Source organism: Anabaena catenula FACHB-362, from assembly GCF_014698735.1.
GTDB lineage: Bacteria > Cyanobacteriota > Cyanobacteriia > Cyanobacteriales > Nostocaceae > Anabaena > Anabaena variabilis_A.
On record NZ_JACJTQ010000001.1, the window covers coordinates 172771 to 230441 of the forward strand.

Sequence of the window (57671 nt, forward strand, 5' to 3'; positions counted from 1 at the left end):
TAAGCGACACAGGGGAACATTTGAAAAATGTATAGATTATTTAGAAATACACGCAAATATTTCTGAGGAAGAAAAGAAAGAAATTAAAAAATTTCAAGAAAATGTCAAAGTCATTTTTATGACTGCTTCTGGTAGTCGAGGTTTATCCTTTCCTAAAGCTAAACATATTTTGGTAGAAATTCCCAAATTTGAGATTGAAAAAAACTTGATGGAAATAATTCAGGTTATTTACAGAGGTCGAGGAAATGAGAATATAGACAATCAGGATAAAGAACTAATTTTCTATTTAGCAGAACGAGCAGTTTATTATCAAGATGACCCGGAAATATCTTTACAAGAAAGTGCGCTAAGTCTGTTAAATATTTTATTGATTTTAAAAGCTGCTATCATGACCAGAATTTTTGGTTATGGTCGCATAGGTCGGGATAATTTTATTCTTATTCCTATCGGTGGAAAATCTGTTTTTGCTGCTGGAGAGACATTTTCCGCTCAAATGGTCAACCTTATCCGTCAATTAAAAACAGAATATCAACGCACTAAAAGCGATGTGTTGTTAAAACAAGTTTATACAAATTTAGAAAACCTGCTAGGACGAGCAGATTTTGTGATTCAAAATGCAACAGAGTCTAATTATTTAGCACTACAAAAGTCTTTTAACAGCAAATTTTCAGAAATTTCTCATACTCTCGATAAGTTACTAGATTTTGGTAAACTTGAACCTGGTTATATTAGTGGAGGTTTATTAGTAGTTCCTATTGCTAATAATAAATTGGAAGAAACTTATCAAATGCGACTAGCTGATATAACAACCTATGCTAATGAAGAATTATGGAAAAATATGCACGAAATTATCCGTCGTAAATCTTCGTATCCAGAAAATTTACGATTTGCTATTCAAGATGCTATAGAATTAGTGAAAAAGTTAAAAGATGGTGTGGAGAAAACCCAAAGACTAGAACAGAGTAGTCAACACACAGATCAATATTATGCTTTACCATTATTTGCGTTTATTAGTGGTGAAGTGATGAAAGAATATTTTGAAAGTGAACCAAAAGAACCGGAAGATCAACTTTTTCGGGATATTTTATCTACCTACATTCGTTTATTATACCCTGTCGGTAACGTTTTACCCATAGGACATAATTACAAAGAATTTCCCTTTGTGGTGTTTAGAAGTTATAGCTTAGAACAAATTAGGAACAAAATCTTTACAGAAAAGTATCTTTTAAATTCTCATGAATTAAATGTACTGAATTTGATTCTTTCTCAATAACCTCAGTTAGCAAAGAACATATTTTCGCATTTTATGAGTTAAAGCTATTGACTGGCATCCAAAAATCTGATACTATTAATCTTGATGAGGAAGAACCATCCTCTTCGCTTAAGCGAAATTATAAATTATTAAGCAAAGCATTAATTCAAACCCAACAAATCCATATTTGTGCTGTCAATTACTTCATGAATTATTTTTTCAGATATAAAATATATTTCTAAGCAGTTCGTAACAACAGACAAATAATTTTTAACTGGTTATGTAGCTAAAGCTGCAAAACTAACTTCTTTAAATTCAAGAGACTAATTAAAATTCTTAGCAAGGGACATCTACCTGACTATTTTTACCCTTCTAGGTATTTATATGACTTACAGTTCAGAAGAAATGCAACAGATTCTCCAAAAAGCTTTTGTTCGTAAGCAGGAGGGAGAATTTACACAGGAGCAGATTATCGAAATTGCATTAGAACTAGGAGTTTCATCCGAATCACTGCAAGCTGCTGAAAAAGAATGGTTAATACAGCAAGTAGAAATGAAAAAACAACAGATATCTAACAGTAAAAAACGTAAAGAGTTCAAATCACACCTAATTTCTTTTATTGTGATCAATGGGTTTTTGATTCTATTGAACCTGTTCACAAGTCCTTCATATTTCTGGGCAATTTTCCCCATATTAGGCTGGGGATTAGGTTTATTGCTTCATGGTATAAAGACTTATATGATCGAATCTTAATCATAAATAAAATGATCTATAGGAATCATAAATGATATCTGATAGCTTGCGTGGCGTAGCCATAAAATTTTAAGTCTCGTAGGGTGGGCATTGCCCACCGTAAGCAATGGTGTATATAGCCGTGGACAGGGTGGTTAGGACATCAATTGATAATGAAACTCTCACTACAAGAGGGTTTTACTCCTGACTCCTGACTCCTGACTCCTGCTATATTTCAAAAATCAAATATTATTCCTATAACAAATTTGCTTATAGCGTTTTCTAGTAATGTATCGCTATAATTGAACCTAAAAAAATTATAGGGGTAGTTCTACAACCACCCCTAATTCCCCTCATATTTAAGATTTACTAGCAGAACCCTTTTTAGGCTTTATAATTACTCAGATATATTAACTACTTCAGAACTAGCTAATGTTGGTGCTGTAAAGATTTGTGAGTACAAGTTAGTAGGTTGTTGACGAGCAAAAACTGGCAACACTTGACGAGCATGAGCCGCAACTTCCACTGTTTTCACATCATAAGCTTGTGTCACCATCTTAGGATAGAAACCAATACCGATGATGGGAAGCAATAAACAAGCAGTGATGAACAATTCGCGGGGTTTAACATCAGAGACGACAGCATCTAAATGTAACTCTTCACTTTGCTCACCGTAGAACACTTGACGCAACATTGAAAGTAGATAAATGGGAGTTAGAATTACGCCAACTGCTGACAGGAAGATGACTACAACTTTGAAGCTAGAACTGTAAACATCACTGGTGCCAATACCTAGGAACACCATCAACTCACCGACGAAACCACTCATACCGGGTAAAGCCAGAGAAGCCATTGAACCGATAGTAAATAGTGCGAAGGTTTTGGGCATTACCTTAGCCATGCCGCCCATTTTATCCATCATCAAGGTGTGGGTACGTTCGTAAGTCACACCAGACAAGAAGAACAAACTAGCTGCAATCAAACCGTGAGAAACCATCTGTAACACAGCACCGCTGATACCGATTTCTGTGTAAGAAGCAATCCCGATTAACACAAACCCCATGTGGGCAATGGAAGAGTAAGCCAAACGGCGTTTGAGGTTGGTTTGAGCAAAGGCGCAACAAGCACCGTAAACTATGTTAACTACACCTAAGACTGCTAAAACTGGAGCAAAGACAACGTGGGCATCTGCTAACATTTCAACGTTGAAGCGGATAAGTGCATAACCACCCATCTTCAACAACACACCAGCTAAAATCATGGAACCAGGAGCAGATGCTTCACCGTGGGCATCAGGCAACCATGTATGAAAAGGGAAAATTGGTAGTTTTACACCGTAGGCAATTAAAAAACCTGCATATAGTGCCAGTTCTAAGGCTTGGGGATATTCTTTCATTCCCAATGCTGTCATGTTGAAGGTGACGTTATCACCATAGAATGCCATTGCAAAACCAGCTACGAGAATAAATATAGATGCTGCGGCTGTATAAATAATGAACTTGGTAGCTGCGTAGCGGCGATTTTTTCCTCCCCAGATGGAAATTAGTAAGTAAACGGGTACTAACTCGATTTCCCACATTAAGAAGAACATGAGCAAGTCTTGGGCGAGGAACACACCTAATTGGGCGCTGTACATCACCAACATCAAGGCATAAAATAAACGCGGCTTGTTGTCTACTTTCCAAGCCGCGAATACTGCCAGAGTATTGATTAATCCTGTTAAAAGTATTAGGGGCATTGACAAACCATCAACCCCGACAGCCCAGTTAAAACCAATCTGGGGTATCCAAGCATAGCTTTCTGTCAGTTGCAGGGCTGAACTTTGAAAGTCGTAGCTCTGCCAGATGGCAAAAATCATTAATGCAAAGTCTGCAAATGCTACTCCTAGCCCGTACCAGCGGACGGTTTTGCCGTCTTTATCGGGAATGAAGGGGATGGCTAGAGTGGCCACTAAGGGCAGAAAAATTATGGCTGACAACCAAGGAAGTTCTATCGCATTCATCACTTCTGACAATATATTTTTGGTTTCGCTTTTGTTTACATTATATTAAGGAATCGTTACTTTTGTAAATGTATTTGCTCCTTAGATTTCCTCTTTTGGGCATAATTAGTAATAAATACTTACTAAAATAGGCTCGTGTCTATTCTAAAAGCAAAGTTTTGTAACGTCAACAAAAAAACGGCAACTGATATTGCCGTCTTACGTTATAATTCCGATTTTTTATATGGAATTTATATTTCTACAAAATTGATATCGAGTCTTTACACAATACGGTTGACAATTGTCCACACTTCCCCATCAGAACGGACGTAGGGAACGGAGATGGTTTTAAATCCGGTGATGAAGGGTTTGTAGTAAACTTGCCAATACATGGGACTAAGTTCATCAGCACAGGCTTTGAGGAATTTGATTTCTGTGGCTAGTTCCTGTGCGAGTTGATTAACGCGCAGGGCGTGAACTTGAGCAACTTTTTTGGCTTCTTCTAGCTGCTGCTGCTGTTGAGAAATGCGGATGGATAGGGATGAACGCTTGCTTAGATAGCCTTGTTTCTGTTGTAGCTGCCTCTCTAGAAATGCGATACCTTCGGTTAGCGCAGCGATCGCATCATCAATGCCTTTAAGTTCAGCCGATAATTGCACATTTTCTCTAGCTTGGCGACGGTAAGCCTCAACTATTGCCTGAGGTGAATCATTCTCGCCAGACTCTACTTTATTATTAGTCAGGGCATCGCGTTCTTGCTGGAGTGCCTGAATTTGCTCGTTAAGTTCTTTTATCTGTACCTGCATTTGTTCCATATGTATATTATTTTGGTAATTGGTAATTGGTAATTGGTAATTGGTAATTGGTAATTGGTAATTGGTAATTGGTAATTGGTAATTGGTAATTGGTAATTGGTAATTGGTAATTGGTCAACAAATTTCTCCCCTGCCGCCCCTGCCGCCCCTGCTCCCTGCTCCCTGCCCCCTGCTCCCTGCCCCCTGCCCCCTGCTACAAGATGGTTGCCCCTTGAGTATCGAGGGCGAGCGATCGCACAGTAGATTTAATTCCGGCTTGTTTCCAAGCATTTGACATTGCTGTCACTACCCCATATGTATGTGTTGCATCTGTTAAAGCTAAAAGTGTTGGGCCTGCGCCACTAATTACCATGCCATAAGCACCAGCAGCCACAGCCGCAGCAGCCACATCATCGTAACCAGGAATTAAAGCTTGACGATAAGGCTGATGTAACTTATCTTGTAAAGCTGCTTTTAACCATTCTTCCTGATTAGTTGCCAAACCCCGCAACAATAAACCAAAATGGGCTGTATTGAAAATCGCATCTGCACGACTGACTTCTGTTGGTAAAACTCGCCGTGCTTCTGAAGTTGACAACTCAAAATCTGGAATTGCCACTACTGGGACTATATGCCGATGCCAGGTAATATCACAAATTTCCCAACCGGTTGGGCTAGTTGCAGCCAGACGACATCCCCCTAATAAAGCTGGTACTACATTATCAGGATGTCCTTCCATAGCGATCGCTAATTCCATCACCTGCAATTCAGATAAAGGTGAACCGGCTAATTGATTTGCAGCCACCAAACCACCCACAATTGCAGTCGCAGAACTACCCAAACCCCGCGCTAAACGTACACCTAACTTAATTTCAATTTTCACCGGCGGCGGCGTTTGATCTATATATTGATATAACTTTACAAAAGCCTGATACAGAAGATTACTCTCATCAGTTTGCACCTTTTCGGCTTCTGCACCAGAGACTTGAATAATTAAACCACCAGTAGCCAGACAAGTAAACTTAAATTCGTTGTATAGCTTTAATGCTGCACCGATGCAGTCAAAACCAGGCCCCAAATTTGCCGTTGTCGCGGGGACTTTAACCGTAACAGTAGAAACCAATGACATCTGTCAATACTCACTAATCGATCCACTAGCATCTCATGGAAAGGTAGCGATCGCTTCCATCATTTTCTCGAATATTTTATCTTCAGGTATTGAAAAGTTTAGTTAAATACGTAGACCAACATGGACAGATAATATTTCTTTTAGATTTAACTACTTTAAGTGCTGACAAAAATATGATATTTTCTGTGTATATATTGATTTTTTATAATAACTAACTAAATGAATGATACAGAACTTTGGGTGCAATATGATCCTCAGTATCCAACTTTTACAGACCCACATCATCTGTTATGGCTTTTTACGTATTGATTTTAAAAGACAAGGAGGATGAAACTGGCGTTACTTACCGCTTCGGTCCTAATGAAGAGCATTTAGGATCTTTGTGGCTAGATAAATCTAGTGGCGAAGTTAAGGAACTTCAAGAAACACCAGCGCAAAACTCACAGGCATTATTTCAACGAGCAGCAGTAAAGGTTCGGCAACATTGGAAAAAAGGATCTTTTCCTGAAAAAACCTGCTGGGCATCCTGAGAATGGTTTGGCATTGATAGTCTATTCATCAGGATAGATTATCAATGCTCTATTCTTTCTCTCAAAGATAGCTAAAAGTTCTCAAACTTAGCGATGGCTACGTCTGCCGCAGGCATCGCACTTTTCAACAGAAATTGATTTAATTCAAAGTTCCTAAAACTGGCTTTAATTCAGCCTCTGATAATTTTGGAAACAACAAACCATTGGCATAAATTCGGGGATTTGATTGGGAAATGATCGTATAAGACTGGCGAACATGAGCATTAATGGCTACAGTCTTGGCATCGTACATTTGCATAGCCACCTTGGGATAGAAACCAATCCCAATAATCAGCACTAGAAAAGAGGCGGCAATAAACACTTCACGAGGTCTGGCATCAGTATATACAGTTTCCGTAGGTAGGAGGCAATCTGTACCAAAACAAGCCGTTCCTTCATCTTCCTGATTCTCAAAACCTGCATTATTAATATCGCAGATGAGTGCTGCACCAGAACCATAAAATACCTGACGCAGCATGGAAAGTAGATAGATAGGTGTGAGGATAACTCCCACCGCAGCTAGGAAAACTGTGACGGTACAGAAGGTGGAAGTGTAAACATCGCTAGTTGTTATCCCCACAAAAACCGAAAGTTCACCGACAAAGCCACTCATTCCCGGTAAAGCCAAAGATGCCATTGCACCCATTGTAAACAGGGCAAATACTTTCGGCATCGCTTGACCAATACCACCCATATCTGCCATTACCATTGTCCGAGAGCGATCGTAAGTTACACCCGCCAGGAAGAATAGCACTGATGCAATCAAACCGTGGGATATCATTTGCAACATTGCGCCGTTAATACCCAAATCTGTAAAAGACGCAATTCCTAGAAGTACAAAACCCATGTGGGAAATTGACGAATTAGCCAAACGCCGTTTCATATTCGTTTGGGCAAAAGAGTTTAATGCACCATAGATAATATTGACAACACCGAGAATGGCTAGAACTGGTGCAAAGTAAATATGTGCATCAGCAAGAAGTTCAAGATTGAGGCGAATCAGTCCATATCCGCCCATTTTCAATAGCACACCCGCCAAAATCATCGATACGGGAGAAGATGCTTCACCGTGGGCATCCGGTAGCCAAGTATGGAAGGGAAAAATAGCAAGTTTGACACCAAAGGCAATTAATAGCCCAGCATACAGTAGCAGTTGGAGAGTCAGGGGATATTCTTTATGTGCAAGTTCTGCAATATCAAAGGTTACATTTCCCCCACCATATAGCCCCATTGCTAAGGCTGCGACTAAAATAAATATAGAAGCGGCGGCAGTATAAATCAAAAATTTTGTAGCTGCATAGCGTCGCCGTTGCCCACCCCAAATGCAGACTAATAAATATACGGGAATTAGTTCGACTTCCCACATGATGAAAAATAACAGCAAGTCTTGGGCGACAAACACCCCAACCTGTGCAGAATACAACACAAGCATGAGAAAATAGAAAAGCTTTGGTCTGCGGTCAACTTGCCAAGCCGAAAAAATTGAAAGTGTGGTAACAAATCCAGCCAAAAGTACCAGCGGAACGGAAAGACCATCAACAGAAACTGCCCAGTTCAAACCTAACTGAGGCATCCAGACATAACTTTCTACAAGCTGAAAACTGGCACTAGTGGCATCGTAATGCTTCCAAAAGGCGTAACACATTAACGCAAAGTCGGCGATACCTACGCCCAGTGCATACCATCGGACAAGTTTGCCGTCTTTATCAGGCAATACAGGGATGAGAAAGGATGCCAGAAGTGGAAATAGGACAATCGCGGTAAGCCAAGGAAATTGATCCGCTATCATGTCAATAGGAAAAAATACTTATCAGTGAATAATGTCATTGTACTAAACTTTTTAACAATTTCTTTATAAGTTTTTACCCCAGGTTAGCATAGGGAGAATATATACCTAAATAAATCTTATGCTTAGGATTGAGTAGATTAAAAAACGCCTTTATCTCCCTGATGATCTAAAATGGAGTATCAGACGCACTATTAAATCCATGACATAAATTCAATTGGCCAAAGAAGGTCTTTATAATCAAGATCAGTACCTATGGCTAGAAGATACAATCCTCCGTCTCAAGGCGCGAGATTTTCATGGCTTGGATGTGGAACATCTAATTGAGGAGATGGAAATCTTGGCGAGTAGGATAGGGCTGAGGTTGAAAGCCGCCTAATTTTGCTATATGTGCATTTATTAAAACGGATTTATGTTAATAGTGAGTATGATCATCGTGGCTGGGAAGTGACGATTCGAGAACAACGTCGTCAGTTAAGAATTCTTCTCAAACAATCCCCTAGTCTCCAGCAATATTTTACAGCAGTGTTAGATCAAGCTTGGGAAGATGCACTGATGGAAGTTAGGGAAGATTATCCTCAAATTGAGTTTCCTGATGTGTGGCAATACTTGTCGGTTAAGCTAAAAACATTAAATCAGGTAGGTTGGGTTAAGCGACAGCGCAACCCAACAAAAGTCCGTAAATGTTGGGTTTCCTAACGTCAACCCAACCTACAAAAACTCTTAACCGAACAGTATTGTGATGTGTGGAAGTTTAGCCTGAATGTTGATGTGCTTTTGAGTGAAAAATTTTGTTTGGAATTTTGCTGAATAGAAATTCGTATCAATCTCTCCAATTGTCTAATTGTAAAGGATAACCTAATGATTGAATTTTTTGATAATGTTTAGAATTTCCTGTAACTAAAATTAAATTATTTTCTATGGCAATTGAGGCAATTAATACATCTGCTAATCCTATCGGTTGTCCAGTTTTTTCTAAATCAGCATGAATCAGTCCAGATAATTCAGCACTTTTTTGTTCTAAAGGTAAGATTTCCATTTGCGGTAAATCTATTAAAAACTCCTGAATCCGGTCATTCCGGTTTAATTTTCTCCATCCTTTTATGATTTCAGTAACTGTAATTACAGAGATAGTATAATGTTTAAAGATAGTTTTATATAGCTGTAGCCAGGATAATTAGGACATTATTAATCCTTGAAACTTAGATATAATAAGGCTTTCCCTCCTGCCTCCTGCCCTCTGCCTCCTGCCTCCTGCTATAGGCAATAGCTTTAGCTATGACTTGAGGATTTTTACCTTTACGAATTTCCGAAAAAATATCTGTATAAATTAAAGTTTTATTTTTCACTGTCGAAGTAGCATTTCTTAGGTTCTATGTTGTAACATATCTTCAATTAGTTGATCAACTAACTCTGCATCATTCGACCATTTGCCAATAAATGAATCGTTGAGAATTTCTGGTTGAGTCAGTTGCTCAATCATTGCTTTAATTAGGTCTGAGAGTTGACAATGATGAGTTTGGGTTAGTTGTTGTATTTTGTCATAAGTTTCTTGATCTAGTTCCAGTTCTATTTTTTTCATAATTAATTACTATTTGAGTCTATAGATATTGTTATTATAGCGTATTTATGGGGTGTTTTTTCAATTGAACAATCATCTGGAAGTTAATGTAAAAGAGATTGGACTTGATCTTTTGTGGTACTCATAATTTGATTTTGAGCGAGTTTATTTTGGGGCTGGGAATTACCCAGCCTACTTTTTTAGAAGTTGCTAAAGTTAGTAATTGCTTCCTGCATTTTATCCACAACCTCATCTACCGTTATCGCACCCAATTCTCCAGAAGCGCGGGTACGGATACTCAAGCTGTTGGTTTCTACTTCCTTCGCACCAACCACCGCCATTACAGGTATTTTATCCTTTTCGGCGTTGCGAATCAATTTACCCAAGCGATCGCCACTCGTGTCCACTTCCGCACGAATTCCCAACGCAACCATCTTCGCTGCCACCTCTTTGGTAAAATCTAACTGAAGATCACCTACAGGTAATAACCTGATTTGCACAGGCGCTAACCACAGCGGAAAATCACCCGCGTACTCTTCAATTAAAATCCCAATTAACCGTTCCAAAGAACCAAACGGTGCGCGGTGAATCATAACTGGACGTTTACGCGAACCGTCTTCAGCCACGTATTCTAAATCAAACCGTTCGGGTAAATTATAATCTACCTGCACCGTTCCTAATTGCCATTCCCGTTCTAAGGCATCACTGAAGATAAAATCAAGCTTGGGTCCATAAAACGCCGCTTCCCCAATTCCTTCAAAATAATCCATTCCCAATTGTTCAACAGCGCGACGAATCGCACCTTCGGCTTTATCCCAAGCTTCATCAGAACCGATATACTTATCACTAGCAGGATCTCGGAAACTGAGTCTGGCTTTAAAATTCTTCAGTTGCAGACTTCCAAACACCGACAAAATCAAATCTACAACATTCAGAAATTCGCTGTCTAACTGTTCAGGAGTCACAAACAAATGAGAATCATCAACGGTAAAACCGCGCACTCTTGTTAAACCACCCAGTTCCCCAGATTGTTCATAACGGTAAACTGTGCCAAATTCCGCCAATCGCATCGGTAATTCCCGATAAGAGCGTAACTCACTCTTGTATATTTGGATATGGAAAGGGCAATTCATCGGTTTGAGGACAAAACCCTGTTCTAGCGCTTTTGCTTCCTCATCTTCAGCCATTAAAGGAAACATATCTTCTTTGTATTTTTGCCAGTGTCCCGATGTTTTAAATAAATCAACCCTGGCAATGTGGGGAGTAACTACAGGTAAATAACCCCGTTTTAATTGTTCTTTTTTGAGGAAGTCTTCTAAAATCGTTCTCAGTAAAGTTCCTTTCGGAGTCCATAAGGGTAAACCAGGACCGACTAAATCGGAGAAGATAAATAATCCTAGTTCTTTACCCAGTTTACGATGGTCGCGGCGCAGGGCTTCTTCTTTGCGGCGTTTGTACTCAGCCAGTTGTTCGGGAGTTTCCCAAGCTGTGGCGTAAATGCGCTGTAATTGGGCTTTGGTTTCATCTCCACGCCAATAAGCACCAGCAACGCTTTCTAATTCTATGGCTTTGGGGTTGATTTCACTAGTATTTTCGAGGTGGGGACCAGCGCACAAATCCCACCATTGATCTCCCAAATGGTAAATTGTGATCGGTTCCTGTTTGATATCTGCCAGAATTTCTAGTTTATAAGGTTCTTTAATCGCTTCAATGCGGCGTTGTGCTTCTTCTCGGCTGACTTCTTCGCGAATTAATGGCAATTTGCGATTGATAATCTTCACCATTTCTTTTTGAATGGCTTTCAAATCCTTATCGCTGAAGGGTTCTGGACTATCAAAGTCATAATAAAACCCATTTTCAATCCAGGGTCCAATTGTGACTTGCGCCTTGGGAAACAGCTTTTGTACTGCCATTGCCATGATATGAGAAGCTGTGTGGCGAATCTTTTTTAATGTCTCTGATTCACTGGTACGGGGTAAATAGATTTTTTCGGCTGGTTGGGTTTCTTGATTTGGCGACATCGGCTGTTAAACTTTTGGCGAAGTGATTAAAAATAAAGTTGACAAAAAATATCTTTACAAAATAAATAATAGTCCACTGGCTATGGTTTCTCCTAATTTAGCCCAACCACCGGCTGTTGACAAAAGTCTGGGAGCAGAATTCTGTGCGCTGATTAACGCAGAAAAATTTTAGATAGATGATTTTTTTGTGCCGTTGATTTATTCCTTTAGACATATGTCGGCTTACTCCCAGAGAGCTTTGCAAGCCTATTGCCAAATTTATATAATTGTGTATAGTATCTCAAGTTACAGATTTCTGATCTTCTTGGCCATATTGATGGAAAATTATGAATTGATTGTTAAGATTCGTAAATAACGTTAATATTAAAAAGAAATTAGGAAATATGCTTTTCATATATGGGAGACTCGAATCCACCGAGTACTGAATTACTAAAATCAGTCTTGGAGCCATTGTTAGAGGATTTTCAATATTGGTTTGGGCGATCGCTTGAACTACTGGAAAATGAGAAAATCCAATTTATGAGTGATAAAGAGCAATTAGACTTGTTACAGCGAGTTAAACAAGCGCAAGTAGAACTTAGCACAGCAAAGATGCTGTTTACTGCAACTAATGAACAAGTCGGTATAGATATGGCAACTATAAAGCCTTGGCATCAATTGGTAAGTGAATGTTGGAATGTAGGGATGCGCTACCGTCAGTCAAAATAACCGTGACTTACTATGTGACAAAACTGTATATAAGTCGCAATGATCAGAAAGAAAGCTTAACATTATTTTCATAAAAAAATAATGTAGCCCATGTTACCGTAATCTTAATAGGATTACAAAATATCACATCACAAATAGATAGATAATTTAACATTCCTCATCATCATCAATCATAGGTGAGCGAAAGTTAATCACTACGATATAAAGCTTTAAAACTTGTTGCCCTGGAGGATAATTCAATGCTACACCTACTCTACATTTTAGCTTTCACCGTCCTTGCATTCATAGCTGTGGGTAATTTAATTCGCAATCTGATCATGTTCAGTTTTGATAGAGAGCGGCCTTATCCAGCAAATTCCTCGTCAATGGGTAATCAAGGTGGCTATGGCTATTATGGGGCTAAAAGAAAGTCCGTACCCCATCCAGAATTGTTAGATAGCGCAGGTAATTTTATTAAAGAACCGCTGTTGGTAATGCGTTCAATTAATGTTGAAGATGCGCGGGAACAGTTGGATGCTCTTTATGAATCTTCTCCTGGTCAGAAAATTGATCGTCCAGAAGGAGCTTAATTTGTAATTGTTATAATTCGGGATTCTGTGGGGGTTTAGCAATGTGCTTTACCCCTTATTTTTGGGTTTATTTAATTAATAAAAAGATGATTGATGATTTATTTTATTTTGTCTGAAATGGCTATAGCTTGCGTGACGACGCAGGAGTCATACGCCTCCCGTAAGGGATACAGGATGTCCAGGATTAAAGGATTTACTGGATGGAAATTGACATTTTTTTAATTATTTTGAAAAATCACTAATCCCACCAATAAGCAATTACTACACCATCTCGCTGTTCCCAAAATGACTCACCTTCTAAACCACCTTCCAACCTCATCCGCAAATGGCGCTGAAGTCGCAAACCATACTCTTCATCTTCCATTTCCAAAGTTAAATCTTAATCCAAATTTATTTCCTGTGGTTCTGTTACCATTGCTAATCCTGCTAAAATTTGTCTAATTCTTTCTTTCGATAGCGTACCGATTTTTTCAGTTAATAAAGCTTTATCTACTGTAAAAATTTGCGATACATTTACCACACTTTGCCGATCAAGATTAGCTTCTCCTAACTCTAGTAAAACATTACCCATTGCCTTAGCTCGTCTCAAATTAGAAGTTAATGCACAAACTATTACCGTTCTGATTTGAGAACCGTTGAGCAAATCATTTTGGATCACCACATAAGGACGGATATAAGCTGGTTCTGATCCTATTGGTTCTCCCAAATCAATCCAATAAATATCACCTTGCTTAATTACCATTCTTTTTCTTTTAATTGTCCTTGATGGTGTCGCATTGCTGCTAACATGATTTGTTCTGATTCATCCAAACCATCTGCATAAGCTTCATTAACACTTTCTACTAATTGGCGCTGTTTTTGACGACGCAAAAATTCTGACATTGCTATAGCAAATAATTTACTGCGAGGAATCTTCATTGCATTTGCTAAAGCTGTTACTTCTTCATAAAGTGATTCTTCGATTGAAATAGCCGTTTTGATGCTTGTCATTGAGTTATACCTTTTTTCTGACTGAGGGTATAACTTAAATTTTACGCTATTTCTATCATTACCACAATCAATACCCAAAAGGTAGGGGTAAAGTGTATTGCTAAACCCCTAAAAACTTCATAAAGAATTAATAATAAAATGCCTACCCTACTGACTAACAAGGTCGATTCTCTCGTCCATGATAGATGCGTAAAATAATTACATCATCCTCAAGAATAACGTAGTGGATTATAAAGCCGTATTTACCAAAAGAAACTAAAAGTTTTCGTAATCCTGCTATTTCATCTACAATTGAACCGCGTCGTGGATTTTGTTGTAGACTTTCACCAGAAGAAACTATTGCTTGTACTGCGCGTGCTGCTGCATCAGGATTAATTGTTGATATAAAATCGTAATGACGATTTAAGTCATTAGTTGCTGTTTCTGTCCAAACTATCTCAGACATTAGCCTTATTGTTGATTTCCTAAACTATTTGCCCATTTTTTAACTTTCTCATGTTTGACTCCTGAACCTGTACGAAGATATTCTTCTAGAGCATATTTACTTTGCTCAATCATTTCTGTTTCAGTGAGAGGTTGAAAATTTAATTCTGTATCTATCTGACCATACTCAAGTGATTCTTCTACTAAATTTTCTTCTTTAGCTAATTCTGTGGCTAAAAATTGAATGGCTTTGATTTTTTCTTGATGAGATAATTTTTGCAGTGAGGGTAAAATTTCTGTTAATTTCATAGAAATATGGGTTAAAAGCTACTTACATTATACTGCGATACCTTCGGTGAGCTACCACTAACGCACACTCAGAACAGCAAAAAGGCGATGCCTGCGGCGAGCGAAGCTATCGCTTTCCCCCATCCTTCAAAAAAATCGCTATCTTATCATCCACAAATCATACCTAAAACGTAGGGGTTTAGCATTGCTAAACCCTTACAATAAATGTCTGAATCAGGATTTTGAGGATGAAAAGATTAACAGGATTGAGAATTTTTTCTGTCAGAATCAGGATTCTCAGGATTAAAGGATGAACAGGATGAAGAATGTTTTTTTCCTGATCCTGAAAATCCTCAAATCTTGTAAATCCTAATTCAGACAATATTTACGCTTCAATCACCACGCGAAGATTACCGCGTTTATTAGCAACCCGACAAGCGGTAGTGCTACCAGAACGCTCAAATTCTAAATCTAAGATTGTCCCACCAACACGCAAATTGTGAACCGATAAACGATTGATTGATTCTGGCAAAGCCGGGTCAATAATTCGCAAACAATTATTCTGCGCGTCAGGGACTAAATTAACTATCATTTGCAGTAGTTGGAAGATGCTACCTGTAGCCCAAGCTTGGGGAGAACAAGCAACTGGATACTGTACAGGAGTATTATCTCCGTTGAGTTCATACCCACAAAAAAGTTCTGGTGGACGTTGATAAGACTGATAACTGGTCATATTAAATAAACCTTGGAATAATTCCAAAGCTTGATCAATTAAACCAAGCGATCGCAATCCCATCGCAATCATGGCATTATCATGAGGCCACACAGAACCAGTATGATAACCCATCGGATTATAAGCCGGCGACAAACTGCTCAAAGTGCGAATACCCCAACCATTAAACATATCTGAGGCTCGCAACCTTTCTGCCACACTGTAGGCTTTTTCTGGTGTAAAAATGCCCAATTGCAGACAATGACCAGGATTAGAAGTAATACTATCTACTTTATTTCCTTCACCATCTAAAGCTAAAGCACAGTAATCTTGGTCTTCACTCCAAAAATCTTGATTAAAACGCACCTTCAGATTTCTGGCTTCTTCTTGCCAACGCTCTGCCAAATCCAGATGCTTTTTCATCTTAGCAATTTCTGCTAGGCTATTTTTCGCTGCATAAACATAAGCTTGCACCTCACACAAAGCAATAGAACCATTAGCCAACTCACCTTTGCGGTTCACAATACAATCACCGGAGTCTTTCCAACCTTGGTTAGTTAAACCACGTTTTGATTTACAGTGATAACTGAGATAGCCTGTTTCTTGGATATTCCGATCAATCCAATCCATTGCCGCTAAAGCATTAGGCCAAAGTTGATCTAGGGTTTCTTGGTCATGAGTCCAAGCGTAGTATTCAGCATAAAGCATCAACCACAGAGGAGTAGCATCAATTGTTCCGTAATAGGGAGTATGGGGAATTTCTTGACAACGTGCCATTTCCCCTAGGCGAATCTCGTGTAAAATCTTGCCCGGTTCCTCTTCCCGCCAATCATCCTCAATTTTACCCTGGTACGTAGCCAGCAGCATCAAGGTTTCTCTGGCAATTTGCGGATTTAACATCAAGGTTTGGGAAGCGGTAATAATCGAATCCCTACCAAACAGCGTCGAAAACCAAGGCACACCAGCAGAAACAGTTTTGTACTTGCCAAAAGACTGGCGTAACAAATACATATCCTCTTCAGCCCTTTCAACGACTCGATTGAAAAGACTTTTGTCTGAGCTAATACGTGTAATTTGTTGTACCCAATTTTGCTCCTCCATCAACTCAGCCGCTTTTGCCTGTGCCAAGGTGATAGCAGCATTCACCGTAGAACTAGACTGGTTGTTGATGAACATATTTACCCGGTAGCCCAGCTTTTGGGTTTCGTGAGCAGCCAACTCTAGCTGCCAAACTGCTGTGTACCCCTTAAAATGGTCTGGTTGACGATACTGGAATTGGATGCGGGATTCCATTACCGCACCATCTAAACCTTGATAAGCCAGAGTCAGAACTTCCTCTCGGTGTGCTTGAATAGATGGTGGTGCAATGCCATCACCTATTACTCCTGGCTGAGTCGGTTCTATGAGGCGTAAAAGTTTGCCCCGGTTTTCTCGGTTATAGCCCCGGACTTCAAATAAATCCACAAAATCCGCATCAAAACTGAGGCTGAGTTCAAAAGTGATGCTAGTGGTGCTGTAGTTGGCAACTTCTATTTCTTCAAATAGTGCGCCGTTGAGGACAATTTCCCGACGAATGCCTATAGTATCGGCTTTAAGGCGTTCTTCAATCTTGGGATTAGTACACAAAATTGAGAGCGCAAAACCCTTTTCAGCGGTGCTACTCAGTAAAACAGGCGATCGCCCGTCAATCTGCAACTCTAAGCGACTTAAAAACCGAGTATCACAGCAAAACATCCCCAAACTGGCATTTCCTTCATTGATGGAACAACCGGAAATGTTCCCCATTGTATCTGTCACCAAGAATAAATCATCATCTTTAACTGTCAGGGTTGGCTGAGGTTTTTCACTGACAACACAAGGCCATTCTGGAATCGGTAGCTGTTCGGCAGGAATAAACGTTTTTCCATCCAAGAAAATTCTTTCTGGGGTAATCAACATATCCGGTGTCATTAAGCAAAATTCCCTTACAGGACTAGATTTGGACTTTGGTCACTGGTCATTGGTGATTGGTGATTGGTGATTGGTCATTGGTGATTGGTCATTGGTGATTGGTCATTGGGAATAGGTAATTTAAGTTATTCTTCATTTTCCCCGCGTCCCCCCATCTCCCTATCTCCCCATCTCCCTATCTCCCTATCTCCCCATCTCCCCATCTCCCCATCCCCCATCCCCCCATCAATTTAACGGTTCTCGTTTGGAAGTCAAGGCTGGAAACTGGGTATTTTTGCTTGATTTATTCGTTGTTGAGCATTGAGAGATGCTAGACCTAGAAAATACGCAACCAGATGTTCAGTTAAATTTTTTTTAGTTTGGTTCAGTACCAATAATAGCCAAAATAACCAAGGTGTTTTTCGGTTACGGCGCTCGAAAATTGCCAAAGCTGTGGAAATCTACCTTTGAGTAGTATCCCATGCTGTGGTATTTTGGCTGTGTTTGCTGCAAAAGCTACAAATTGCCTTGGCTGGCGCTACCTGATAAGAAAGCTGTCCGTTGCTATATATTGGGCTTAGGAACATGGATCAATTTAGGGATTGGTAATGGGTATTGGGTAATAGGTAAGAGTTTTTTCAATGACCAATGACCAATGACCAATGACCAATGACCAATGACCAATGACCAATGACCAATGACCAATGACCAATGACCAATGACCAATGACCAATGACCAATGACCAGTTTTAATTTGTACAATGCATCTGTGACGTGGATCTTGTCTAGATTGGGCGTTTAACGATATTCATGAGCATTTCGACTTCCGTGCTGAGTGATTTGCTACAGTCACTACCCTACCTGCGGCCCCAGTTATATTTCAAGGCTTCACTAACGGCGCTCTCCCATGCAATGGAAGATCAGGTTTTGGCTGCCACCTTGAGCCAGCCCCTGATTATTGCTAGTTTCCAACGAGAGCGATTCTACCGCCAAGAAGCTCATCGCTATCAACGACTGTCTCAAAGAAGTAATCAAATATATGTATTATCGGCACCGGAAACGGAGTTTGCCCATAATTCGGAATACTATGAAAAAGTAGCTTTTGAGCCAGATGACGGTTTAAGTCAAGAGTGGCATTTGGTGGTCATCGCGGACAACTATGCTACCTGCTTGGTGTGCCGAGAAAGCGTTGGTTCTATCGCCAAAAATCAGCAGTTACCAGAAATTAGCCCTGGTTTAGATATCGACACAGCAAGAAGATTTGAGGGGATTTGGACATCGGAGCGGGGAGTAAGCCTCAAAGCCGCCCAATTGTTATTGAACAGAATTCTGGTTTACAGACCTGATTTGGTAGACAAAATTGAGGAGGCACGACAGAGGTTTGGTATTGGAGGGTCAATCAAGATATCAGGCGCAGAGCCACTGAACGAATATGCTTGTGATATCGATACTGACCCTTTTGTACAGCGTTTGGTGACTTACCTGCAAGCTAGTCAGTACAAACTGCACAAAGCCTACCGTTCCATAGCGGCACAAGCACGGAAAGAACGCTTGGTAAACTCGATTAGCACGGCGATTAGGCGATCGCTTGATCCGCACTCTGTTCTCGAAGTGGCTGCACAAGAATTGGGTCAACATCTCGAAGCTGGTCGTTGTCTAATTTACCGCGCTCAAACTACCGAAGCCCAAGCCATCATTGAGCATGAGTTTTTAAGTCCTGGTGTGGTTTCGGTGCGAGGACAAACTTGGGAGTTAGAGAGCAATCCTCTGTTTCAAGAACTGGCACAACAGGGTGAGGGCGTATGTGTTTCTGATACGCTGATTGACTATCGTGTTACCAGTTCTCCCAGACTTTCCTTGATTGTGAAAAAGTTGGCTATTCGTTCTTGGTTGATGGAACCTGTGTTCTCTCAAGGACGACTGTTGGGAATTGTGGAGTTACATTATTGTGATTTACCGCCCCATGAGTGGCAACCAGGAGAATTGGATTTGGTGAAAGCGATCGCAACTCAAGTAGGTGCAGCCCTGATTCAAGCCGAAGCTTTCGCTAATTTAGAAGAATTGAACAAGCAGCTAGAAGCCCTTGACCGCACCCGCAGCAACTTGATAGCCATCACAGGGCATGAACTCCGTACCCCCCTATCTACTATTCAAGTTTGTCTGGAAAGCCTCGCTAGTGAGCCGGATATGCCCCTAGAGTTGCAGCAGGTCATGCTCAGTACTGCTCTTTCTGACTCAGAACGGATGCGGAAATTAGTGCAAGATTTCCTCACTCTTTCTAATTTAGAAAGTGGTCGGGTGCAATGGCATCCCGAATCCCTGACTTTACAAGAATGTATAGATTTAGCCCTCAGCCGCTTGCGTACAAGGTCATCAACAGAAAAGATACCCCAAATTAAAACGCAAATTCCGAAAACTTTACCTTTGATTAGGGCTGACGGTGATTGGCTAGTGGAGGTAATAGCCAAACTGATAGACAATGCTTGTAAATTTACACCAGCCGAAGGAGAGATTCACATCAAAGCGGCTACTCGCAACCACAATCAAATGGTTGAGGTGACTGTAGCGGACACTGGACGAGGCATAGAACCTAACCGCCTAGAAATAGTCTTTGACCGATTTTATCAAGAAGAGGGAGCTTTGCGACGGACTGCGGGTGGTACCGGTCTGGGTTTAGCAATTTCTCGCCAAATAGTTGCTGGTTGGGGCGGCAAAATTTGGGCAGAGTCCACTGGTAAAGACCAAGGTAGTCAGTTCCACTTCACTATTCCCATTGTTCAGGGTAGTGCAGAGGAACAGCAGTCGTTTGTGAAGACAAAATAATTCAGGACTTACGCACAATGCTACCGAAAGCCTGATTCTTGCGTAGCGGTAATTCATGTAACTTGCTTCCAGAAGGGCATTACCGCTACTTTCATTATTTCAGATAAAAAAATCACAATACTATACTACAAATGGTTCATAGTTTAACTAAATATGGAACCCCTCTCCAAACCTCTCCCCGCTACGGGGAGAGGCTTTGAATTTGTTGTTTGTATTATCAAAAAATCCAGGTTTTAGCCGTTTTGAGTATAACAAACATCCTGTAAATCCTAAAATCCTGTAAATCCTGATATGGCTTGCGCCACGCTACGCTATCAGACAAATTTTCTGATAATTGCTTGTAAACAAACGTATAAAAGTATTTACAACCAAACAGCAGCATAGTAAAACCAGTAACACCCACACACAACTAAACTGGTGACACTACTGGCATGGAAGCACCCCAAGGTCAACAAGAAATCAGCAGTCAACAATTCATAATCCCAGCAATCGAACCTGGCACAGAAGCAGGAACCCCAGAACCTGAAAAACCCTTTGCCGAGTTTCAGAGTGCAGTAAGGGCAGTAGCCATATCACCCCACGGACGGAGACGCATTGCCGTGGGTTTAGAAGATGGCACAATAGAAATTTGGGATGTGCTAACTGGACAAAAGTGGTTAAGCTGCAAAGGTCATACAGAACCTGTCAGGTCACTAGGCTTTAGTCCCGACGGGAGTATGGTTGCCAGTGGCAGTCATGACCAAACAGTGCGGTTGTGGGATGTCTATACAGGAGAAGCCATAGGTCAAACATTCTCAGGTCATACAAGTTATGTTAACTCAGTAGCCTTTAGTCCCGATGGCAGTAAGGTTGTCAGTGGCAGTTGGGATAACACAGTACGGTTGTGGGATGTCCATACAGGAGAAATTATCGGTCAACCATTCTCAGGTCACACATATTCTGTTAATTCAGTAGCCTTTAGTCCCGACGGGAGTATGGTTGTCAGTGGCAGTAGAGACAACACATTACGGTTGTGGGATATCAATACAGGAGAAGCTATAGGTCAACCATTCTCAGGTCATACAGAACCTGTCAGGTCAGTAGCCTTTAGTCCCGACGGCAATACGGTGGTTAGTGGTAGTGAAGACCACACAGTGCGGTTATGGGATGTCAATACAGGAGAAGCTATAGGTCAATCTTTCTCTGGTCATACAGATCCTATAAACTCAGTAGCCTTCAGTTCCGACGGCAAAACCGTTGTCAGTGGCAGTGAAGATAACACAGTGCGGTTGTGGAATGTGAATACAGGAGAAGCGATCGCTCAACCTTTCTCTGGTCATATAAATTCTGTCACCTCAGTAGCCTTCAGTGCTGATGGGAGTATAGTTGTCAGTGGCAGTAGGGACAAAACAGTGTGGTTATGGGATGTCATCACAGGCAAAGCGATCGCTCAACCATTCTCTGGTCATACAAGTTCTGTCAGGTCAATAGCCTTTAGTCCCGATGGGAGTATGGTTGTTAGTGGCAGTGAAGATAACACAGTGCGGTTGTGGGATGTCAATACAGGAGAAGCTATAGGTCAATTATTCTCTGGTCATACAAGTTCTGTCATGTCAGTAGCCTTTAGTCCCGACGGGAGTATGGTTGTCAGTGGCAGTAGAGACAACACATTACGGTTGTGGGATGTCAATACAGGAGAAGCTATAGGTCAATTATTCTCTGGTCATACAAGTTCTGTTAGGTCAGTAGCCTTTAGTCCCGACGGGAGTATGGTTGTCAGTAGCAGTAGAGACAACACAATGCGGTTATGGGATGCCCGTACAGGAGAAACTATAGGTCAACCATTCTCTGGTCATACAAGTTCTGTCAGGTCAGTAGCCTTTAGTCCCGACGGGAGTATGGTTGTCAGTGGCAGTTGCGACAATACAATGCGGTTATGGGATGCCCGTACAGGAGAAGCCATCGGTCAACCATTCTCAGGTCATACAGAACCTATCACCTCAGTAACCTTTAGTCCAGACGGGAGTACGGTTGTCAGTGGCAGTAGTGACAAGACAGTGCGGTTGTGGGATGTCAGTACAGGACAAGCCATCGGTCAACCATTTTCTGGTCATACCAATGGTGTCAGGTCAGTAGCCTTTAGTCCCGATGGTAGTACGGTTGTCAGTGGCAGTTATGACAAGACAGTACGGTTGTGGGATATTTCCGACCCCCAGCGCAAGCGCCAAATAGAAATAGGAAAACAAGAAAAGGTTTATTCTGTCGCTTTTGACCCACTGGGAGACTACATTATCAGTGCTGGTGAAGATGGTATCAAGGTTTGGCGTTGGCAAAGATTTAATATTCGTCGTGTTCCCCAGGCTTTCCGCAATGACCAACCCAGCGGTGAAGACTCTCTAGATGTGGCTAAGGAACTGCAATCTTTAGCTGATGTATTAATGTTGCGGAGTCTTGAACCTCCTTTAGCGGTGGCAATTTTAGGTAGTTGGGGTAGCGGAAAATCTTTTGGAATGCACCTCATCGAAAAACAAATTACTAAAATTCGCTGTCAACAAATAACTGCAAAACAAACATGGGGTGATGTGGGAGATGAACCAAATCTTTCTCCTTATGTTGGTCATGTTTACCAAATCAAATTTAATGCCTGGAGTTATGCTAAATCTGACCTGTGGGCAAGTTTAATGCAGACTATTTTTGATCAACTTGACCGTCAATTAACTTTAGAAAAGCAGTTAAGAGAAGTTGGAAAAGTTTCTGATTTAGCAGGAGGTGAGATTTGGAGTGTTCTCAATCAGATGAATGACAGTGAGAGAAAGACAATATTAGAAGACAAATTGAGTGAAGAAGTATTTGCTGAGTTAAAAGAAAAAAATGCTGATGGTAATGCCCTTTGGGATATTCTCAGTGAAGTGAGACAAGAGGAACAGGAGAAGTTAAAACGCACGGAAGAAGAATTACAACGATTAGAAGCAGAACTAAAAACTAAAAATCAAGAACTTGAGCGCGAATTTAAACAAAAAATTGCAGAGGTTGAGAGGGAAGTTGACAAAGACAAAGAAATTATAGAAAGGAAAGTAAATCAAGAATTTGAAAATACATCTATAGTCATTGTCTTTTTAACTCAACTCAAAGAACTGAGTAAAGATGACTTTGGTGATTTTATTTGCAAAGATTTTCTCAATTCCTATGGATTTGAAAATCGGGAAGATTTAGAAACACAAATCCCGATTGTTAAAGATTTAGATCAATTAGAAAAATCTAATCTAATTGATCAAGTTGAAAATTTAATTAAAAATAAAGATAGCACAATAGAGGATATTATTAAAAAGTCCGGGAGGATCAAGAATTATGTAGAAGAACAACCTAGTAAAATAGTTGGTTTTATCGAATTTATTAAAAAAGATAAAAAAATAGTATTCATATTTGTAGCCGCAACGTCTTTACCATTTATATTTTATTCAATCATAGTTTATATTTTACCTACTGTCTTACCATTTATTAAACAAATAAGTTCAGCTTTAAAATTTTGGTTGACGACAATTTCCACAATTCCCGCTATAGGGATTGGAGTTGAAATATATAAGAAGTTACGAGTTTTTCAAGCTAAAACTAGCAGATTATTCCAAGTAGCAAAAGAAAGCGTAAAACAGGAGAAACAGAAACTAGCTGCTGAGAAAGATAAGAAAATTCAAGCTAAAATTGAAGAGAAAGATTTTGAACAACAGAAAAACCAAGTTTATCAAGAAAAGGAAGCAGCTAAACAAGCACTAACTACAGAACAGCAGGAAATTGAAAAACTCCAAGCACAGGTAGAACGACAAAAACAACTTGTTGGTTTAACTGCTCAATATACATCTTTAGTAGATTTTGTTAACAACCGTTTAGAAGAAGATTCTTATCAAAAAATGCTCGGTTTAATGCACCAAATTCAAGATGATTTGGCAGATTTATCTGAACATTTAACCTATCAGCCAGGAAAAACCCATCCTGAAAAACTCAAAGTTCTTAAAGAATATTTCCCCAGGGGACCGGCAAGAATAGTTTTATATATAGATGATTTAGATCGTTGTCCTCCTAAGAAAGTTGTAGAAGTTTTAGAAGCTGTGCAATTATTGTTAAATACGAATATTTTTATCATTGTCTTAGCAATAGACGACCGTTATATTGGTCGTGCTTTAGAACACAATTATAGAGGAGTTTTAAAACGTGGTGGTACTCCTTCTGGTGTTGACTATTTGGAGAAAATTATCCAAATTCCCTACAGAATGCGGCCTATTAGTAAAAATGTGACAGTTAGTTATTTAAAATCTTTGGTAGATATTGAAGAAGAGTCTAAAAAAGACAGTCAAAACATCTCTAATTCCCAGCAATTAACTGATGAAAATCCGTTTTTCCAACAAACTACAGGAGAAGATAGTATCCCTTTACAACAACTAAATTATGAAAGTAGCTTTTTAACAGAATTACCAGAAAATTTAGAGCAAGATGAATTTGAACAAATACCTGTTGATAGTGATGAACAAACAGAGGATGATTTTCATTTACCAGTATATACTCCCACTAAAAATCCAGGTGTTAAAGGGATTTCTGAACCAAAAACTCAAGAAGATAATTCAAAAGAGAAGAATAGAAAAATACAACATTCTGCAAATACAGACCCTTTAGTTACACGTGAAAGATTTACTGCTGAAGAGTTCGCATGGATATCAGAATCTTGTCAGCACGTTGATTTAACTCCCAGAACTGCAAAGCGACTAATTAATATTTGCAAAATCATTAAAATTATCTGGACTCCAGTACTTCATGATACAACATGGAAACAAGAACCGAAACAAGAATACAAGCAAACATTAATTGCATTTTTAGCTTTAGCTGGTCGATATCCCAAGGAAATAAGAAAAATATTGGAAGAGATTTATTTGGAATTTGAAGAAGAAGATGCAAATACGGTAATAATTGAAAAAGATGATTTGCTGAATCGCTTACAAAAACAAGATGGATATATGGATAGCCATAATCAAAGGGAGTGGAAGAAGTTTAAAAATGATTTCCAAAAAATGTCACCCCAGGACAAGTTTTATTTTGAAACTAGAACCTTAAATTTAGCAATATCCTTCTGTTTTGTGGGAGATATTGGTTATGATCCTGATGATCATTATAATCGTGAATATAGATTTGAAGATAAGAAGAAAGATTATGATTTTTATAGAGATAATGTTTAAAAGCTTATTTGATTTTTGTTGGTATAGCTTGCGCTGGGAATTAACAAAATGTAGCTTTTGTAAAGATTTTTAAAGTTATGTAATGTAATGTAAATTCTAGATTGATTCTCAAAAATTGTTCTATTGTGCGTTTACCTAACATTCTGAAGCCTTTGGCCAGACTCAATCACTAAAAACTGTTACAGTCTATGACGCGATCGCAATATTAGCTCAATTACGATGTTAGTATGCCCTAAAAACGTTGAGAGACAACCTCTTATGGCAGACACTCTTACTGGTAAAACTCCACTTTTCGGTGGCAGCACTGGCGGATTGCTGAAAAAAGCACAAGAAGAAGAAAAGTACGCTATCACCTGGACTAGCCCTAAAGAGCAAGTTTTTGAAATGCCTACAGGTGGCGCTGCCACAATGGTTAAAGGCGAAAACCTGCTTTATATCGCTCGGAAAGAGTATGGTATCGCTTTGGGCGGCCAACTCCGGAAATTCAAAATCACAGACTACAAAATTTACCGGATTCTTCCCAGCGGTGAAACCACTTTCATTCACCCAGCTGATGGTGTGTTCCCAGAAAAAGTGAATGCTGGTCGTGATAAAGTGCGCTTTGTACCCCGCAGAATTGGTCAAAACCCCAGTCCTGCACAACTGAAGTTCAGTGGTAAAGCTACTTACGATGCATAGTACCGCAGGGCGGAATTAAAAATTAACAATTAAAAATTAAAAAAGCAGACTCAACAAGCTGTTCACGAATTTTTAATTGTTGGTTGATTTACGCCGTTGTGAATTAATCGTTAAGTAGTGGTTAATGGGTAATGGGGAAAAAGAAAAACTTTTACCAATTACCCATTGCCAATAACTCGTTCGTAATTGTTAATTTTTAAGTTTTAATTGTTAATTGTTAATTTTTAATTATTTATGATTTTCCCCGATTTCCACCAATTTACAGAACTAGCTAAACAAGGTAATTTTGTCCCTGTATATCAGGAATGGGTAGCTGACTTAGATACTCCTGTTTCTGCTTGGTATAAAGTATGTGCGGATCAACCTTATAGCTTTTTATTAGAATCGGTGGAAGGTGGAGAAAAAATAGGGCGTTATAGTTTATTGGGTTGTGATCCTCTGTGGATTTTGGAAGCCAGAGGTGATAAAACTACTCAAACACATCGAGATGGTTCTGAGCAAGTTTTTACCGGCGATCCTTTTACAGTTTTAGCTGAATGTTTAGCACCCTATCACCCAGTAAAATTACCAGAATTACCTTCAGGAATTGGCGGTTTATTTGGGTTTTGGGGTTATGAATTAATTAATTGGATTGAACCGCGTGTACCAATTCATCCCCAAGATAGCCGTAATATACCAGATGGATTGTGGATGCAGGTAGACCACCTGTTGGTTTTTGACCAGGTAAAGCGGAAAATTTGGGCGATCGCATATTCGGATTTACGTGACCCAAATGTTAATTTAGAGGTAGCCTATCAACAGGCGGGCGATCGCATTCAGGAAATGGTCAGCAAGCTATCTTTACCCTTATCGCCACAAAATACCCAATTAGCTTGGACAGCCCCTGGAAACAAGCCCAAAGCAGGAATAGAGGAATACACCAGCAACTTTACCCGTCCAGAATTTTGCGCCAGTGTTGAAAAAGCTAAAGAATATATCAAAGCTGGTGATATCTTCCAAGTCGTAATTTCTCAACGCTTATCCACAGAATATACAGGGAATCCCTTCGCCCTTTATCGTTCTTTACGCCAAATCAATCCTTCACCTTACATGGCGTATTTTAACTTTAAGGATTGGCAAATTATCGGTTCTAGTCCGGAAGTCATGGTGAAAGCAGAATGCGACCCTGATGGGGGTATAATCGCCACAGTCCGCCCCATTGCTGGGACAAGACCAAGAGGGAAGACAACCCAAGAAGATGCGGCTTTCGCTGAAGATTTACTTCAAGACCCCAAAGAAGTTGCTGAACACGTCATGTTAGTTGATTTAGGACGCAATGATTTAGGGCGTGTGTGCGAAAGCGGTAGTGTTAAAGTTGATGAATTAATGGTAGTGGAACGCTATTCCCATGTCATGCACATTGTCAGTAATGTGGTGGGTAAATTAGCAAATGACAAAACAGCCTGGGATTTACTTAAAGCCAGTTTCCCAGCCGGTACAGTTAGCGGTGCGCCGAAAATCAGGGCGATGGAAATCATCAACGAATTAGAACCAAGTCGCCGGGGTGTGTATTCAGGTGTGTATGGCTATTATGATTTTGAAGGACAATTAAATAGTGCGATCGCTATTCGGACAATGGTACTGCATAATCATACCGTGACAGTTCAAGCTGGTGCCGGTTTAGTCGCTGATTCAGAACCAGAGAAGGAATACGAGGAAACGCTGAATAAAGCTAGAGGGTTATTAGAAGCAATTCGTTGTTTGCGATAAACTTTAACCCATTGAATCCCCGCAGGAGAATAGAGATATGAGTATTGTTATCACAGATGAAGTCTTGCAGACAATCCAAATGTCTGACAAAGAATTAATTCAAGAAATAGCAATTTTGCTCTTTGAACAAGAACGTTTTACTTTAGGGCAAGCAAGTCATTTTGTAGGAATGAATCAACTCGAGTTTCAGCGATTACTTGCTAGTCGAAAAATTCCCATTCACTATGATATTGCTGAATTCAGGGAGGATATAAAGAGTTTGGAAGCTAATAATTGGCGATGATTATTATTAGCAATACATCACCTATCAGTAACCTCGCTGCGATTGGACAGTTAACTTTGTTGCAGCAACTCTATGGGAATATAATCATTCCACCGACAGTCTATCAGGAAATTCTTGCTTCTGGTAGTACAGATCCAGGTACACTAGCACTTCAAACTCTCGATTGGATTCAAGTTATATCAGTTAGAAATATTGTCCTAGTTCAGACTCTACAAACAATTTTAGATCCAGGTGAAGCGGAAGCGATAGCTCTTGCTCTGGAGTTAAATGCTGATAGACTGATTATTGATGAACGAAAAGGTAGAAATGAGGCAATAAGGTCTGGTTTACAGGTCACTGGACTCTTAGGTGTTGTACTAGCTGCTAGACAACAAGGGTTTATTCCACTAGTACAACCGATATTAGATGATTTGATTGCTAATGGCTTCTGGATTCGTGAACAGTTGTATGCAGAAGTTTTAATAGTTGCAGGAGAATAGCACCGTCACAGTCCAAGCCGGTGCCGGTTTGGTAGCTGATTCAGAACCAGAAAAAGAATACGAGGAAACGCTGAATAAAGCTAGAAGGTTATTAGAAGCGATTCGTTCTTTGCGGTGAACTCTATTTCCTACGAAGAAGGGAAATTAAAATCAATACTGGAGCTAAACTATGATACCAGCTATTAGTAGACCTTCAACGTTACTTGGTCAGATTAAAGTTGAAAAAGTAGATAAATTCAATTTATTTAAATTTAATGATGAACTCCAGAAGCGAATGGAAGAACTTTTGGATAGAAAAAAAGCTGATTTGCTGACTTCAGAGGAAGTTATAGAATTGGAAGCTATTGGAGAATTAGACAGAATTTTCACTCACATCAATGCGATGTTAGTAGCTCAAGTATGACTATTGACGATATTACCAGGGAATTAGTGCGTAAACGGGCAAAATATCTATGTGAGTATTGTCACTCTCCAGAGCGCATTTCTACAACTCGATTCACCTTAGATCATGTAATACCTAAATCTTTGGGTGGTGCTGATGATATTGATAATTTAGCTTTAGCTTGTCGTCGGTGCAATGAACGCCGCTACAAATTTTTAGCAGGAATTGACCCAAAAACACAAGCCATTACCCCTTTATTTAATCCCCTTCAACAAAAATGGTCAGATCATTTTGTCTGGAGTGCTGACGGTAAAACCATTTTAGGAATAACTCCCACAGGTAGAGCTACTTGTAAGCGACTTGATCTTAATGATGAGCGATATACAGAAGATGATTCTATCCGCAGTGCGCGAGGTTTTTGGGTAAAAGCTGCTTTACATCCACCTGATGAAGATCCGTGTCAAGCGTTAGAGTCCTAGAGATGGTTTTTATTTCAAAATAATTAACAAAAATATGAAAGAAAGAAGTATATTTAATGACATGAATTTCTTGTGAAATAATATAAATCTCTGTTTAGGTAAAATTTTGGAATTTGGGCGGGGTGAAATTTGATTTCAGACAAACAACGAGAATTACTAGAAAGTTTTATAGTTGACAATGAAGATTTAGAAGAACTAGAAAAAAAACTAGCTGAGTTCAATATTTTTGAAGCTATTGGTGTAGTAAGACAAGAAATTAGGCATTCAAATTTTTTAGCATTTCTTTTAGATCCATCTCAAACCCATAGACTTCGTGATGTCTTTCTGAAGCAATTTCTGAAGCGCGTGCTTTTAGAAAAGGATAACCCTATAGATACAATTCGTCATGCTGATATAGATATAGCTGATTTGACAGATGCGGAAGTTAGTCGTGAGAAGCACTATATTGATATTCTCATACATTCACCACGGCATAAATTAGTATGTGTTATAGAAAATAAAATTTATTCTGGAGAACATTCAAATCAACTAAAAAAATACGAAGATACTATTAACAGACACTATAAGGGGTGTCAAGCAATTTTTATTTATTTAACCCCGGAAGGAAGTCCACCATCTGAACCAAATTGGAGAATTTACAACTACTATAAAGTGGTTGAAATAATTGATAGTATTTGTATAAGTCATAAATCTACTCTTGGTGCAGATATTTACACATTCATGAGACATTATTCTACATTAATTAGGAGACATATTGTGAGTGATTCAGAAATTGCAGAACTTTGCCGCGAAATTTATTTTAAGCATAAGCAAGCTCTTGATTTAATATTTGAACATCGTCCAGATTTACAATCAAAAATATTATCTGAGAAAATTGATAAATTAGTAAAGGAATTACTAAAACCATATATTGACTCTCAGAAAATATTTGTAGATTATTACCCAGGAAGTATAGACTTTGGTCCTAGAGACTGGGAAAATAAGTTCCCTAAGTGTTCTATTTATTTTAAATTCGACTATCGTTATGATGATGTTAAAGTTATACTCCAAATTGGACCAATCAACAACAATCAAAATGTTCGCAATAATATATTTGAATTAGCACACAATCCAAAGTATTCAAAACTTTTTAAACCAACAAAAAAGCAGATAAATAAAGACAGAATAACTATTTATAATCTGCAAATTTTAAGAAAAAGCAATTATGAAGATGTGGATATTGAGGATATAAGAAAAGAAATTCTGGATTTTTGGAATGATTTTATTGAAAATGACTTTGTATCTATAGAGAAGATAATCAGTGAAAATATAGAGATGATTTTGAATGATAATTGAATAGTGCGATAGCGTTCGCGTAGCGTCTCGTAGAGAAGCGCTCCGAAGGAATCGCAATTCGGACGATGGTACTGCATAATCATACCGTCACAGTCCAAGCAGGAGCCGGTTTGGTAGCTGATTCAGAACCAGAAAAGGAATACGAGGAAACACTGAATAAAGCCAGAGGATTATTAGAAGCAATTCGTTGTTTGCGGTGAATTTCATAAAAAAGTAGAGACAAAAAATTTTTCTGTCTCCACACCACAAGTGCCAAATATAATAAATCAACGCCAACAGCAACTAGTTATGTTTAGTGAAAATTGGCGCTGTGCCGAATCAAATTCATAAACTCCTCACGAGTCCGACCATCTTCTGCAAACACGCCACGCATGGCACTAGTCACAGTCCAAGAACCAGGTTTCTGCACACCCCTCATTACCATACACATATGAGTTGCTTCTATAACTACAGCAACTCCTTGGGGTTTGAGTAACCCTTGCAGTGCGTCAGCAATTTGCACTGTGAGACGTTCCTGCACTTGCAACCGTCGTGCATACATTTCACAAATGCGCGCAATTTTAGATAATCCTATCACCTTACCATTGGGAATATAGGCTACATGAGCGCGACCAATAATCGGTAGGATATGATGCTCACAGGAACTGAAAATATCAATGTCCCGAATTAATACCATTTCATTGGCATCTTCTTTGAAAACTGCTCCATTGAGGAGTTCATCTAAAGATTCATCATATCCCTTGGTGAGAAACTGCAAAGCTTTTACAACTCGTTTAGGAGTGTCTTTTAACCCTTCACGATCAGGATTTTCTCCTAATCCAATCAGCAAAGTACGTACAGCCTGAACCATTTCTGCTTCTGTGACAGTTGGCTGTTGCTGAGTAGATATAGATGATACTAATTGAGCAACAGAATTTATATCGGGACTAATCGATAGAGTCATTTGCTATGTTTGAGCGGTATAAGTTATGAACTGATTAACGGCAGATTAGCAAACACTTCACTTTTGTTTGAAACTTACAAAGTGAATGATTATTAACATATCTTAATCATAACAGACATTCATTAAGTTTTGTGTAAATTTCCTGAGTATTCAACTTTCTGCCAATAAAAACCACCTGATTTTTAGGTGAAGTTTGCCATTCATCAGCGTGTAAGTTGTAACGGGGTCCACTCAGTTGAAAAATATGGCGCAACTCACTATCACTAAACCATAAAATGCCCTTAGCTCGAAATACATCTTGCGGCATTTCTTCAGTCAGAAAATTCTCAAATTTATGCACATCAAATGGTCTATCACTTTGGAAAGAAATCGAAATAAAACCATCATTCTCTAAATGATGAGAGTGATGATGATGATGTTCATGTTCATGATGATGAGTATCTTTATCATCAATAGCAATATACTCATCTATAGGAGTTAAATCAACATCTAAAATAAGCGGTAACGCAACTTCTCCATATTTAGTATGCAGAATTCTCGCAGAATCTTTCAAATCATGGATGAAATTTTCTACTTCTTGCAGTTTTTCTGAAGGAACAAGATCTGTTTTATTCAGAAGAATAATATCTCCATAGGTGATCTGTTTTAAAGCAGCTTCACTTTGAAAATGTTCTTCATTAAATGTTTCCGCATCTACTACTGTCAGAATCGAGTCAATTTTTGTTAAATCTCTCAATTCCGTACCCAAAAAAGTTAAAATAATTGGTAGTGGGTCAGCGACACCAGTAGTTTCAATAACCAGATAATCAATGCGTTCTTCTCGTTCTAAAACCCGATAAACAGCATCAACTAAACCATCATTTATTGTGCAGCATATACAGCCATTGCTGAGTTCTACCATATCTTGGTCTACAGAAACTAGCAATTGGCTATCAATATTAATATCACCAAATTCATTTACAAGTACCGCAACTTTTAAATCTTGTTTATTCTTGAGAATTTGATTTAAAAGCGTAGTTTTACCAGTTCCTAAAAATCCCGTAATGATAGTTACAGGCATTCCCAGCTTGGGAATATCAATGCTTGGGTTTGAAGTTTGTTGTGTGAGAGTGGTCATATTTAAACCTCGTTAATGAAAATTCTGGAATTTTGTTTGAAATTAGTCAAACAAGCAGGTTTAAGCTGTGTTGGGACTAGGTTAATGAACTGACCATATGAAATTAAAACGAGAATCGTTATCAATATAGCGCAAAAAAGTCTGAATGTGACAACTTGGCTGAAAAAACTCAATTTTTGGAAAAATACAAGACATCGACAGAATTTAAATATCTGTTCAAATGTGTGTAATTAATTCTGTCGGAGTACTTACCAATCCCCAATCACAACAGCATCAAAGCCACTTCTTTTGCAAAATAAGTCAAAATTAAATCAGCACCAGCCCGTTTCATACTGGTTAAAGTTTCTAAAATCACCTTTTTCTCATCAATCCAGCCATTTTTAGCCGCCGCTTTAATCATGGCGTATTCACCACTAACGTTGTATGCTGCCACTGGTAAATTGGTCGCTGCTTTTACTTGACATACTATGTCTAGATATGCTAATGCTGGTTTGACCATGACAATATCTGCACCTTCAGCAATATCTAATTCCACCTCTTTTAAAGCTTCTTTGCTATTAGCTGCGTCCATTTGATAGGTCTTTTTGTCGCCAAATTTTGGGGCTGAATCTAAAGCGTCCCGGAATGGGCCATAATAGGCGGAAGCGTATTTTGCGGAGTACGCCAAAATACTTACATTTATATAACCTTCAGTATCTAAAGCTTTGCGAATTGCCCCGATTCTACCATCCATCATGTCAGAAGGGGCAACAAAATCAGTTCCCGCTGCGGCTTGGGAAAGTGCCATTTTTACTAACACTTCTACGGTGGGGTCATTCAAAATAGTACCGTTTTCATCGACTAAACCATCATGACCATGAGTAGTAAAAGGGTCAAGGGCAACATCGGTAATAACGATGATTTCGGGAACGGCTTTTTTAATGGCTTTGACAGTTTCTTGTACTAAGCCTTTTGGGTTGTAGCTTTCTGTACCTGTGTCGTCTTTTTGGTCTTCTGGGATAACTGGGAAAAGTGCAACAGCATTAATTCCCAACTCAAATACTTCTGCTATTTCTTTAATTAACAAATCTAGAGAATAGCGATAACACCCCGGCATAGATGGGATTTCTACCTTCTGTTTTTCTCCTTCCATGACAAACATGGGATATATCAGATCATCTACAGTTAAAATCGTTTCCCGCACCATTTTTCGTAGGGTTTCAGTGCGACGCAAACGACGGGGACGCTGGAATAGGTGTGATGAATCTACGGGTGACATTAAATTTTATTTAAAATGATAATCGTTATTATACTCTAATTCAACACAGATGCAAGTTGGGTTGAGGAATGAAACCTTTAATATCGCCATAGGCTTAGTGTTAACTCTGAAACTGTTTGTAAAAGTTTTAACTAACCACATGATGTCTATGATATTGCCTAATCATACCGTCACAGTCCAAGTCGGTGCAGGTTTAGTCGCTGATTCAGATCCAGAAAAGGAGTACGAGGAAACACTAAATAAAGCCAGATGATTGTTAGAAGCAATTCGTTGTTTGCGTTAAATTAAGTATATAGGACTCCTATTTGATTTTTGTTGGCGTAGCGCGCTGATAAATTACGTACACAAAAAGACGAGTAAGGAATATGAATACAACACCCTCTAAAAGCGAAACCGATGAAATACTCAAGTGGTTGAACCGTAACCGCCAAATGTTATTAGATTTATATAAAAATCAATATGTTGCTTATAATGCCAATGGGATAATTGCACATAGCGAAAACTTACGCGAAGTTTTAGAATTAGCGAGTGCTGCAAAACAAACGTTTTTAATTTATTTAGTTCCCCGTCGCACTGCTTCTATAGAAATTTTACCAATTCGCTTTCGCACCGTTGCCCGTCATGATTGGCAACCAAATTATAGTGTTAATTTAAAGCACAGAGATATAGAATTTTCTACAACAATGTTAGTAGATTCTGGTGCTGAATTGAGTTTAATTTCCTTGAAAGTAGGTCAAGATTTAGGCTATGCTTTAGCTGATGCAGAATCAACTTTATTGGCAGAAACTATAGGTGGCAGAGTTGAGTATGTTTTACGTAATGTAGAAATGACAATTGATGGACATAATGTTATTGCTCCTGTAGCATGGTTACAAACCAATACAGGTGGAGAACAATTACTGTTAGGGAGAGAAGTTGTATTTGATAAATTCAATATTGAATTTAGGCAAGCTGAGGAGAAAATTATTTTTGCATGGCGTGAAGATTTGCAGCCATAAACATTGTCTGATAGCGTAGCGTGGCGCAAGTCATATCAGACAGTAAATTACTGATTATCTCTCCAATTTTCTAAAGAAAAATTAATTACAGTTTTGATTCTGATAAAATCAGTATCAGCCGAAACTAACGTTAATTGATTACGAACTACTATTGCTGTTATCCAAAGGTCATTTTCATCAAAACCTAATTGAGTGATTTTAGTCGTTTGACGTTTAGTTTTTTGCTTTGATCCAAATTTGTTAATTAATCCTGCTTTTATTTGTCCATAAATTTTAGCAGTTACATCATCTACATAATAAACTCGAATATCTGCGAGAAATTGCTCAATACGAGTTAAATTTTCTTCTTTATAACTAGAATTTTCTGCCATATAAGTTAGCTCACCTACTGTGATAATAGTAGTAGCTATATTCGTTTCTCCAACTTCCTGTATATAATCAAGAACCGTCTGATTTTTCAGAAAAATTAAACTACAATGATTAGTGTCTAAAAGATACATCACTCAAAAGGATTAATACGATTATTAATTTTCACTTTACCTCTGGTTTCAGAGACTAACTCCAGACATTCTTCTAAGTCGTCCCCTACCCATGTACCAGCATGACGTAAAATTGAACCTCCTGAAGCTGGCCTATAGTTAGTTTTTTCTGATAAATTTGTTTCTTGTTTATATTTAATAAATTCGACAAATTCATCAATAACTTTTAAATTTTCTGGTAAAATCGTTAATAAATTTTGTTCGATTTTTTGTCTTAATTCAAGAGAGTTCATAATTTTGACCACCTAATTGCAATTAATATGTTTTAATTTTATAAATATTGATTTTTGATAATGATAAAATTATAGCATAAATTCGGGGTACTGAAAACTCTATTCCAAAAATCATTAAATCAAAATTGTCTGAATCAGGATATCCAGGATTTAAGGATTGACAGGATGTATTTCAGATTTACTACTTGACTAATTGTTTAATCTCCTGCTTTATCTCCTGACGTTTATTCTCAATTTGAGTTAATATCTCATGTTTGGACTGGTCAAAACTTCTCAACTCTTGCTGATTATTTTCAATATCATTTAATTCCTCATCATAGAAAATTATAGCTTCTTCAATGTTTAATTCATACTTTTCTACCATTTCTTCGGCTACCTTTCTGAACTCTTCTCTTACCTGGTTTCTAGCATTACGTAGCTGACGTTGATTTTCTTGATAATCGTATTCTTCTTTTGCTGTCATAGCTGCATCAAATAAGACACCAGCACCAGCAATAAATGGTCCGAAACCTTTAATGAATTTAGCACCATTCACAGCACCCCAAGGTTTAAATTTAAAACCCAGAAATTTTCCTATATTATAAACTAAATCTCTGGATACTTTGGATGATAATTTTCCCAGTTCTTGCAGGATTTTACCACCTTGTTTTTCTAATATTGATTTTCCAAATTTATCAGCAATATTTGGATCGTTAATTCTTTTATCATCTACTAAATTAATAGTTATTTCCCTATCAATAGTTTTACCTAATGGAGAGTTTTGTAATTCTTCTAATTTATCTTGAAGAGTTGTTAATTCTTCTTCTAAAGCAACTTGAATTTTTACTATTATCTTCTCTGACAAAGTGGTAATTTCTTTTGTGACTTTTTCTAGTTCTCTCTTAATCTCTTCCTCAGTATGGTGTCCATCAATCATACTAGCTATTTTTTCACCTAGCATGATCACTTCATGTTTAAGTTTAGCTAATTCAGAACAATAAGCGTTTCTCGCTCTAGTTTGAGATGCTTTTATTATGCCTTTTTTGCGTCGTAATATCTCCAATAAATCACGGGTTATTTTATCACCTGTACTTAAAAAGTTTAGTGATTTCTCCAGTGTATCAACAGCACGATGTAAAGGAGTAACTAATTTAGCGGAAAGTTCATTTTTTTGAATTAGCTTTTGCAGAGAATCAAGAAAATCATTAAAGTTAGATTTAGTTTGTAAAGATTGCTGATATTTGATATATTTAGGGTCTTGAGATTTGAGGTAGGAATCAGCATCAATAAAACAGGTGTAGAATTGTTGAGGATAATATGGTTCTATAACTTGTGTAATTGTTGATAATAAATCTTGGGGACTTCCTGATTCACGACTCATTTTATTAACTACTAGCACCATTTGGCCAACTCTTTGCATTTGGTTAGCTACGGTTTGGAAAAATGCTGCACCTTGGGGGTTAAATAATTCATTGGGAACGACAAACACCAATAAATCACATTTAGAAATTCTTTCTAGGGTAATATCATCATGTTCTGTATTACCTGCATAAATTCCTGGTGTATCTAATAGTAATACATCTTGCCAAGCATATTCTGTAACCTTATCAGTACATATTTCTGCACTAATTCTCACGCTTTCATCTCCAGTTAATGCTTTAATTAAGGTGGATTTACCAGCATTGTACTGTCCAATAAAAGCAATAGATAGTTGTTTCTGTTGTTGATATTCTTGCCAAAAATTTTGAAAATCATCAACTAATTTTTTAACTTCATCTTCTGTCCGAATTTCTAAAATATCTATTGTTTCTTGGCAAAGTTGGTTAACTTTCTGGGATTTAGCATTAAATTGAAAACTTGACATTGTTTTATTCTCCTGATGTAGTTATTTTAATTTATCAAAATCTTCTTGCATTTGTTTGTTTATTTCTGCAATTTCATGGCAACTATCATCTAATTTTTGAATTATTTCCCATAATCCCTGAATATATATTTTCATTTGAGAAACCACTTTAATTTCATATTCAATTATATTCTCAGAAAATGAATCTTGATAGGCTTTTATTGTAATTTCTCTTTTTTGTTTTACCTGTTTTTTCAGTGAATCTTTTTCTTTTGCAATATCCTTTTTATAATTTTTATCATCATCTGCTTTTTCCCTGTCACCAGCAACACTCGTACCTATACTAGCAACAGTAGTAACTATCCCTGCTCCAACAACCCACCCTCCTGGATTCCACCAATTTGCTGCTACAAAAAGTGCTGCACCCACAGCACCAATACCTACACCAACCCGTTTTATTAACTTTCCTGTATCATCTTTGGTGATGTTACTAAAATTCATTTCCATATCAATCTGAATATTTTTAATATCATATTCATATTCCTGTTCAAATTCCTGGAGTTTTTCTCTTAAATCTGAAAATATTTCATCTATGCAAGATGTCATTGTTTCCTCAATATGTTTTTCATTAACTATTCTCTTCCATTCTCTCTGTCTTCCATTGATATCTTTATCTGAATAATTATCAACAAACTTACCTATTTCATTTTCAATCAAATCATATAAAGAGTCACATCTATCTTTAATTTTTTTATTACCGTCTTTTTCGACTTCTGTAAATATCTTTTCGATTTTTCTTTGTTTCTGTTCCATAACTTTTAACTGAACAGATAACTGAGATTTGGCAACAGCTAATTTTTGATTAATTAAAACTATAAAATAATCCAAACTTTCAGAAAAAGTTGCTAACCTCAGCTTTTGACCATTAGTATAAATTTGATAGGCTATTAAAGCATACAATTCCTCTATTTTACTCAACTCCCAAAGTTGACTGCTATACTCTTGATATTCTGCTTGCGTACTTAAAAAACCAGCTTGAGCATGAATAGGAACTATATCTACATTATCTAAATTCAAATATTCCTTAATGTGACTTTGAATATGATTTTTCTGTTGTGATAACCTATCTTCATCAAATACTATTTCTGGCATATCAAGGATCATTTTTAAATCTTCTAATTTATTAGAAATATCATATTTAACATTGAGAATTACAGCAAAGTATTTATTGATTTGTTGTAATTGTGCCATTGCTTGAAATTCACCAGGTTGTACAGAGTCATCACTGGTTAAAAACAAAATGATATCAGATTGATCAATGATTTTATTAGCTTTTTGTGTATCATCATCACCTTTATAAGCTTCAATTCCAGGTGTATCAAGTAACCGTAAACCTTGCCAAGAATATTCTGTTACATCTCTGGTGGTGCGTTGTGAACCTTTGCCAATTGTACTACCACTACCGCGAGTTAGTGTTTCTCGTAAGGTACTTTTACCAGCTTTTGTTCTACCAAATAACGCAACTGTAAAATTTTCTAGATGTTTTCTTTTCTGATTTAAAGAAATAACCAAATCTTCTAAACTATCTTCGGATAATTTTTGAATATCTAACTGTATTTGTTCTAATTCCGTTGCAAATTGGAACTGTTCAGAACCTTTGATTTTCAAAATTTCATGGCTAATGGCTTCAATATTACTATTAAAATTTTTAATTGCTATTTCTATTTTCTTTGCATATCTAATACTAATATAATAAGCAGAGTTAGCCATTTTTGAGCATTTTTTTAATGCCTCTTCAAATTCATCTTGAGATACTTTTATCTGACCTCTTTTAACCGGATTATTAGATGTAGTATTTTGTTTTTTAATTTGATGTTTAGTTTGATTATCTTGGGAATAATTAGAGTTATTTTCTGAAGATAATCCATACTTGTATTTATATGACCAATCTAAATCGAAACTATTAATCTGCTGTCCATGAATTTTGACAGTTTGAATAGTAGTTAATTTTAAATCACGTAGTGATGTGATAGTGAATTGTAATAGTTCGCCTCTATCTGTAATTTCTTTAGTTTTTTGGGATACTAGGATTACTTTGAGACAATCATGGTTAACGGAAACTTTAGCGGTAACGCCTATAATACCGTTAAGGCTTAAAGATTGGTTAAGGTGGTGTGCGATCGCATCTAAATCAATATTCATAAACCAGCATCTTTTTTACTCAGCATCATTATAAATAACATGAGTAAAAATTATACTAAACCTAATTCATCTCAACCACTATTTATTAAGTATATTTACATCAACTAGGATGATTTTGATAACATAGTTTTAAGACCTGCTCAAATCATAACTTTTCTAAATCCTGAAAATCCTTAAATCCTGGACATCCTGATTCTGACAACCATCTCATTCACAGCATCACAACAAACTTAACAATAAAAATCCTGCTATACTAAAAAGCACAAAGCACCCTAATAATTAAATTATGATCATCCATAAAATTATCCAAGAATTAGAACAAATTCCAGAAGAAAAACTAGCAGAAATTTATGACTTAATTCACTATTTCCGCGTAGGATTAAATCAAACAAAACCTCAACCCAGAACACCAGGAATACTAACAGGAAAACTCAGCAACACCTTTTTTGATCCTCTACCTGAAGAAGAATTGCAACAATGGGAATAAATTATCTGATTGATACCCATATTTTATTATGGTGGTTTTTTGATGATCCTAAACTTGATAGATCATGCCGAGAAATAATTAAAAATCCCAATCATCATATTTTTGTCAGTAGCGTATCCCCTTGGGAAATAGCCACTAAATACCGTATTGGTAAACTACCTGAAGCAAAAGACATATTACCAATTTATCCACAACTCTTAACTCAATCACAATTTATTGAACTAAATATTAATTCAAATCATGCTATTAGAGCAGGTACTTTACCTATAGATCATCGAGATCCTTTTGATCGTATGATTATGGCTCAAGCCGAAATTGAAAAAATGCCAGTTATCACCTATGATCAAGCATTTCATACAGGATTGATTGAAGTAATTCCTAATCCTGTACATCCTTAAATCCGGGAAATCCTTAAATCCTGGAAATCCTGATATGGCTTATGCCACGCTACGCTATCAGACAAAAAAAAGCGGGCTAACCGCTATTACATGGTTAACCCGTTCAGCTTTGGGAACGCGCAGAGAAATTATTATTGCAATACCAACTTGACATTGGCGTTTTGCAGACCGCGCTGTTTTACTTCAGCCAAAGTCTTGTTAACGGCGTATTTTTGGTTAATAGAGTTGATCAACTCGGTTTGGTTGTGCTTCTTAGCAACGCCCCACAAGTCAGCGATGAGGTCAAAAGAACCATCACTGTTGCGAGACCAACCTAAATCGTACTCGCCTTCCAATACAGCAACGATGTCCGAACGTACACGCTGACCGTTATAACCACGAACATCAGCTTCAGTCTTTACGCTGATACCTAAGTCGCGCAAAGAAGACTTAAGGATTTCGGCATCGGTGATCTTGGTACGCAGAGTGCTAAAGTGAGACATTTGGGTTTCCTCCAATGAGAAGATTGATGAGAAAAACGACAACGGTTTCTTTTCAGCCAAGCCGCATTGATTGGGAGCGGCTTTTTTCTTCTAAACTGTTAGCTTCGTAGCTAACCTTTCCCCCCTGACATTGCAGGAGAAAGCTTTTAAAACTCCATGCGCTGATATTCAGCGACGGAGGATGCTGCTGGTCTTGCACGCTGTCTGGCCCAGTCTCTTAAAGCTGTGACCTGTTCTTGCATCGTTCGTGACAGTGGCAAAGTAGACTTCAATGCAGCAATAATATCTAATTGGGTGAACTCCCGATCTTGGGCGAAAGCTTCATACATCGCCGCCACTATCGCTTGTTCAATTTCTGCCCCAGAGAAGCCGTCAGACATTTTGGCTAGTTGTTCCAGATCAAATCTAGCAATATCTTCCCGCCGTTTGGTCAGGTGAATACCGAAGATATCCTGACGTTCTTCAGGTGTGGGCAGATCCACAAAGAAAATTTCATCAAAGCGACCTTTCCTCAAAAACTCCCCAGGTAGGCGTTCCACGCGGTTAGCAGTCGCCATTACAAACACTGGAGATTTCTTTTCTTGCATCCAGGTGAGGAAAGAACCGAAAATTCTACTCGATGTCCCCCCATCGGAATCACCAGAACCGGCACTACCCGCGAAAGATTTATCCAACTCGTCGATAAACAGAATCGTAGGGGAAATTGATTCTGCTGTTTTTAGGGCGTTCCGCAGATTTGCTTCACTTCGACCCACCATTGAGCCGTCGTATACCCGCCCCATGTCTAATCGCAAGATTGGTAAACCCCATAAACGGGAGGTCGTTTTGGCAATTAGTGACTTACCACAACCGGGAACACCGAGAATCAACATCCCCTTAGGTTGAGGTAAACCATACTCTCTCGCTCTTTCTGTAAAGGCGTTAGAGCGTTGTTTGAGCCACTTTTTCAATTCTTCCAAGCCACCAATAGCATCAATGGTTTCATCTTCTTCGATGTACTCTAGGATGCCATTGCGCCGAATCAGTTGCTTCTTCTCAGATAAAACTATATCTACTTCATCTTCCGTTAGTCGTCCGGTAGTTACCTGCGCCTTACGGTATACTTTTTCAGATTCATCTTTAGTTAGACCTAAAGCTGCTCTGAGAAGCTTTTCTCGTGCCTCGGTTGTTAGCCGTCGGCCACGATACTGCTCTTGGTGGTTAGTTAAAACTTTGCTCAACTCAACCATATCTGGCAGTTGGAAGTCTAAAACAACAACTTCTTTTTCCAGTTCGATGGGAACTTGTTGCATGGGAGACATTAAAATAATGTTCTTTTGCATTCCCTTGAAACTAGCGATCGCATCCCGTAGCGATCTCGTTGTTGCTGGCGCATCAATAAATGGATGTAAATCTTTAAGAATAAATATACCGGGTTCTTTTTGGCGAATAATCCACTCAATCGCCGCTTCTGGAGAAACTGTATTATGTTGAGTTGTATTCCGGGGTTGACCATACTCAATGATACCGTGAGTTACAGTCCAAACATACACCCGGCGTTGGGGCTTTAACAATTGAGCTATTGTGGAAATTGCTTGCTCTGCCCGCTCTTCCTCGGAGGTCACAAGGTAGATTAAAGGGTATTGAGCTTGAATTAAAATATTGAGCTCTTCTTTCATACAATCGACCTACTTGAGACCTTCTAAAGACAGTACAGTCATCGCTTTTGATCAAGACAACCGAAAAACTTCTTCTTCTTCATTCCTACCTAGCAAGGAACCAATTCTTCCTCACCCTTCGGATGGGTTTCATCTTGTTCCATTTCATCCATGGACAGATGTTCTTGACCAATTATTCCCGGTTGATTGCCTAAAGCTACTAATTCCCCATTACGTAAGACTATTGAACTTTCGCAAGTAGGACAAGAATAAACTCTATGTGTTCGTCCATAGGAAGACGCTTCTACTTCTTCGACTAATTCTGAATTTGTCAGGTAGAAATTGAGGGCGCGTTCTGCAAGTTCTGACATCGGCTCCGAATCAACTGCTGATCGAATTTTCAATCTTCTGTGCAGTTCAGGCGATAGATACAAAGTAACCTTTTGCTTAGTTTGCATATAACTCATTAACGGTCTTACCCGGGTATGTAACTAACGTTATCGGCTTCCTGATTCCTTGTCAAGATAGAAAAACGTTTTAATGGCTATTTTGTTACATCTCTTAATAATATTAGTTAGCAATTAGCCACCACATCATTAAACTGAGTGATTTATGTCACAATGAATCTGGTAGAGAAAACGGGGCAAAAAGGAGCAAGGGTGCGGGGGAGATGAATTTTGCTCTCTGCCTCTTCTTTGATTGCACTGACCGGAAATTGGGTGAAGGGTGTAATTATGTGTACTGCTGCCGTCAAAACCTGTAATTTGAAGCGAGCAATTGTGGCACTAGTCTCTGGTGTTGGCACAGCAATGATTTTCTCAAGTTGTAGTGCTACTAGCTTCCCAACTTCCAAACTGGCATGGGAGACTTACCACAATTCCCGTTATGGTTTTGAGTTTCCCTATCCCAGCAATTGGACTTCTTTAGCACCCCCAGACAATAACGATGGAGTTACCTTCGTATCACCACAAAACCAAGATGCCCAAATTCGCGCTTGGGCAGGAAATCAATTACCAGAGTCAATTACCCAAGACCCAAAGACCATAAAAACGATAGATGAAAATTTTCAAACTGCTCAAGGAGTCTCTGGAGTGCTGGTGGTAGAAGTGGGAGAAGAGGTAAGTTCTATGCAATTGACCATCACTCAAGGTCAAGTGAAATATTATTGGCAAGGGAAAAGCAACAGCAAAGAATTTCGATATCGCTATCAGTTGTTTTACTACATTGCCCAGCAATATAAAATTCGTAATTCGTAATAGTGCCTACGGTTCCGCTAGGGATACGTAATTTGTAATTCATAATTGAGACAACTTTTCCCCTTCCAATCCCCAGAATTAATGAGCGAGAGGGGACACAAACCTGATAGATTTAGCTATCAGCGAGTAAAAACTGGTAAAAATGAAAGTCCTGGTTATTGGTGGCGATGGGTATTGCGGTTGGGCAACAGCACTCTACCTTTCTAATCAAGGTTATGAAGTTGGAATTTTAGACAGTTTAGTGAGGCGGCATTGGGATAACGAACTGGGTGTTAACACACTTACCCCAATCGCACCCATTCAGCAACGCCTCCAGCGCTGGCAAGATTTAACTAGTAAATCTATCGACCTGTTCATCGGTGATATTACTAACTACGAATTTCTGCACAAATCCTTACACCAATTTCAGCCAAATGCCATAGTGCATTTTGGTGAACAACGTTCAGCGCCATTTTCCATGATTGACCGCGATCATGCAGTTCTGACTCAGGTAAATAATGTAGTTGGTACATTGAACTTGCTGTATGCCATGCGGGAAGATTTCCCAGATTGTCATTTGGTGAAGTTGGGGACAATGGGTGAATATGGGACACCCAATATCGACATTGAAGAAGGTTACATCACGATTGAACACAACGGACGCAAAGATACTCTGCCCTATCCTAAGCAGCCCGGTTCCATGTATCACTTAAGCAAAGTCCATGATAGCCATAATATTCACTTTGCTTGTCGGATTTGGGGATTGCGGGCAACAGACTTAAATCAAGGTATAGTTTACGGCGTTCTCACCGAAGAAACGGGGCTGGACGAACTGTTAATTAACCGCCTTGATTACGATGGTGTCTTTGGGACTGCACTTAACCGTTTCTGTATCCAAGCTGCAATTGGACATCCTCTGACTGTCTACGGGAAAGGTGGACAAACTCGCGGATTTTTAGATATTCGGGATACAGTGCGATGTATTGAATTAGCGATCGCTAACCCAGCACAACCTGGAGAATTCCGCGTATTTAACCAATTTACTGAATTATTCAGCGTTGGTGACTTGGCAATGATGGTGAAAAAAGCTGGCAACGCTATGGGATTGAATATAGACATCAATCACATTGACAACCCCAGAATCGAAAAAGAAGAACACTACTTCAATGCCAAAAACACCAAACTGCTAGATTTAGGCTTAGAACCTCACTATCTCTCAGATTCTCTACTTGATTCTCTATTAAACTTTGCTGTCAAGTATCAGGAACGAGTTGATAATAACCAAATTTTGCCTAAAGTCTCTTGGCATAGATAATTATTAGGTGACAGCGAAGAGGAAAGGGAGCAGGGGGGGTAGGGGAGGAACAATAAATTCTTTATTTTCCTACCTCCTGCCTCCTACCTCCTGCCTCCTGCCTCCTGACTCCTGACTCCTGACTCCTGACTCCTGACTCCTGACTCCTGATTTCCAGTTATTTATGAGAATTGCCCTATTTACCGAAACTTTCTTACCCAAAGTTGATGGAATTGTGACGCGTCTGCGTCACACCGTTGACTATTTACAACGTCATGGAAATCAAGTGTTAGTGATTGCCCCAGAAGGTGGGATCACTGAACATAAAGGAGCGAAAGTTTACGGCGTTACTGGCTTTCCTCTGCCTCTGTATCCAGAGCTAAAAATAGCACTACCTCGTCCAGCTATTGGTTATGCGTTGGAACAGTTTCAACCGGATATTATTCATGTTGTCAATCCCGCAGTTTTGGGATTATCGGGGATTTTTTACAGTAAAGTCCTGAAAATTCCTTTGGTGGCTTCTTACCATACCCACTTGCCGCAATATCTGCAACATTACGGTTTAGGAATGTTAGAAGGATTACTATGGGAATTATTGAAAGGCGCTCATAATCAAGCGGAGTTAAATTTGTGTACATCCACAGCGATGGTGGAGGAACTATCAGGACATGGGATTGAACGAGTAGATTTATGGCAGAGAGGGGTTGATACAGAATTATTTCATCCTGATTTAGCAAGTCAGGAAATGCGATCGCGTCTATCCCAGAATCATCCAGAAAGCCCCTTACTTTTGTATGTAGGTCGTCTTTCCGCTGAAAAAGAAATTGAGCGAATTAAACCGATTTTACAAGCCATTCCTGGTGCGCGGTTGGCCTTGGTAGGAGATGGTCCCCACCGTCAAGCACTAGAAAAACATTTTGCCGGCACAAATACTTATTTTGTTGGTTATCTGATGGGAAAAGAGTTAGGTTCTGCTTTTGCTAGTGCTGATGCCTTTATTTTTCCTTCTCGGACAGAAACACTGGGATTAGTCCTACTAGAAGCAATGGCAGCTGGGTGTCCAGTCGTAGCAGCCCGTTCTGGTGGAATTCCTGATATTGTTACAGATGGGGTAAATGGGTATCTTTTTGAACCGACAGCAGATATTCAAGAGGCTATTAATGCTACAGTGCGTTTATTACAAGAGCAACAAGAAGTCACCCTAATCCGTAAAAATGCCCGCAAAGAAGCAGAAAATTGGGGATGGGCAGCTGCTACCCGTCAACTACAAGATTATTATCAAAAGGTGATAGGGAATAGGGAATAGGGAATAGGGAAGCCAGAGGAAAATTAATCGACTAATGACTAATGACTAATGACTATTTTTAATTATTTATGACACTCCCTAACGCCGGTAGCGTCTTGGCAACATTAACTGAACTTACTCAAGTTAATCGCACCCACACCCTACTCAGTCGAGTCAAAGATCTCTCTGTTAACGAATTTGTTTGCTTACTTGATTTCATTACAGCTGAGTTTCAGCAATTTCTCAGAGCTATTGATCTAATCAATAATGAAGCTCTAGAAAGTATGTTGGAAAAAGTTCTAGAAGCCATTACACTCAAAATTGGTCAAATTCTCCAAGCAGAACATACAGCCATTTTTTTAGTTGACTATGATAAGGCTCAACTATGGTCAAAAGTTCCCCAGGATAATAGCCAAAAATTCCTAGAAATACGCACTCCCTTAAATGTGGGTATTCCTGGTCATGTTGCTACTACAGGTCAATATCTTAACATATCTGAAACCTCTACTCACCCTCTTTTTAGCCCAGAATTAGAAAGACAAATGGGCTATAAAATCCGCAATCTTTTATGTATGCCAGTTGTGAGTAGTAAAAAGCAAACTGTAGCTGTAGTACAACTAGCAAATAAAGCTGGGAATGTTCCTTTTGATCAGGATGATGAAGAGTCATTTCGAGACTTTGCCTCTTCTATTGGCATTATCTTAGAAAGTTGTCAGTCTTTTTATGTAGCGGCTCGGAATCAGCGCGGGGCAACAGCTTTATTGCGTGCGACTCAGACATTAGGGCAAAGTTTGGATTTAGAGGTGACTTTGCAAATAGTCATGGAACAAGCCCGGATTTTAATGCAAGCAGACCGCAGTGCGCTGTTTTTGTATCGTAAGGAAATGGGGGAACTATGGACGAAGGTGGCAGCAGCTGATGGTAAAAACTTGATTGAAGTCCGTATCCCTTCTAATCGCGGTATTGCTGGCTATGTGGCTTCTACTGGTCAAGCACTGAATATCCCCGAAGCTTACCAAGATCATCGCTTTGACCCAACTACAGATCAAAAGACTGGGTATGTAACTCGCAATATCTTGTGTTTACCAGTTTTTAATTCTGCTAATGAATTGATTGGGGTGACACAGTTAATTAATAAGCAACAAGGTAGTTTTTCTACTTCTGATGAAGAATTCATGCGGGCTTTTAATATTCAGGCGGGAATTGCTTTGGAAAATGCCCGTCTATTTGAAAACGTATTGTTAGAAAGACAATATCAAAAAGATATTCTCCAGAGTTTGTCAGATGCTGTAATTTCTACAGATATGCAAGGTCAAATTGTCACTATTAATGATGCAGCACTGGAGTTAATTGGTTGTCCTTTGAAGGAAGCTAACAGAATTACTAATAAACTGCTGTGGAAGGAAAATTTGCTTGGTCGTAAAGTTTGGGAGGTGATGCCAATTGAAAATCTGCAAATGCGGCTGGAAGATAGTTTACAACATGGGTCTAGACATTATGTCCCAGAGCAAAGTTTGCAAGTGGGATTGTATCAATTAGAAAATGGTGAAACTCAAAAGTCAAAACAGAAAACTCAGAAGATAATTTTGGCGGTGCGCGATCGCCATAACCCAGATATTTTTATTCCTTGGAATCAACTCCTGACTCCCCAGTCTGAGTTACTCAGTTCTAGTGTGGTGAAAGAATTAGAACGCAGCATCAATCTCACCGTCAATCCCTTGACTAATCCCGAAGGTGGAGTCAGAGGTGGTTTAGTGGTATTGGAAGACATCAGTCGGGAAAAACGCATGAAAAGCACCATGTACCGCTATCTGACCCCCCGCGTAGCCGAGCAAATTATGGCGCTGGGAGAGGATACCTTAATGGTAGGTGAGCGCAAAGAAGTCACCATTTTGTTCTCTGATATCCGAGGTTACACAACGCTGACGGAAAACTTGGGCGCAGCTGAGGTGGTATCGCTGCTCAATCAATATTTTGAAACAATGGTGGAGTCAGTTTTTCAATATGAAGGAACTTTAGATAAGTTTATTGGTGATGCTTTAATGGCGGTATTTGGAGCGCCGCTACCACTGACTGAAAATCATGCATGGCGAGCAATACAGTCAGCATTGGATATGCGCCACCGATTGGAAGAATTTAACCACAGGCGGATTATGCAGGCGCAGCCTCAAATCCATATTGGGATTGGGATTAGTTCTGGGGAAGTAGTTTCCGGGAATATCGGTTCTCGCAAACGGATGGACTATACGGTGATTGGCGATGGGGTAAATTTGAGTTCCCGCTTGGAAGGTGTAACGAAAGAATATGGTTGTGACATTATTTTGAGCGAATTTACTTATAATTTGTGCCGCGATCGCATTTGGGTGCGCCAGCTAGATAAAATTCGCGTCAAAGGTAAACATCAGGCGGTATATATTTACGAATTAATTGGCGATCGCTCTATTCCCCTTGATGCTAACACCGAAGAGTTTTTGTTCCATTATCATGCTGGACGCACTGCTTATTCCTCGCGAGACTTTTCTCAAGCGATCGCCAGTTTTGAAGCCGCTAAACGCATCCGACCCCTAGACCAAGCCCTGAATACCCACCTAGAACGAGCCTATAATTATCAGCAAATACAACCTCCAGATTCTTGGGATGGTGTCTGGACGATGATAACTAAATAGTTATTGGTCATTGGTCATTGGTCATTGGTCATTGGTCATTGGTCATTGGTCGTCATTCACCTCCCCAGTTAAGAGTCCCTACTTTATTGTTCCGCCTCAGAGCCGTTATTTTGTTCGGGTTGTTCACCTATTTTGAGTTGTTTTTTCGAGCGTTTTAATTCCTTCCACATAGCCTTGATTTGCTCATAAGCTTCATCTGGGGGCATTTTTCCACCTGTTTCTAAGTTGCAGATGTAGCTAACTCGCTGGGCAAACTCCTGTAGATTCGCATTAAAAACCAAGTTTTCTGGCTTTACATGACCGTAGTAGCGACCACGAGGATAGAGAAAATCATCTTTATTCACCATTTTTTTCTCCATGTATTCAAATCTGCCCCTGATTTTCAAAGTTTGCAGCAGAATCACTAGCAATTATTATCTCTATTTTGTCAGATCCAGAGAAAGCAAATCCTTAGACGGTGCTGATCGGGAAGTTATGGAGCAATTGGTTAATTCCAGCGTTGACAACATCATAAAGTTATCAGTTACTAAGCAGCAAGCTGTAAAAAGTTTATGCCCAACTATCCAAAGCTATGAACTAGGGAGCGCCCAATATACATCTTTCCTTATAAAAAATTGCTATTTCCCAGAGGAGGTTAATCTACTACGGCTTCAATTTGCTTAAAGGTTTCATATTACATCCTAAACACTAGCTAATCAAGCCATAATATATACTTTTTTTACATGATTGCCAAATTTTTTTTCCTAAAAATTCCAAAAAATCAACTTAAAAAACCGTAATTTCCAGACAAAATCATATTTGCTGTCCAAAAAGGTTTTATTTTAGATGATTTAGGCAATTTTTGTCCATTTGCTACTAATCATTAACAGACAAATTATCACTCATGTCCAATCGCTAATAACTAAAGATAAAATGGTGAAGCTTGAAACCATGCCTAGAAATGTATCTACCACAATGTCTATTAATTCCAAGCTATACGAAGGCAAAGCGAAAATCATCTACACCACAGATGAACCTGAAGTTTTGTTGGCAGATTTTAAAGATGATGCTACTGCATTTAATGCCCAAAAGCGTGGCAGTATTCAGGGTAAAGGAAGTATAAATTGCACTATTTCCAGTAAGTTGTTTCAACAATTAGAAGTGCATGGAATCAAGACTCACTACATTGACAGTCCGGCTCCAAATCAAATGCGGGTACGCTCCGTAAAAATTGTACCATTGGAAGTAGTTGTCAGAAATATTGCTGCTGGTAGTCTGTGCCAGCAAACAGGACTGCAACTAGGTACAGTTCTGCCACAGCCTTTGGTAGAGTTTTATTACAAAGACGATAAATTGGGAGATCCACTGTTAACACGCGATCGCATATTCCTGTTGGCATTAGCCACTGCGGAACAAGTTGATCACATTACCCATCTTGCATTGCAAATCAACGAGTTTCTTCAGGGTTTTTGGCAAAGCTGCGGTATCACCTTAGTAGACTTTAAACTTGAATTTGGTTTGGACTCACAACAGCAAATACTCTTGGCAGATGAAATTAGCCCCGACACTTGCCGTTTGTGGGACATAACAGAAGAAGATCCTAACCGCAGGGTAATGGACAAAGACCGCTTTCGCAGAGACATGGGGAATGTAGAGAATGCCTACCAGGAGGTTTTACAAAGGGTTTTAAAAGTCGTAGACAGCAAAAATCTTTAAATTTTGAATTTTGAATTCCGCGTTTGCGGAATGCGTTAGAGAAAAGAGAAGCGGTATGTGTGGTAGTGAAGAGGAATATGAGTAAAATGCGTTTATCTCCTGTATTGCTGGCAGCGATGCCCTTGGCGAGCGTAGCTATCGCCATTGCTGCTCCTTTGGATAGTTCCCTAAGAGCAAATGCACAAACTGCTAATGATGTCAATCAGACAACAGAAGTTTCTAGCCTAGGAACAACCCAGCAGCTAGAACAGGAATCTGCTCAGAGTGATGAAAACCAAGTATCTCAACCCCAATCAACAGCAGTAGTTATAGAGACGAAATCGCATCAGTCTCCTACCACTGTTACAGCCTTAACAGCTAACTCGGCATCGATAGCGGTACCAGAGGTAATTATCCCCAATCCGACAACGCCAAAAACGGCTCAAGTCCCCCAATCATCCTTAAATCGCAACTTAGCACCAATAGAGAAACAAGAAGTAGTTATCCCCAATCCGACAACGCCAAAAACGGCTCAAGTCCCCCAATCAGCCTTAAATCGTAACTTAGCACCAATAGACAAACAAGAAGTAGTTATCCCCAATCCGACAACGCCAAAAACGGCTCAAGTCCCCCAATTAGCTTTAAATCGCAACTTAGCACCAATAGACAAACCAGAATTAACTATATCTACCACGACAGCACCAAAAACGGCTCAAGTCCCCCAACCTGCGCCAAATCCCAGCACTACTCCCAGTCAGGAAAATGTCAATCCACCCACAGCAGAACCTGTGTTTCCTGCTACTCCAGAATCCACAGAAACAGCAGAACCTCGTGTGCTGGTTTCAGAAGTAGCGATTACATCTCAAACGGGAACAATCTCACCAGAACTGGAAAACGAAGTTTACAAAGTCATTCGTACTCAACCAGGACAGACAACTACTCGTACCCAATTGCAAGAAGATATTAATGCGATCTTTGGTACAGGCTTTTTCTCTAATGTGCAAGCTGTTCCAGAAGATACGCCTTTGGGGGTGCGGGTGAGTTTTATTGTTGCTCCTAACCCAGTCGTGACGAAGGTACAAGTCGAAGCTAATCCGGGTACTGGTGTTGCTTCTGTAATTACTGCTAACACTGTAGATGAAATCTTCCGCGATCAGTATGGCAAAATCTTGAATTTGCGGGACTTACAAGAAGGTGTTAAAAAGTTAACCAAGCAGTATCAAGATAAAGGTTTTGTACTAGCTAACGTGATTGGAGCGCCTAAAGTCTCAGAAGATGGAGTTGTTACCCTACAAGTAGCAGAAGGGGTAGTAGAGAATATCAAAGTCCGTTTCCGCAGTAAAGATGGTCAGGAAACAGACGATAAAGGACAACCAATTCGGGGACGGACTAAGGAATATATCATTACAAGGGAATTGCAATTAAAGCCAGGACAAATATTCAACCGCAACATAGTTCAAAAAGACATACAACGAGTATTTGGACTAGGACTGTTTGAGGATGTGAATGTCTCCCTTGACCCTGGGACTGACCCTAGTAAGGTGGATGTAGTATTAAATGTGGCTGAACGCAGTAGCGGCTCAATTGCGGCTGGTGCGGGGATTAGTTCCGCGAGTGGTTTATTTGGGACTATTAGCTATCAGCAGCAAAATTTAGGCGGTAGAAACCAAAAATTAGGCACTGAGATCCAGCTAGGAGAGAGAGAACTGCTGTTTGACCTCCGCTTTACAGACCCTTGGATTGCGGGTGATCCTTACCGGACTTCTTATACAGCCAATATTTTCCGCCGTCGCTCAATTTCGTTGATTTTTGATGGCAAAGATGAAAATATTGAAACCTTTGACCCAAACGATATCACTAATCAAGATAACCAAGATCGCCCCCGGATTACCCGTTTAGGTGGTGGTATCTCCTTTACCCGTCCTCTTTCCACCAATCCCTACGAAAAGTCAGAGTGGGTTGCTTCAGCTGGCTTGCAGTATCAACGGGTTTCTGGCCGTGATGCTGACGGTAATCTCAGAAAACAAGGGGCAATATTTGATGATAATGGTAATATCATCAGCCCATTAGTTCCCCTGACTCAATCGGCAACAGGGGAAGACGATTTATTATTATTGCAACTAGGCGCACAACGCGATCGCCGTAATAATCCTTTACAACCCAGCAGCGGTTCTTACCTCCGCTTCGGAGTTGACCAATCTGTACCTATAGGACAAGGCAACATTTTTCTCACCAGAGTCAGGGGTAATTACAGTCAATATTTACCCGTGAAATTCCTCAGCTTTGGGAAAGGCACACAAACCCTAGCATTTAACATCCAAGGAGGCACAGTCCTGGGTGACTTACCTCCCTACGAAGCCTTTACTCTTGGTGGTAGCAATTCTGTCCGGGGTTACGATGAAGGTAGATTAGCTTCTGGACGCAGTTACGTGCAAGCATCTGTCGAGTATCGCTTCCCCGTTTTCTCTGTAGTTAGTGGCGCTCTATTTTTGGATTATGGTAGTGACCTGGGAACTAGTACCAGAGCAGCTGAAGTGTTAAATAAAAATGGTAGTGGCTACGGTTATGGTCTAGGTGTGCGTGTACAGTCACCATTGGGGCCAATTCGCATAGACTACGGTATGAGCGATGATGGCGATAGCCGCATCAATTTTGGGATTGGGGAAAGGTTTTAAATTGGTCATTGGTCGTTGGTCATTGGTCGTTGGTCATTGGTCATTGGTCATTGGTCGTTGGTCATTGGTCATTGGTTATTGGAGAAAAACCAATACCCAGTCACCGCGTCACCCAGTCCCCCACCCCAGTCATCTTGAATAAAAGAACTTGCCAATTTTCACCTTTGCCTTAATACTATTCCCCATACAGGCTTAAATCAGGGTTTCTACTAAAGATAAAAAATGAGCAGTACAAACCGAAATATATCGGCTTTTTGCCTATGCACCAGCACACTTTAGCAGGGGAAATCACCCAAACGGGTGTGGGGCTGCATAGTGGGGTGAGTACCCATGTACGGATACTACCAGCTGAGGTGGGAAGCGATCGCTATTTTGTCCGGGTGGATTTGCCAAATTCGCCGATTATTCCCGCCCAAGTTGCAGCAGTTAGTCAGACTCAGCTTTCAACTCAGTTGGGTGAAGGTGCTGTCTGTGTCCGCACTGTAGAGCATTTATTGGCAGCTTTGGCGGCTATGGGTGTAGATAATGCCCGCATTGAAATTGATGGACCAGAAGTACCGCTTTTAGATGGTTCGGCTCAGGTATGGACTCAAAGCATTGCTGCTGTAGGTTTGGTATCACAGCCCGTCAGTGATACACAAACACCGATAACTATTAAAGAACCAATTTGGGTTTATCAAGGTGATGCTTTTACCTGCGCCCTCCCCGCACCAGAAACTCGGTTTAGCTATGGTATTGATTTTGAGTTACCTGCTATTGGTAATCAATGGTATAGTTGGTCACTAATTACTAATTCAGAAAATACTGAAAACACTTTTGTGACAGAAATTGCTCCTGCCCGTACATTTGGGTTATTGCATCAAATTGAATATCTCCAAAAGTCAGGATTAATCAAAGGTGGTAGCTTGGATAATGCTCTAGTTTGTGGGGCTGAAGGTTGGCTAAATCCACCCTTAAGATTTGAAAATGAGCCAGTACGTCATAAAATCTTAGATTTAGTAGGAGATATGAGCTTGCTGGGTAAATTCCCTATTGCTCACTTCTTGGCTTACAAAGCCAGTCATAATTTACACGTGCAACTGGCACAAAAAATTTTAGAATTAATCTAGAATTCAAACCTACTCAAGATTATTCACAGTTACTGATTTCACTACGAATTAGTAATTACATATCACGAATTAGAAATTACCCATGTCAACTCTTACCCAAGCTAACTCTACTGACGTGACTACAACTGAAGGAGATAATCAAAATAGCAACACATCTGAGATTAAAACAACGTTCACAATTGAAGAGATTCAACAACTATTACCTCACCGTTATCCGTTTTTACTGGTAGATAAAATTATTGACTATGTTCCAGGTAAATTGGCTATAGGTGTAAAAAATGTTACTTTTAATGAACCCCATTTTCAAGGGCATTTTCCCGGACGCTCACTGATGCCTGGTGTACTAATTGTGGAAGCAATGGCACAAGTAGGCGGAATTGTCATGACGCAAATGTCCGATTCACCTGGTGGTCTGTTCGTGTTTGCTGGGATTGATAAAGTCCGTTTCCGTCGTCAAGTAGTACCAGGAGATCAGCTAGTGATGACTGTGGAACTGTTGTGGGTAAAACAACGTCGTTTCGGTAAAATGCAAGGTCGAGCCGAGGTTGACGGACAACTAGCTGCTGAAGGGGAATTAATGTTTTCTTTAGTAAGCTAAAAGTCATTGCTTATTGGTCATTAGTCATTGATTTTTAGTGTTAAAAAACTGACGATTGATCACATAGTATTTACTGGTTTTTGGATTTTCGCTACCCTTTTTTCAAGACACTACGCCCTCACACATAAATTGTTTTGCTGAACCTTTTTGTTCAGTAAATATTTAATACACAGCACTCAGTTCTGGAGAGTCACCTTTGAAAACGCTTATTCATCCAACTGCGGTAATACATCCTAACTCGGAACTCCACTCTACAGTGCAAGTCGGCGCTTATGCTGTGATTGGAGCGAATGTCACAGTCGGCGCGGAAACTGTGATTGGCGCTCATGCAGTGCTAGAGGGACCGTGTGAAATTGGGACGCGAAATCATATTTTTCCGGGTGCAGCTATCGGTATGGAACCCCAGGATCTCAAGTATGTGGGAGAACCAACTTGGGTAAAAATTGGGGACAATAATTCTATTCGTGAGTACGTGACTATTAACCGCGCTACCGGTCGAGGTGAAGCGACGGTGATTGGCAATGGTAATCTACTCATGGCTTATGTTCATGTGGGTCATAACTGCGTGATTGAGGACTCGGTGGTAATTGCTAACTCTGTGGCTTTAGCGGGTCATGTCCACATTGAATCAAGAGCTAGATTAAGTGGGGTTTTGGGTGTGCATCAATTTGTGCATATCGGTGGTATGGCTATGGTGGGCGGTATGGCACGCATTGACCGAGATGTACCTCCTTATATGTTGGTGGAGGGTAATCCTTCGAGAGTGCGATCGCTCAATTTGGTGGGTCTAAAACGCTCAGGAATGCCCGTCCAAGACTTCCAAATCCTTAAAAAGGCTTTCCGTATTCTCTACCGTTCTAATTTACTTTTTAAAGATGCTTTGGCAGAGTTGGAGCAGTTAGGAGATATAGAGCAATTAGAACATTTACGCCGTTTCTTGCTACTTTCTAAAATGCCAGGAAGACGTGGCTTGATTCCGGGAAAAGGCAGAAAAAGTACTAGTGATGATTCGTGATTTAGTTCATTCATCATTAGTTGGATTAGGGATTATTCGACATATTCCCTAATCACTCGAAGAAGAATATGGAGTAATTGAACCGCAAAGACGCGAAGGACGCGAAGGAAGAAATAAAGAAGAAGGAAGAGGAAAAGAGCAAAAATACAAAATCTAAAATCTAAAATCTAAAATTGAAATGCGGATATTTATTAGTACGGGTGAAGTCTCTGGCGATTTGCAGGGATCACTTTTAATTGCAGCACTTCAGCGTCAAGTTGCAGCTATGGGTTTGAAGTTGGAAATTGTGGCTTTGGGTGGGGAGAAGATGGCTGCCGCAGGAGCGACAATTTTGGGCAATACTAGCGGTATTGGTTCAATGGGTATTATTGAGGCTCTACCTTACTTTATACCTACTGTTCAGGTACAACGCCAAGCGATCGCTTATCTGAAGGAAAATCCACCTGATTTAGTGGTGCTGATTGACTACATGACCCCCAATATTGGGATTGGTAGTTATATGGAGCAGCATTTTCCCGATGTGCCTATAGTGTATTATATTGCACCGCAAGAGTGGGTGTGGTCAACGAGTTTTGAGAGAACGAAACGGATTATTAGCTTTACAGATAAGCTATTGGCGATTTTTCCCGAAGAAGCTCGTTATTATCAGCAGAAAGGGGCTAATGTTAATTGGGTGGGTCATCCGTTGATTGATAGGCTGGAAAATACTCCTAGTCGGGAAGCAGCGCGGACAAGTTTGGGGATTAAACCGGAACAAATTTCTGTTGCTCTTTTGCCAGCTTCTCGTCAACAAGAATTAAAATATCTGTTACCAATAATTTTCCAAGCTGCTCAAAATATACAATCTAAATTACCAGAAACCCATTTTTGGATTCCTCTGTCTTTAGAAACATTTAGACAACCTATCGAGAAAGCCATTCAAGATTACGGGTTACAAGCTACAGTTGTATCAGGTCAACAGCAAGAAATTTTTGCAGCAGCTGATTTTGCAATTACTAAATCTGGAACTGTCAATTTAGAATTAGCTTTGTTAAATGTACCGCAAGTAGTTGTTTATCGTCTTAACACCATTACAGCTTGGATTGCGCGTAATATTCTCAAAGGTTCGATTCCTTTTGCTTCTCCAGTGAATTTAGTTGTGATGCGGGAAA

56 protein-coding genes and 3 pseudogenes (2 of these 59 only partly in view) are annotated in these 57671 nt (G+C 39.4%); 34 read left to right on the forward strand and 25 right to left on the reverse strand.

Annotation, left to right across the window (positions count from 1 at the left end; all coding sequences use genetic code 11):
* Window positions 1-1273 carry the final stretch of a helicase-related protein gene (locus H6G68_RS00795; RefSeq protein ID WP_190904916.1) on the forward strand. It extends 2342 nt beyond the left edge of the window, so only the last 1273 of its 3615 coding nucleotides appear in the window; its start codon lies beyond the left edge, outside the window; its stop codon occupies window positions 1271-1273.
* A gap of 363 nt (window positions 1274-1636) precedes the next feature.
* The gene (locus H6G68_RS00800) at window positions 1637-2005 is read left to right on the forward strand and encodes a 2TM domain-containing protein (protein WP_127056390.1); all 369 of its coding nucleotides are present in this window, start codon (window positions 1637-1639) and stop codon (window positions 2003-2005) included.
* A 376-nt stretch (window positions 2006-2381) separates the two neighbouring features.
* On the opposite strand, the gene H6G68_RS00805 is transcribed toward H6G68_RS00800, so the two are convergent.
* From H6G68_RS00805 to thrB, 3 genes are all read right to left on the reverse strand, one after another.
* Window positions 2382-3986 carry an NAD(P)H-quinone oxidoreductase subunit 4 gene (locus tag H6G68_RS00805; protein WP_190904917.1) on the reverse strand — a complete coding sequence of 535 codons (1605 nt, stop codon included), beginning with the start codon at window positions 3984-3986 and terminating at the stop codon, window positions 2382-2384.
* A gap of 260 nt (window positions 3987-4246) precedes the next feature.
* A complete protein-coding gene (locus H6G68_RS00810; RefSeq protein ID WP_190904918.1) occupies window positions 4247-4780 on the reverse strand; it encodes a hypothetical protein in 534 nt (177 codons plus the stop codon).
* Window positions 4781-4973: 193 nt separating this feature from the next.
* A complete protein-coding gene (gene thrB / locus H6G68_RS00815) occupies window positions 4974-5888 on the reverse strand; it encodes a homoserine kinase (RefSeq protein WP_190904919.1) in 915 nt (304 codons plus the stop codon).
* Window positions 5889-6178: 290 nt separating this feature from the next.
* Here thrB and H6G68_RS00820 point away from each other — a divergent pair, with 290 nt between their 5' ends.
* Window positions 6179-6418 carry a hypothetical protein gene (locus H6G68_RS00820; protein WP_190904920.1) on the forward strand — a complete coding sequence of 80 codons (240 nt, stop codon included), beginning with the start codon at window positions 6179-6181 and terminating at the stop codon, window positions 6416-6418.
* Between the two features lie 139 nt (window positions 6419-6557).
* On the opposite strand, the gene H6G68_RS00825 is transcribed toward H6G68_RS00820, so the two are convergent.
* The gene (locus tag H6G68_RS00825) at window positions 6558-8246 is read right to left on the reverse strand and encodes an NAD(P)H-quinone oxidoreductase subunit 4 (RefSeq protein WP_190904921.1); all 1689 of its coding nucleotides are present in this window, start codon (window positions 8244-8246) and stop codon (window positions 6558-6560) included.
* Between the two features lie 214 nt (window positions 8247-8460).
* Here H6G68_RS00825 and H6G68_RS27520 point away from each other — a divergent pair, with 214 nt between their 5' ends.
* Together H6G68_RS27520 and H6G68_RS00830 are read left to right on the forward strand one after the other, a co-directional pair.
* Window positions 8461-8622 carry a DUF29 family protein gene (locus H6G68_RS27520; protein ID WP_277925326.1) on the forward strand — a complete coding sequence of 54 codons (162 nt, stop codon included), beginning with the start codon at window positions 8461-8463 and terminating at the stop codon, window positions 8620-8622.
* An 11-nt stretch (window positions 8623-8633) separates the two neighbouring features.
* The gene (locus tag H6G68_RS00830) at window positions 8634-8942 is read left to right on the forward strand and encodes a DUF29 family protein (protein WP_339327825.1); all 309 of its coding nucleotides are present in this window, start codon (window positions 8634-8636) and stop codon (window positions 8940-8942) included.
* Window positions 8943-9066: 124 nt separating this feature from the next.
* Here the strand turns inward: H6G68_RS00830 and H6G68_RS00835 are convergent, their stop codons facing one another.
* The 3 genes from H6G68_RS00835 to thrS all read right to left on the reverse strand — a co-directional run bounded on the left by H6G68_RS00835 (window position 9067) and on the right by thrS (window position 11825).
* Window positions 9067-9393 carry a PIN domain-containing protein gene (locus H6G68_RS00835; protein WP_339327827.1) on the reverse strand — a complete coding sequence of 109 codons (327 nt, stop codon included), beginning with the start codon at window positions 9391-9393 and terminating at the stop codon, window positions 9067-9069.
* Window positions 9394-9609: 216 nt separating this feature from the next.
* Window positions 9610-9825 carry a hypothetical protein gene (locus H6G68_RS00840; protein ID WP_127056397.1) on the reverse strand — a complete coding sequence of 72 codons (216 nt, stop codon included), beginning with the start codon at window positions 9823-9825 and terminating at the stop codon, window positions 9610-9612.
* Window positions 9826-10004: 179 nt separating this feature from the next.
* Window positions 10005-11825: a threonine--tRNA ligase gene (thrS, locus tag H6G68_RS00845; protein WP_190904922.1), complete on the reverse strand. Its 1821-nt coding sequence runs from the start codon at window positions 11823-11825 to the stop codon at window positions 10005-10007.
* Between the two features lie 22 nt (window positions 11826-11847).
* Between thrS and H6G68_RS00850 the strand changes: the two genes are divergently transcribed.
* From H6G68_RS00850 to H6G68_RS00860, 3 genes are all read left to right on the forward strand, one after another.
* Window positions 11848-11997 (forward strand): hypothetical protein, encoded by a 150-nt coding sequence (locus tag H6G68_RS00850; RefSeq protein WP_190904923.1) that lies wholly within the window; start codon window positions 11848-11850, stop codon window positions 11995-11997.
* Between the two features lie 224 nt (window positions 11998-12221).
* The gene (locus tag H6G68_RS00855) at window positions 12222-12533 is read left to right on the forward strand and encodes a DUF2605 domain-containing protein (RefSeq protein ID WP_190904924.1); all 312 of its coding nucleotides are present in this window, start codon (window positions 12222-12224) and stop codon (window positions 12531-12533) included.
* Window positions 12534-12772: 239 nt separating this feature from the next.
* Window positions 12773-13102: a DUF2973 domain-containing protein gene (locus H6G68_RS00860; RefSeq protein ID WP_190904925.1), complete on the forward strand. Its 330-nt coding sequence runs from the start codon at window positions 12773-12775 to the stop codon at window positions 13100-13102.
* Window positions 13103-13340: 238 nt separating this feature from the next.
* Here the strand turns inward: H6G68_RS00860 and H6G68_RS27525 are convergent, their stop codons facing one another.
* The 7 genes from H6G68_RS27525 to H6G68_RS00890 all read right to left on the reverse strand — a co-directional run bounded on the left by H6G68_RS27525 (window position 13341) and on the right by H6G68_RS00890 (window position 18206).
* Window positions 13341-13472, reverse strand: coding sequence for a hypothetical protein (locus tag H6G68_RS27525; RefSeq protein WP_277925331.1), 132 nt, complete (start codon window positions 13470-13472; stop codon window positions 13341-13343).
* Between the two features lie 9 nt (window positions 13473-13481).
* On the reverse strand, window positions 13482-13844 hold the full coding sequence (locus tag H6G68_RS00865) for a type II toxin-antitoxin system PemK/MazF family toxin (RefSeq protein ID WP_190904926.1): 363 nt from the start codon (window positions 13842-13844) through the stop codon (window positions 13482-13484).
* On the reverse strand, window positions 13838-14092 hold the full coding sequence (locus H6G68_RS00870) for a ribbon-helix-helix domain-containing protein (RefSeq protein ID WP_190904927.1): 255 nt from the start codon (window positions 14090-14092) through the stop codon (window positions 13838-13840). The genes H6G68_RS00865 and H6G68_RS00870 overlap by 7 nt, the downstream gene beginning before the upstream one ends.
* Before the next feature lie 154 nt (window positions 14093-14246).
* Window positions 14247-14537: a type II toxin-antitoxin system RelE/ParE family toxin gene (locus H6G68_RS00875; RefSeq protein WP_190904928.1), complete on the reverse strand. Its 291-nt coding sequence runs from the start codon at window positions 14535-14537 to the stop codon at window positions 14247-14249.
* Between the two features lie 5 nt (window positions 14538-14542).
* The gene (locus H6G68_RS00880; protein WP_190904929.1) at window positions 14543-14824 is read right to left on the reverse strand and encodes a hypothetical protein; all 282 of its coding nucleotides are present in this window, start codon (window positions 14822-14824) and stop codon (window positions 14543-14545) included.
* A gap of 364 nt (window positions 14825-15188) precedes the next feature.
* Window positions 15189-17465, reverse strand: a complete 2277-nt coding sequence (locus H6G68_RS00885) for an amylo-alpha-1,6-glucosidase (RefSeq protein ID WP_190904930.1) — start codon at window positions 17463-17465, stop codon at window positions 15189-15191.
* Between the two features lie 543 nt (window positions 17466-18008).
* Window positions 18009-18206: a hypothetical protein gene (locus H6G68_RS00890; RefSeq protein ID WP_190905108.1), complete on the reverse strand. Its 198-nt coding sequence runs from the start codon at window positions 18204-18206 to the stop codon at window positions 18009-18011.
* A 48-nt stretch (window positions 18207-18254) separates the two neighbouring features.
* On the opposite strand from H6G68_RS00890, the gene H6G68_RS00895 reads away from it, so the two are divergent.
* The 11 genes and pseudogenes from H6G68_RS00895 to H6G68_RS00945 form a co-directional block, all read left to right on the forward strand.
* Window positions 18255-20267 (forward strand): DICT sensory domain-containing protein, encoded by a 2013-nt coding sequence (locus H6G68_RS00895; protein ID WP_190904931.1) that lies wholly within the window; start codon window positions 18255-18257, stop codon window positions 20265-20267.
* 431 nt (window positions 20268-20698) lie between these two features.
* Window positions 20699-25468 (forward strand): WD40 domain-containing protein, encoded by a 4770-nt coding sequence (locus tag H6G68_RS00900; RefSeq protein ID WP_190904932.1) that lies wholly within the window; start codon window positions 20699-20701, stop codon window positions 25466-25468.
* A 258-nt stretch (window positions 25469-25726) separates the two neighbouring features.
* A complete protein-coding gene (locus H6G68_RS00905) occupies window positions 25727-26146 on the forward strand; it encodes a photosystem I reaction center subunit II PsaD (protein WP_071191642.1) in 420 nt (139 codons plus the stop codon).
* Between the two features lie 234 nt (window positions 26147-26380).
* Window positions 26381-27895 carry an anthranilate synthase component I gene (trpE, locus tag H6G68_RS00910; RefSeq protein ID WP_190904933.1) on the forward strand — a complete coding sequence of 505 codons (1515 nt, stop codon included), beginning with the start codon at window positions 26381-26383 and terminating at the stop codon, window positions 27893-27895.
* 37 nt (window positions 27896-27932) lie between these two features.
* Window positions 27933-28178, forward strand: a complete 246-nt coding sequence (locus H6G68_RS00915; protein ID WP_190904934.1) for a UPF0175 family protein — start codon at window positions 27933-27935, stop codon at window positions 28176-28178.
* Window positions 28175-28657 (forward strand): PIN domain-containing protein, encoded by a 483-nt coding sequence (locus tag H6G68_RS00920; RefSeq protein WP_190904935.1) that lies wholly within the window; start codon window positions 28175-28177, stop codon window positions 28655-28657. Before H6G68_RS00915 ends, H6G68_RS00920 begins: the two co-directional genes overlap by 4 nt.
* Window positions 28653-28775: pseudogene (locus H6G68_RS00925) on the forward strand (chorismate-binding protein); the annotation flags it as partial. The gene H6G68_RS00920 and the pseudogene H6G68_RS00925, both read left to right, overlap by 5 nt.
* Before the next feature lie 51 nt (window positions 28776-28826).
* Window positions 28827-29060, forward strand: a complete 234-nt coding sequence (locus H6G68_RS00930; protein ID WP_190904936.1) for a hypothetical protein — start codon at window positions 28827-28829, stop codon at window positions 29058-29060.
* Window positions 29057-29518 (forward strand): HNH endonuclease, encoded by a 462-nt coding sequence (locus H6G68_RS00935; protein WP_190904937.1) that lies wholly within the window; start codon window positions 29057-29059, stop codon window positions 29516-29518. The genes H6G68_RS00930 and H6G68_RS00935 overlap by 4 nt, the downstream gene beginning before the upstream one ends.
* Window positions 29519-29647: 129 nt before the next feature.
* A complete protein-coding gene (locus H6G68_RS00940; protein WP_190904938.1) occupies window positions 29648-30853 on the forward strand; it encodes a PDDEXK-like family protein in 1206 nt (401 codons plus the stop codon).
* Window positions 30854-30894: 41 nt separating this feature from the next.
* Window positions 30895-31053 (forward strand): annotated as a pseudogene (locus tag H6G68_RS00945) (chorismate-binding protein); the annotation flags it as partial.
* 92 nt (window positions 31054-31145) lie between these two features.
* On the opposite strand, the gene folE reads toward H6G68_RS00945, so the two are convergent.
* From folE to hemB, 3 genes are all read right to left on the reverse strand, one after another.
* A complete protein-coding gene (gene folE / locus H6G68_RS00950; protein WP_190904939.1) occupies window positions 31146-31796 on the reverse strand; it encodes a GTP cyclohydrolase I FolE in 651 nt (216 codons plus the stop codon).
* Between the two features lie 106 nt (window positions 31797-31902).
* Window positions 31903-32913, reverse strand: a complete 1011-nt coding sequence (locus tag H6G68_RS00955; RefSeq protein WP_190904940.1) for a CobW family GTP-binding protein — start codon at window positions 32911-32913, stop codon at window positions 31903-31905.
* 262 nt (window positions 32914-33175) lie between these two features.
* The gene (gene hemB / locus H6G68_RS00960; RefSeq protein ID WP_190904941.1) at window positions 33176-34171 is read right to left on the reverse strand and encodes a porphobilinogen synthase; all 996 of its coding nucleotides are present in this window, start codon (window positions 34169-34171) and stop codon (window positions 33176-33178) included.
* Between the two features lie 154 nt (window positions 34172-34325).
* Between hemB and H6G68_RS27840 the strand changes: the two are divergent.
* Window positions 34326-34424 (forward strand): annotated as a pseudogene (locus H6G68_RS27840) (chorismate-binding protein); the annotation flags it as partial.
* Between the two features lie 112 nt (window positions 34425-34536).
* Window positions 34537-35169 carry a retropepsin-like domain-containing protein gene (locus tag H6G68_RS00970; RefSeq protein ID WP_190904942.1) on the forward strand — a complete coding sequence of 211 codons (633 nt, stop codon included), beginning with the start codon at window positions 34537-34539 and terminating at the stop codon, window positions 35167-35169.
* A gap of 47 nt (window positions 35170-35216) precedes the next feature.
* On the opposite strand, the gene H6G68_RS00975 is transcribed toward H6G68_RS00970, so the two are convergent.
* The 4 genes from H6G68_RS00975 to H6G68_RS00990 form a co-directional block, all read right to left on the reverse strand.
* Entirely contained in the window at window positions 35217-35669 is a 453-nt protein-coding gene (locus tag H6G68_RS00975; protein ID WP_190904943.1) for a type II toxin-antitoxin system VapC family toxin, read from the reverse strand.
* Entirely contained in the window at window positions 35669-35941 is a 273-nt protein-coding gene (locus H6G68_RS00980) for a hypothetical protein (protein ID WP_190904944.1), read from the reverse strand. The genes H6G68_RS00975 and H6G68_RS00980 overlap by 1 nt, the downstream gene beginning before the upstream one ends.
* A gap of 181 nt (window positions 35942-36122) precedes the next feature.
* Window positions 36123-37784: a GTPase gene (locus H6G68_RS00985; RefSeq protein WP_190904945.1), complete on the reverse strand. Its 1662-nt coding sequence runs from the start codon at window positions 37782-37784 to the stop codon at window positions 36123-36125.
* A 21-nt stretch (window positions 37785-37805) separates the two neighbouring features.
* Complete coding sequence (locus H6G68_RS00990) at window positions 37806-39965, reverse strand: GTPase (protein WP_190904946.1); 2160 nt, start codon at window positions 39963-39965, stop codon at window positions 37806-37808.
* A 286-nt stretch (window positions 39966-40251) separates the two neighbouring features.
* Here H6G68_RS00990 and H6G68_RS00995 point away from each other — a divergent pair, with 286 nt between their 5' ends.
* Both H6G68_RS00995 and H6G68_RS01000 read left to right on the forward strand, forming a co-directional pair.
* On the forward strand, window positions 40252-40452 hold the full coding sequence (locus tag H6G68_RS00995) for a hypothetical protein (protein ID WP_190904947.1): 201 nt from the start codon (window positions 40252-40254) through the stop codon (window positions 40450-40452).
* On the forward strand, window positions 40443-40850 hold the full coding sequence (locus tag H6G68_RS01000) for a type II toxin-antitoxin system VapC family toxin (RefSeq protein WP_190904948.1): 408 nt from the start codon (window positions 40443-40445) through the stop codon (window positions 40848-40850). The genes H6G68_RS00995 and H6G68_RS01000 overlap by 10 nt, the downstream gene beginning before the upstream one ends.
* Window positions 40851-40981: 131 nt before the next feature.
* Here H6G68_RS01000 and H6G68_RS01005 read toward each other — a convergent pair whose 3' ends face one another.
* The 3 genes from H6G68_RS01005 to H6G68_RS01015 form a co-directional block, all read right to left on the reverse strand.
* Window positions 40982-41332: a DUF1257 domain-containing protein gene (locus H6G68_RS01005; protein WP_048868763.1), complete on the reverse strand. Its 351-nt coding sequence runs from the start codon at window positions 41330-41332 to the stop codon at window positions 40982-40984.
* Between the two features lie 146 nt (window positions 41333-41478).
* Window positions 41479-42990: a stress-responsive protein Ycf46 gene (gene ycf46, locus H6G68_RS01010; protein ID WP_190904949.1), complete on the reverse strand. Its 1512-nt coding sequence runs from the start codon at window positions 42988-42990 to the stop codon at window positions 41479-41481.
* An 89-nt stretch (window positions 42991-43079) separates the two neighbouring features.
* Window positions 43080-43427, reverse strand: a complete 348-nt coding sequence (locus H6G68_RS01015) for a slr0373 family blue light stress response protein (protein WP_190904950.1) — start codon at window positions 43425-43427, stop codon at window positions 43080-43082.
* A 276-nt stretch (window positions 43428-43703) separates the two neighbouring features.
* On the opposite strand from H6G68_RS01015, the gene H6G68_RS01020 reads away from it, so the two are divergent.
* The 4 genes from H6G68_RS01020 to H6G68_RS01035 all read left to right on the forward strand — a co-directional run bounded on the left by H6G68_RS01020 (window position 43704) and on the right by H6G68_RS01035 (window position 49449).
* The gene (locus H6G68_RS01020; RefSeq protein WP_190904951.1) at window positions 43704-44225 is read left to right on the forward strand and encodes a hypothetical protein; all 522 of its coding nucleotides are present in this window, start codon (window positions 43704-43706) and stop codon (window positions 44223-44225) included.
* A 142-nt stretch (window positions 44226-44367) separates the two neighbouring features.
* Window positions 44368-45519 (forward strand): NAD-dependent epimerase/dehydratase family protein, encoded by a 1152-nt coding sequence (locus H6G68_RS01025; protein WP_190904952.1) that lies wholly within the window; start codon window positions 44368-44370, stop codon window positions 45517-45519.
* A gap of 163 nt (window positions 45520-45682) precedes the next feature.
* Window positions 45683-46804 carry a glycosyltransferase family 4 protein gene (locus H6G68_RS01030; protein ID WP_190904953.1) on the forward strand — a complete coding sequence of 374 codons (1122 nt, stop codon included), beginning with the start codon at window positions 45683-45685 and terminating at the stop codon, window positions 46802-46804.
* A 68-nt stretch (window positions 46805-46872) separates the two neighbouring features.
* Window positions 46873-49449, forward strand: coding sequence for a GAF domain-containing protein (locus H6G68_RS01035; RefSeq protein ID WP_190904954.1), 2577 nt, complete (start codon window positions 46873-46875; stop codon window positions 49447-49449).
* An 83-nt stretch (window positions 49450-49532) separates the two neighbouring features.
* Here the strand turns inward: H6G68_RS01035 and H6G68_RS01040 are convergent, their stop codons facing one another.
* Window positions 49533-49808: a DUF7219 family protein gene (locus H6G68_RS01040; protein WP_127056419.1), complete on the reverse strand. Its 276-nt coding sequence runs from the start codon at window positions 49806-49808 to the stop codon at window positions 49533-49535.
* 595 nt (window positions 49809-50403) lie between these two features.
* Between H6G68_RS01040 and purC the strand changes: the two genes are divergently transcribed.
* The 7 genes from purC to lpxB form a co-directional block, all read left to right on the forward strand.
* On the forward strand, window positions 50404-51144 hold the full coding sequence (gene purC / locus H6G68_RS01045; protein ID WP_190905093.1) for a phosphoribosylaminoimidazolesuccinocarboxamide synthase: 741 nt from the start codon (window positions 50404-50406) through the stop codon (window positions 51142-51144).
* A gap of 86 nt (window positions 51145-51230) precedes the next feature.
* Complete coding sequence (locus H6G68_RS01050) at window positions 51231-53798, forward strand: BamA/TamA family outer membrane protein (protein WP_190905094.1); 2568 nt, start codon at window positions 51231-51233, stop codon at window positions 53796-53798.
* The gene (locus H6G68_RS01055) at window positions 53752-53940 is read left to right on the forward strand and encodes a hypothetical protein (protein ID WP_190904955.1); all 189 of its coding nucleotides are present in this window, start codon (window positions 53752-53754) and stop codon (window positions 53938-53940) included. Before H6G68_RS01050 ends, H6G68_RS01055 begins: the two co-directional genes overlap by 47 nt.
* Before the next feature lie 118 nt (window positions 53941-54058).
* Window positions 54059-54907 (forward strand): UDP-3-O-acyl-N-acetylglucosamine deacetylase, encoded by an 849-nt coding sequence (gene lpxC / locus H6G68_RS01060; RefSeq protein ID WP_190904956.1) that lies wholly within the window; start codon window positions 54059-54061, stop codon window positions 54905-54907.
* Between the two features lie 82 nt (window positions 54908-54989).
* On the forward strand, window positions 54990-55505 hold the full coding sequence (gene fabZ, locus H6G68_RS01065) for a 3-hydroxyacyl-ACP dehydratase FabZ (RefSeq protein WP_190904957.1): 516 nt from the start codon (window positions 54990-54992) through the stop codon (window positions 55503-55505).
* Window positions 55506-55701: 196 nt separating this feature from the next.
* Window positions 55702-56520 (forward strand): acyl-ACP--UDP-N-acetylglucosamine O-acyltransferase, encoded by an 819-nt coding sequence (gene lpxA / locus H6G68_RS01070; protein WP_190904958.1) that lies wholly within the window; start codon window positions 55702-55704, stop codon window positions 56518-56520.
* Window positions 56521-56698: 178 nt separating this feature from the next.
* A protein-coding gene (lpxB, locus tag H6G68_RS01075; protein ID WP_190904959.1) for a lipid-A-disaccharide synthase crosses the window boundary here: on the forward strand, window positions 56699-57671 show its 5' portion. It continues 188 nt past the right edge of the window; only the first 973 of its 1161 coding nucleotides appear in the window; it begins with the start codon at window positions 56699-56701; the stop codon falls past the right edge of the window.

What these genes read in the sequence shown, in the direction of transcription:
- H6G68_RS00820 (WP_190904920.1), top strand. Translation starts at nt 6,179, where the DNA reads ATGGCTTTTTACGTATTGATTTTAAAAGACAAGGAGGATGAAACTGGC.
- H6G68_RS00895 (WP_190904931.1), top strand. Translation starts at nt 18,255, where the DNA reads ATGAGCATTTCGACTTCCGTGCTGAGTGATTTGCTACAGTCACTACCC.
- trpE (WP_190904933.1), top strand. Translation starts at nt 26,381, where the DNA reads ATGATTTTCCCCGATTTCCACCAATTTACAGAACTAGCTAAACAAGGT.
- H6G68_RS00860 (WP_190904925.1), top strand. Translation starts at nt 12,773, where the DNA reads ATGCTACACCTACTCTACATTTTAGCTTTCACCGTCCTTGCATTCATA.
- H6G68_RS01030 (WP_190904953.1), top strand. Translation starts at nt 45,683, where the DNA reads ATGAGAATTGCCCTATTTACCGAAACTTTCTTACCCAAAGTTGATGGA.
- H6G68_RS01055 (WP_190904955.1), top strand. Translation starts at nt 53,752, where the DNA reads ATGATGGCGATAGCCGCATCAATTTTGGGATTGGGGAAAGGTTTTAAA.
- H6G68_RS00885 (WP_190904930.1), bottom strand. Translation starts at nt 17,465, where the DNA reads ATGACACCGGATATGTTGATTACCCCAGAAAGAATTTTCTTGGATGGA.
- lpxC (WP_190904956.1), top strand. Translation starts at nt 54,059, where the DNA reads ATGCACCAGCACACTTTAGCAGGGGAAATCACCCAAACGGGTGTGGGG.
- H6G68_RS00805 (WP_190904917.1), bottom strand. Translation starts at nt 3,986, where the DNA reads ATGAATGCGATAGAACTTCCTTGGTTGTCAGCCATAATTTTTCTGCCC.
- H6G68_RS00870 (WP_190904927.1), bottom strand. Translation starts at nt 14,092, where the DNA reads ATGACAAGCATCAAAACGGCTATTTCAATCGAAGAATCACTTTATGAA.
- H6G68_RS00980 (WP_190904944.1), bottom strand. Translation starts at nt 35,941, where the DNA reads ATGAACTCTCTTGAATTAAGACAAAAAATCGAACAAAATTTATTAACG.
- H6G68_RS00970 (WP_190904942.1), top strand. Translation starts at nt 34,537, where the DNA reads ATGAATACAACACCCTCTAAAAGCGAAACCGATGAAATACTCAAGTGG.
- H6G68_RS00985 (WP_190904945.1), bottom strand. Translation starts at nt 37,784, where the DNA reads ATGTCAAGTTTTCAATTTAATGCTAAATCCCAGAAAGTTAACCAACTT.
- H6G68_RS00840 (WP_127056397.1), bottom strand. Translation starts at nt 9,825, where the DNA reads ATGAAAAAAATAGAACTGGAACTAGATCAAGAAACTTATGACAAAATA.
- H6G68_RS00975 (WP_190904943.1), bottom strand. Translation starts at nt 35,669, where the DNA reads ATGTATCTTTTAGACACTAATCATTGTAGTTTAATTTTTCTGAAAAAT.
- ycf46 (WP_190904949.1), bottom strand. Translation starts at nt 42,990, where the DNA reads ATGAAAGAAGAGCTCAATATTTTAATTCAAGCTCAATACCCTTTAATC.
- purC (WP_190905093.1), top strand. Translation starts at nt 50,404, where the DNA reads ATGTCTATTAATTCCAAGCTATACGAAGGCAAAGCGAAAATCATCTAC.
- H6G68_RS00990 (WP_190904946.1), bottom strand. Translation starts at nt 39,965, where the DNA reads ATGAATATTGATTTAGATGCGATCGCACACCACCTTAACCAATCTTTA.
- H6G68_RS00955 (WP_190904940.1), bottom strand. Translation starts at nt 32,913, where the DNA reads ATGACCACTCTCACACAACAAACTTCAAACCCAAGCATTGATATTCCC.
- thrB (WP_190904919.1), bottom strand. Translation starts at nt 5,888, where the DNA reads ATGTCATTGGTTTCTACTGTTACGGTTAAAGTCCCCGCGACAACGGCA.
- H6G68_RS00800 (WP_127056390.1), top strand. Translation starts at nt 1,637, where the DNA reads ATGACTTACAGTTCAGAAGAAATGCAACAGATTCTCCAAAAAGCTTTT.
- H6G68_RS00915 (WP_190904934.1), top strand. Translation starts at nt 27,933, where the DNA reads ATGAGTATTGTTATCACAGATGAAGTCTTGCAGACAATCCAAATGTCT.
- H6G68_RS00880 (WP_190904929.1), bottom strand. Translation starts at nt 14,824, where the DNA reads ATGAAATTAACAGAAATTTTACCCTCACTGCAAAAATTATCTCATCAA.
- H6G68_RS00875 (WP_190904928.1), bottom strand. Translation starts at nt 14,537, where the DNA reads ATGTCTGAGATAGTTTGGACAGAAACAGCAACTAATGACTTAAATCGT.
- H6G68_RS01050 (WP_190905094.1), top strand. Translation starts at nt 51,231, where the DNA reads ATGCGTTTATCTCCTGTATTGCTGGCAGCGATGCCCTTGGCGAGCGTA.
- H6G68_RS01025 (WP_190904952.1), top strand. Translation starts at nt 44,368, where the DNA reads ATGAAAGTCCTGGTTATTGGTGGCGATGGGTATTGCGGTTGGGCAACA.
- H6G68_RS00865 (WP_190904926.1), bottom strand. Translation starts at nt 13,844, where the DNA reads ATGGTAATTAAGCAAGGTGATATTTATTGGATTGATTTGGGAGAACCA.
- H6G68_RS01000 (WP_190904948.1), top strand. Translation starts at nt 40,443, where the DNA reads ATGGGAATAAATTATCTGATTGATACCCATATTTTATTATGGTGGTTT.
- H6G68_RS00930 (WP_190904936.1), top strand. Translation starts at nt 28,827, where the DNA reads ATGATACCAGCTATTAGTAGACCTTCAACGTTACTTGGTCAGATTAAA.
- H6G68_RS00810 (WP_190904918.1), bottom strand. Translation starts at nt 4,780, where the DNA reads ATGGAACAAATGCAGGTACAGATAAAAGAACTTAACGAGCAAATTCAG.
- H6G68_RS00905 (WP_071191642.1), top strand. Translation starts at nt 25,727, where the DNA reads ATGGCAGACACTCTTACTGGTAAAACTCCACTTTTCGGTGGCAGCACT.
- H6G68_RS00935 (WP_190904937.1), top strand. Translation starts at nt 29,057, where the DNA reads ATGACTATTGACGATATTACCAGGGAATTAGTGCGTAAACGGGCAAAA.
- thrS (WP_190904922.1), bottom strand. Translation starts at nt 11,825, where the DNA reads ATGTCGCCAAATCAAGAAACCCAACCAGCCGAAAAAATCTATTTACCC.
- H6G68_RS00855 (WP_190904924.1), top strand. Translation starts at nt 12,222, where the DNA reads ATGGGAGACTCGAATCCACCGAGTACTGAATTACTAAAATCAGTCTTG.
- H6G68_RS01040 (WP_127056419.1), bottom strand. Translation starts at nt 49,808, where the DNA reads ATGGAGAAAAAAATGGTGAATAAAGATGATTTTCTCTATCCTCGTGGT.
- H6G68_RS00995 (WP_190904947.1), top strand. Translation starts at nt 40,252, where the DNA reads ATGATCATCCATAAAATTATCCAAGAATTAGAACAAATTCCAGAAGAA.
- H6G68_RS00825 (WP_190904921.1), bottom strand. Translation starts at nt 8,246, where the DNA reads ATGATAGCGGATCAATTTCCTTGGCTTACCGCGATTGTCCTATTTCCA.
- H6G68_RS01035 (WP_190904954.1), top strand. Translation starts at nt 46,873, where the DNA reads ATGACACTCCCTAACGCCGGTAGCGTCTTGGCAACATTAACTGAACTT.
- fabZ (WP_190904957.1), top strand. Translation starts at nt 54,990, where the DNA reads ATGTCAACTCTTACCCAAGCTAACTCTACTGACGTGACTACAACTGAA.
- H6G68_RS01020 (WP_190904951.1), top strand. Translation starts at nt 43,704, where the DNA reads ATGTGTACTGCTGCCGTCAAAACCTGTAATTTGAAGCGAGCAATTGTG.
- folE (WP_190904939.1), bottom strand. Translation starts at nt 31,796, where the DNA reads ATGACTCTATCGATTAGTCCCGATATAAATTCTGTTGCTCAATTAGTA.
- H6G68_RS00900 (WP_190904932.1), top strand. Translation starts at nt 20,699, where the DNA reads ATGGAAGCACCCCAAGGTCAACAAGAAATCAGCAGTCAACAATTCATA.
- H6G68_RS00920 (WP_190904935.1), top strand. Translation starts at nt 28,175, where the DNA reads ATGATTATTATTAGCAATACATCACCTATCAGTAACCTCGCTGCGATT.
- H6G68_RS01015 (WP_190904950.1), bottom strand. Translation starts at nt 43,427, where the DNA reads ATGCAAACTAAGCAAAAGGTTACTTTGTATCTATCGCCTGAACTGCAC.
- H6G68_RS01005 (WP_048868763.1), bottom strand. Translation starts at nt 41,332, where the DNA reads ATGTCTCACTTTAGCACTCTGCGTACCAAGATCACCGATGCCGAAATC.
- hemB (WP_190904941.1), bottom strand. Translation starts at nt 34,171, where the DNA reads ATGTCACCCGTAGATTCATCACACCTATTCCAGCGTCCCCGTCGTTTG.